Raw genomic sequence first — 56324 nt, 5'->3', positions numbered from 1 at the left:
GCGGGCGGCTCGACCGCCTCGTCGGCGGTGCTCCCGCGACCGTCGCCGGAGGAGTTCGCGCCGTACGAGACGGCCCCGAGGAGGGCCGCCGCCGCGACGACGGCCGCCCCGATCACGAAGGGCTTCCTGGACCTCGGGCGGGAGGAGGACCGGGGCTTGGACTTGGGCTTGGACGCAGGGGTGCCCTGGGGCTGGGACATACGGGTCTCCGTGGACGTACCGCCGCCACGGGAAGGCGGCGGAAAAAGGGAAGGGGAAAGGGACGGCCGGTCGGGGGACCGGCCGTCTAGACCCTCAGTACGGAGAGCTCGACGGGGCTGGGGGCGGTGAGCGTGGGGCCGCGCACCGGCGGGTCGCGGTGCGCCGCGGCCCGCGCGGCGAGGGCCGCCGGGGCGATCCGCTCCCCCAGGACCGGGGCCTGGTCGCCCGCGGTACGGGACCGCACGGGCGCGGCCGGGTCGCCGCCCCGGTCCTGCTTGCCGCCCTGCTCACAGCCGGGCGAACGGTCCAGGGTCACGGAGATCCGGGTGGGCGGCGCCTCGTCCGGGGAGGCCGCCGCCGGGGACGGCCCGCACAGCAGCACCGTCGCCACGCCGAGCACCATCAGCAGCACGGCCGCGAGGCGGCGGTGCGGGGCTGCGGTGCGGGACATGCCCGAAATGGTACGGGCGGGGCGGGCCCCTTCCGAAATGCGTTCGCCACTGCCGCTCGGCGGGTGAGATCCTGAAGCAGGTATGTCTACTTCCTTTGCCGATCTCCAGACCCTGCTGGGCGAGATCTCGCTGCGTGACGCCCATCGGCTCGGCCGCCGTCTGGACGGTGCCCGGCGCATCAAGAAGCCCGAGGCCCGGCAGGCCGTGCTCGACGAGATCGCCGCCGAGGCCGCCAGGTCCGCCGAGCGCGTCGCCCGGCGGGCCTCCCGCGTGCCCGAGGTCACGTACCCCGAACAGCTCCCGGTCAGCCAGAAGAAGGACACGATCCTGGAGGCGATACGGGACCACCAGGTCGTGATCGTCGCGGGTGAGACCGGCTCCGGCAAGACCACCCAGATCCCGAAGATCTGCATGGAGCTGGGCCGGGGCGTGCGCGGCATGATCGGGCACACCCAGCCCCGCCGGATCGCCGCCCGTACGGTCGCGGACCGCATCGCGGACGAGCTGAAGACCCCGCTCGGCGAGGCGGTCGGCTGGAAGGTCCGGTTCACCGACCAGGTCGACCAGGACGCGACCTTCGTGAAGCTGATGACGGACGGCATCCTGCTCGCCGAGATCCAGACCGACCGCGAGCTGCGTGCCTACGACACGATCATCATCGACGAGGCCCACGAGCGGTCCCTGAACATCGACTTCCTGCTGGGCTATCTGGCCCAGCTGCTGCCCCGGCGCCCCGACCTCAAGGTCGTGATCACCTCGGCGACCATCGACCCCGAGCGCTTCTCGCGCCACTTCGGGGACGCGCCCATCGTCGAGGTCAGCGGGCGTACGTATCCGGTGGAGGTGCGGTACCGCCCCCTGCTGGAAGAGGATTCCGAGGACGCCGACCGGGACCAGATCACCGCGATCTGCGACGCCGTCGACGAGCTCCAGGCGGAGGGCCCCGGCGACATCCTGGTCTTCCTCTCCGGAGAGCGCGAGATCCGCGACACGGCGGACGCCCTCGACAAGAGGAACCTCCGGTCCACCGAGGTGCTGCCGCTGTACGCGCGCCTGAGCCACGCCGAGCAGCACCGCGTCTTCCAGCAGCACACCGGCCGCAGGATCGTGCTCGCCACGAACGTCGCCGAGACGTCGCTGACCGTGCCGGGCATCAAGTACGTCATCGACCCCGGCACCGCCCGTATCTCCCGCTACAGCCACCGCACCAAGGTGCAGCGGCTGCCCATCGAGGCGATCTCGCAGGCCAGCGCCAACCAGCGCAAGGGCCGCTGCGGCCGTACCAGCGACGGCGTCTGCATCCGGCTCTACTCCGAGGACGACTTCCTCTCCCGGCCGGAGTTCACCGACGCGGAGATCCTCCGTACCAACCTGGCGTCCGTCATCCTCCAGATGACCGCGGCCGGGCTCGGCGACATCGAGAAGTTCCCCTTCATCGACCCGCCGGACCACCGCAACATCCGCGACGGCGTCCAGCTCCTCCAGGAGCTGCACGCGCTGGACCCGGCGGAGAAGGACCCCCGCAAGCGGCTCACCCCGATGGGCCGCAAGCTCGCGCAGCTGCCGGTCGACCCGCGGCTCGCCCGGATGGTCCTGGAGGCCGACAAGAACGGCTGTGTCCGCGAGGTCATGGTCATCGCCGCCGCGCTGTCCATCCAGGACCCGCGCGAGCGCCCCTCCGACAAGCAGCAGCAGGCCGACCAGCAGCACGCCCGCTTCAAGGACGAGACGAGCGACTTCCTCGCCTTCCTCAACCTGTGGCGGTACGTGCGCGAACAGCAGAAGGAGCGCGGCTCCTCCAGCTTCCGCCGGATGTGCAAGCAGGAGTACCTGAACTTCCTGCGCATCCGGGAGTGGCAGGACATCTACTCCCAGCTGCGGACGGTCGCCAAGACCATGGGCATTCACCTCAACGAGGAGGACGCCCCGGAGCAGAGCGTCCATGTGTCGCTGCTGGCGGGCCTCCTCTCCCACATCGGGCTGAAGGACACCGACAAGAACGAGTACCTGGGCGCCCGCAGCGCCAAGTTCGCGATCTTCCCGGGCTCCGCCCTCTTCAAGAAGCAGCCCAAGGTCCTGATGTCGGCCGAGCTCGTGGAGACCTCCCGCCTGTGGGCGCGGGTCAACGCGAAGATCGAGCCCGAGTGGATCGAGCCGCTCGCCCAGCACCTGGTCAAGCGCACCTACAGCGAGCCGCACTGGGAGAAGGACCAGGCCGCGGTGATGGCGTACGAGAGGGTCACGCTGTACGGCGTGCCGATCGTCGCCAACCGCAAGGTGAACTACGGCCGCATCGACCCGGAGGCCTCGCGTGAGCTGTTCATCCGCAACGCGCTGGTCGAGGGCGACTGGCGCACCCACCACAAGTTCTTCGCCGACAACCGCAAGCTGCTCACCGAGGTCGAGGAGCTGGAGCACCGGGCGCGGCGCCGCGACATCCTGGTGGACGACGAGACGCTCTTCGACTTCTACGACCAGCGGGTGCCCGAACACGTGGTGTCGGGGGCGCACTTCGACTCCTGGTGGAAGCACAAACGCCATGAGGAGCCGGAGTTCCTGGACTTCGAGCGGGAGATGCTCATCCGGGAGTCGGCGCTCGCCGTCACCAAGGACGACTATCCGGACAACTGGCGCCAGGGCCGGCTCAAGTTCAAGGTCACCTACCAGTTCGAGCCGGGCGCGGACGCGGACGGCGTGACCGTCCACATCCCGCTCCAGGTCCTCAACCAGGTCACCGACGAGGGCTTCGACTGGCAGATCCCGGGCCTGCGCGAGGAGGTGGTGACGGAGCTGATCCGCTCCCTCCCCAAGCCGATCCGCCGCCACTACGTGCCCGCGCCCAACTTCGCGACGAAGTTCCTGGAGCGCGCGGTGCCGTTGCAGGAGCCGCTGCCGGTGACGCTGGCGCGCGAGCTCCAGCGGATGGTGGGGGTGCCGGTCACGGCCGAGGACTTCGACCTGACGCGCGTCCCGGACCACCTGAAGATCACGTTCCGGATCGTCGACGAGCGGCGCCGCAAGCTGGCCGAGGACAAGGACCTCGAAGCGCTCAAGCTCCAGTTGCGCCCCAAGGCCCGCCAGGCGCTCTCCCAGGCCGCCGCTGCGGCCGCCCCCTCGGGCGGCGTCTCCATCGAGCGCACGGGCCTGACCGACTGGACGATCGGCACCCTGACGAAGGTCTTCGAGACCAAACGGGCGGGACAGCCGGTGAAGGCCTACCCGGCCCTCGTCGACTCCGGTGAGACCGTCTCCGTACGGCTCTTCGACACCGAGGCCGAGCAGCAGCAGGCGATGTGGCGCGGCACCCGCAAGCTGATCCTGCTGAACATCCCGGTGAACCCGGCGAAGTTCGCCTCGGACAAGCTGACGAACCAGCAGAAGCTCGCCCTGTCCCGCAATCCGCACGGCTCGGTGCAGGCGCTCTTCGACGACTGCGCCACGGCCGCCGCCGACAAGCTGATCGCGGACCACGGGGGTCCCGCGTGGGACGAGGAGTCCTTCCGCAAGCTCTTCGACAAGGTGCGCGCGGACCTCGTCGACGCGACCGTACGGACGGTCGGGCAGGTCCAGCAGATCCTGGCCGCCTGGCAGGCCTGCGAGCGCCGTCTGAAGGCCACCAACAGCCTGGTCCTGATCAACAACCTCCAGGACGTACGGGAGCAGCTGGCGGCCCTGATGCCGGCGGGTTTCGTGACCCTGACGGGGCTGCGCCGGCTGCCGGACCTGATGCGCTATCTGGTGGCGGTGGACCGGCGGCTCCAGCAGATGCCGACGTCGGTGCAGCGCGACACCACGCGCATGGAGAAGGTCCACGAGATGCAGGACGAGTACGCCTGGCTCCTGGAGCAGATGCCGCAGGGGCGGCCGGTGCCGCGGGAGGTCCTGGACATCCGCTGGATGATCGAGGAGCTGCGGGTCAGCTACTTCGCACACGCGCTGGGCACGGCGTTCCCCGTCTCGGACAAGCGGATCGTGAAGGCGATCGACGCGGCGGCGCCGTGACGACGGCCGTGACGACGGCTGTGGACGGACGCCGTGACGACCCCATCGCCCTGAGTGAGTTCGACCTGACCAGCTGACCTGCTGTAGAGTCTCTCTCGCAGCCAAGGAGCAAGCACAGGCTGCGAAACCTGGTCCTGTGGAGCAGTTTGGAGTGCTCGCCACCCTGTCAAGGTGGAGGCCGCGGGTTCAAATCCCGTCAGGACCGCAGCGAAGTCGAAGCCCGTATCCCTCGTGGATGCGGGCTTCGGTGCTGTCCAGCCCCGCCCCGCCGGAGGCCGCGCCCTGCGGCGGAGCCGCGCAACAGACACAGCAAATCCCGTCAGGACCGCAGTGAAACCGAAGCCCGCGCCCCCGCGGATGCGGGCTTCGGTGCTGTTGCCCGCCCCCTCGTGACAAGTGGGCCCGGATCCCCCTGGATTCGGGCCCACTTGGCGTTTCCGGCCGTCTTGACGCGGTCATCCGGCGCCGGTACCCAAGGAGGAGGTACAGCGGGCCCCACTCCGGAGGTGGCGCATGAAGGCGTCGTCCGCGAGGCACGAGACACGGGCGTTGCTGCGCGCCCATCTGTCGGCCGCGAGCGGCTACCGGCACGTCACCCGCCACTGCCCCGTCTGTTCGCGCCTCCTGCGGCTCGCCATGGAGCCCTCCACCGAGCCCGACCCCCTCCTCGCCCTCCCCGAGACGCCCCAGGAGCCCCGGCCCGGCATCGCGGCCGAGGACGAAAGTCCCGCCGAGCGGTGACCTACGGCGGGTTGGCCGGCCCCCGGACGGTGGCAGGCTGTCCTCAGAAAGCGCTCCGGGCGGTGTGACGCGAGTCACCGAACGAGTTTTGGGAACCGGGGAACTTACACCGCGCCTACAACCCCCCAATTTAATATGTGCAATTGCACCACTCCCCGAAGGGCACCGGGGATGCCCCGCGAACTACCCCCGGACGGCCCGGACAGTCCCGGACCGGGACATAAAAAAGACCGCGCTGGACCCGGCGGAGTCCAGCGCGGCCGATGACGGCGAGCCCGTTGGGGCGGGCAGGGCGTCAGTGGAGCTATGGGGTGGGCGACCGGAGTGGGGGCCCCGGAATGCCCGTTATCGGGGTGTTGTTCAGGCCTCGCTACGCTGCTGCGGAATACCCGCAAGCAGCGCACGGACCTCTGCTTCGCGGTACCGGCGGTGTCCACCCAGCGTGCGGATGGACGTGAGCTTGCCCGCCTTCGCCCAGCGGGTGACCGTCTTCGGGTCCACGCGGAACATCGTGGCAACCTCAGCCGGGGTCAGCAGCGGCTCGGCATCAGGGGTGCGAGCGGTCATGAGCGGCCTCCTCGGGAGAACCGAACCTTCTCGGTTCTTTCCTCTAAATTCTGCACCTTGACCCGCGTTGCCCGAAATGGCGGACGCGAGCCGAGTCGGTTATAGGACGAACGGCTTGTCCTCGGCACTACAACTACACCATCTGTCCAGCCACGTCGGCCAAACCGATGGAATTGCCCTCCCAGGTGTTCATCAGCGACGGAAGCCGATGGACCATGCCATAGCGGACAGTCACGCCACAGTGACGATCAGTCACAGAGCGATCAGGAGTCATCAGACCCCCCATAGCAGGCAATACCAAGCAATCCGCCCTTAGTTGGACGGAAGGAGCCCTCCCCGGACTCCTTGTCCTATTTTGGCACGAGGGTGGGGGATCGACGCAAGGGCCCAGTAAGTGCGGTCCGTCACGCTTGAGGCAAAGGCCCGGATCAGGACCTACGTCCCGAGCACCCGCTCGTCAGGGTCACTCAGGCGTACGAAGACACCCACCCGAACGGGTGAGCGCGCGGCGCGTTCGGACGCCTCTTCAGTCCGACAGGCCGTCAGTTCGCCATCCGGCGCTCCCGTACGGTCCGCCAGCGCTCCGTGAAGCGCTCGTACGCCCTCGCCGCCCCCGCGCCGTCCCCGGCCCGCAGCGCGGCGATCCCCTCGGCCACGTCGGCCGCCGAGCGGTCCTCCTCCAGCCGCGCCCTCGGCAGGGCGTGCACCAGCCCGCCGTAGTCCAGCTCCACCAGCGAGCGGGGGTGGAACTCCTCCAGCCAGCGCCCCACGTCGATCAGCCCCTCCGTCAGGGGCCCCTCGTCGATGTGGTCGCGCAGGGTCCGCAGCGCCCGCGCGAGGCGGCGACGGGCCTGGACCATCGGGGTGCGGTAGCGCAGCACGGGCGCCGCGCCGCTCTCCGCCCGGACATACTCCCTGTCTTCGTCCGAAAAGACTGTGAACCAGCTCACAGGGACGTGCCAGACCGCTGTGAGGATCCACGGCCGGGCGTCCGGGTTCGCCTCCCGCCACCGCTCGTAGTCCGCCGCGGCCTGCCGGCGCACCACCGGCGGCAGCAGCGCGTCGAGCACCGGCGCCGGGAACTGGTCCGCCAGCACCTCCAGGGCCTGCCAGCCGCGCAGCCGGGTCCGCCACGGGCAGACGCACACCACCCCGTCGACCTCGGCCACGAAGGCGTCCGCGCTCTCGTGGACCGGCACGGCCATCGGCGGCGTCGGCACCAGGTCCGCCAGCGCGCGCCGGTGTTCGTCCTGGGCGTCGGGGGTGCGCCCGCGCTCCGCGTACCGCGCCCAGTGGGCGCGCTCCGGTTCGGGGAAGGCGGCCAGCGGCTCGTACACCCGCAGATAGGACGCGTACGGGACGAGCACCGAGGACACCACCGCCATGGGTCGAATCGTCCCACGCGCGCGGGGGACGGGAGGGTGATCCTCGGCACTGCGCCTGATCTACGCACGCGTAGGACTTACTCTGCTCCCAGCGCGGCCCCGGGCGGGCCGCGACGCGGCCCGCCCCACCCACAGGCGGACCGCCAAACGCCGCTTCGTACTTGGGAGTCACCACCGTGACCGATGTGACCGGCGACGCCGTCAGCTCAGCGGATGTTCTGCACACCCTGTTCCGATCGGACCAGGGCGGACACGAACAGGTCGTGCTGTGCCAGGACCGCGCCACGGGCCTCAAGGCCGTCATCGCCATCCACTCCACCGCCCTGGGCCCGGCCCTCGGCGGAACGCGCTTCTACCCCTACGCCAGTGAGGCCGAGGCCGTCGCCGACGCGCTCAACCTCTCGCGCGGCATGTCGTACAAGAACGCCATGGCCGGCCTCGACCACGGCGGCGGCAAGGCCGTGATCATCGGCGACCCGGAGACCGACAAGACCGAGGAACTCCTGCTCGCCTACGGGCGGATGGTGGCCTCGCTCGGCGGCCGTTACGTGACGGCGTGCGACGTCGGCACCTATGTGGCGGACATGGACGTGGTGGCGCGCGAGTGCCGGTGGACGACCGGCCGCTCCCCCGAGAACGGCGGCGCGGGCGACTCCTCCGTGCTCACCGCGTTCGGTGTCTTCCAGGGCATGCGGGCCAGCGCCCAGCACCTGTGGGGCGACCCGACGCTGCGCGGGCGCAAGGTCGGTGTCGCGGGTGTGGGCAAGGTGGGCCACTACCTCGTGGAGCACCTGGTGGCGGACGGCGCCGAGGTCGTGATCACCGATGTGCGCGAGGAGTCGGTGCGCCGCGTCCTCGACAAGCACCCGGGCAGTGTCACCGCGGTCGCCGACACGGCCGCGCTGATCCGGCTGGAGGGGCTGGACATCTACGCCCCGTGCGCCCTGGGCGGCGCGCTCGACGACGAGACCGTGCCGGTCCTCACCGCGAAGATCGTGTGCGGCGCGGCCAACAACCAGCTGGCGCACCCGGGTGTGGAGAAGGACCTCGCGGACCGCGCGATCCTCTACGCGCCCGACTACGTGGTCAACGCCGGTGGCGTGATCCAGGTCGCCGACGAGCTGCACGGCTTCGACTTCGACCGCTGCAAGGCGAAGGCCGCGAAGATCTTCGACACCACGCTGGCCATATTCGCACGTGCGAAGGAAGACGGGATTCCGCCGGCCGCCGCGGCCGACCGGATCGCCGAGCAGCGCATGGCCGAGGCGCGCCGGCGCTGACGCTCGCGGCGTCCGATCCGGCGCCCCATCCGGCGACAGGGGAGACAAGACTCACGCCGGTCGGCGGGTCGGACGCCGAGAAGAGGTTAAAATCGCGGTTGACCAGCGAGGAAAGGGCTCCTTGCGGGTTCTGTGAAGTGGCACGTCATGCGGGCGGCGTACCGTATGGCCGCGGAAGCAGGTACCGTTGAAGCCCTACGGACACGGTCTCTCCACGGAGAGCCCGCTCCGAACCATGAACGCGTGTCAAGACTCTGGGGCCGTCGAGCCCCGTCACCGAGGGGGTCGAGCCATGGGGCGCGGCCGGGCAAAGGCCAAGCAGACGAAGGTCGCCCGCCAGCTGAAGTACAGCAGCGGCGGGACTGACCTGTCGCGTCTGGCCAACGAGCTGGGCGCATCGACTTCGCAGCCGATCTCGAATCAGCCGCCGAATGGCGAGCCGTTCGAGGACGACGACGAGGAAGACGACCCGTACGCCCGCTATGCGGAGCTGTACAACGAGGACGACGACGAGGACGAGGAGTCCGGTCCGTCGTCCCAGCGGCGCGGTGCTTGACGCGCGCTCGTCTTTCAGGGCCTTCGGCTTTTCGCAGCCATCATTTTAGCTGCTCAAGGCAGTACCGACCCGGCCCGGAGCTCACGCTCCGGGCCGGGTTCTGTGCTGTCCGCGGGCCTTACTTGGCGTAGTCGCCGGTGAGCTCGGCGCCGGTCGCGCGGTCACCGCGCTCGGTGATCCGGCCAGCCACCCAGGCGTCCACACCCCGGTCCGCCAGCGCCGTCAGGGCCACGTCCACCGAAGCCTCGGGGACGATCGCGATCATGCCGACGCCCATGTTCAGCGTCTTCTCCAGCTCCAGCCGCTCGACCTTGCCGGCCGTGCCGACCAGGTCGAAGACCGCGCCGGGCGCCCAGGTCGAGCGGTCGACCACGGCATGCAGGTGGTCGGGGATGACCCGGGCCAGGTTGTTGGCGAGTCCGCCGCCGGTGACATGGCTGAAAGCGTGCACCTCGGCGGTACGGGTGAGGGCCAGGCAGTCCAGCGAGTAGATCTTGGTCGGCTCCAGGAGCTCCTCGCCCAGGGTCCGGCCGAACTCCTCCACATGGCTCTCCAGCGACATCTTCGCCCGGTCGAAGAGCACGTGCCGGACGAGTGAGTACCCGTTCGAGTGAAGTCCGGAGGACGCCATGGCGATGACGACGTCACCCGTGCGGATGCGATCCGCGCCGAGCAGCCGGTCGTACTCGACCACACCGGTGCCGGCGCCGGCGACGTCGAAGTCGTCCGGACCCAGCAGGCCCGGGTGCTCCGCGGTCTCGCCGCCGACCAGCGCGCAGCCCGCGAGGACACAGCCCTCGGCGATGCCCTTCACGATGGCGGCGACCCGCTCGGGGTGCACCTTGCCGACGCAGATGTAGTCGGTCATGAACAGCGGCTCGGCGCCGCACACCACGAGGTCGTCCACGACCATGCCGACCAGGTCGTGGCCGATCGTGTCGTACACGCCGAGGCGGCGGGCGAGGTCGACCTTCGTGCCGACGCCGTCGGTGGCCGAGGCGAGCAGCGGACGCTCGTAGCGCTTGAGGGCGGAGGCGTCGAAGAGCCCGGCGAAACCGCCGAGGCCGCCCAGCACCTCGGGGCGCTTGGTCTTCTTCACCCACTCCTTCATCAGCTCGACCGCGCGGTCGCCCGCCTCGATGTCGACGCCCGCGGCTGCGTAGCTGGCACCAGTGGATTCAGCAGATGACATGGCTCTGGAGAACTTTCGTGTCGTACTGCAGGGTTCGTGCGGGCGCCTACGGGCGGCGCAGCGCGTCGGCCGCGGCCGTGGCGGCGGGACCGGCCGCGAGCTCGGTCTCCAGGAGCTGCTTGCCGAGCAGCTCGGGGTCCGGGAGCTCCATCGGGTAGACCCCGTCGAAGCAGGCGCGGCAGAGGTTGTCCTTGGGGATGGTGGTCGCCTCGATCATCGCGTCCGTGGAGATGTACGCGAGCGAGTCGGCGCCGAGCGAGGTGCCGATCTCCTCGATCGTCATCCCGTTGGCGATCAGCTCGGCGCGGGTCGCGAAGTCGATGCCGAAGAAGCACGGCCACTTGACCGGCGGGGACGAGATCCGGATGTGGACCTCGGCGGCCCCGGCCTCGCGGAGCATCTTCACCAGCGCGCGCTGGGTGTTGCCGCGCACGATCGAGTCGTCCACGACCACCAGGCGCTTGCCCCGGATGACTTCCTTCAGCGGGTTCAGCTTCAGCCGGATCCCGAGCTGGCGGATGGTCTGCGAGGGCTGGATGAAGGTGCGTCCGACGTAGGCGTTCTTGACCAGGCCCGAGCCGTACGGAATGCCGCTGGCCTCCGCGTAGCCGATGGCCGCGGGGGTTCCGGACTCGGGAGTCGCTATCACCAGGTCGGCCTCGGCCGGTGCTTCCTTGGCGAGTTTCCGACCCATCTCCACGCGGGAGAGGTAGACGTTCCGCCCGGCGATGTCGGTGTCGGGGCGGGCCAGGTACACGTACTCGAAGACACAGCCCTTGGGCTTCGCTTGCGCAAATCGAGAGGTGCGCAGACCGTTCTCGTCGATGGCGACGAGCTCGCCCGGCTCGATCTCGCGGACGAAGCTGGCGCCGCAGATGTCGAGGGCGGCGGTCTCCGACGCGACCACCCAGCCGCGCTCCAGCCGGCCGATGACCAGCGGGCGGATGCCCTGCGGGTCACGGGCGCAGTAGAGCGTCTGCTCGTCCATGAAGACCAGCGAGAACGCGCCCTGCACCTGGGGGAGGACCTTGGCGGCCGCCTCCTCCACGGTGAGGGGCTTGCCGTCGTCGTCGGTCTGCCCCGCGAGCAGGGCGGTGACGAGGTCGGTGTCGTTGGTGGCGGCGACCTGGGTCGCGCGGCCGTTCTCCTTGGGCAGGTCGGCGACCATCTCCGCCAGCTGGGCGGTGTTCACCAGGTTGCCGTTGTGGCCGAGCGCGATCGAGCCGTGGGCGGTCGCCCGGAACGTCGGCTGCGCGTTCTCCCACACGGAGGCACCGGTGGTCGAGTAGCGGGCGTGACCGACCGCGATATGGCCCTGGAGGGAACCGAGAGAGGTCTCGTCGAAGACCTGGGAGACGAGTCCCATGTCCTTGAAGACGAGGATCTGGGAGCCGTTGCTGACCGCGATTCCCGCGGATTCCTGGCCCCGATGCTGGAGGGCGTAAAGCCCGAAGTAAGTGAGCTTGGCGACCTCTTCACCCGGAGCCCAGACGCCGAAGACGCCGCAAGCGTCCTGGGGGCCTTTCTCGCCGGGGAGCAGATCATGATTGAGTCGACCGTCACCACGTGGCACGCCACCGAGTGTAGGCGAGATCGACCACTGGTCCGAATTGGGGATACGGACGAGACGAGGGCGGTGGGCGGTTTGTGGCATCTGCCGGACGGGGTGGAGCAGGGCTTTTCCCGCCACGGCGGGAAATGCGCGGTGGGTGGACCGGGCGGGGAATGTGACGGAGGTCGCGCGCGGGGGTGCGGGGTGCCGCCCGGGCGTCACCTGCCGTAGCCATATGACCACCCCGGCGGGGGCGGCATTCGGGCGGCCATTTCCGGCCCGGCGCCCGTCGGGGGTCCTTCTTTCAGCGGGAGAGCACCGGCGTCAGCGGGAGAGCACTGGCAGGAGCGCGGAGAGGTCCGCCCGCTCCCCGCTCGCCGCAATGCGCGCCGCGTCCACCTCGTCCGCCCACGCCCGGCGCCCGGTGGCGAGCCGGAGCCAGGTGAGCGGGTCGGTCTCGACGACGTTCGGGGGCGTGCCCCGGGTGTGCCGGGGGCCCTCGACGCACTGCACCACCGCGTATGGCGGGACGCGCACCTCCACCGACCCGCCCGGTGCCTTCGCCGCGAGCGCGTCGGCGAGCAGCCGGGTGCAGGCGGCGAGCGCCTGTCGCTCGTACGGGATGTCGAGGCCGGGCACGGCGTCGTTCAGGTCGTCGGTGTGGACGCAGAGCTCCACCGTGCGGGTGACCAGGTGGTCGGTGAGGGTCATGGTGCCGACGGGGGTCGACACCAGCCGGGTGTCCGGCGCGTCGGGCAGGAGCCGGGCGGTACGGGTGGCGATGTCGTCGTAGAGCGCGCCGAGGCCGGTCGCGGTGTCCACCGGCGGGGCGGGGGGCCGTACGGGCTCGGCGAACGGCCACTCCAGGAGGGTGAGCTCCGGGCGGGCGGGGGGCGCGAGCGGGGGCGGGGGCGGGGGCGGCTCGGCCAGGTTCCGGGCGACCACGTCGACGGCTTCCGCCAGGTGGAGGGCGAGGTCGCGCACGCTCCACCCCGCGAGCCGGGTCGGCCGCCCCAGAACCTCGGTCCCCAGCCCCGCCACGGCCTGGCGCACGTGCGCGAACTGGCCGAGAACGGCGGGGCGGATTTTGGCGGGGTCATAGGTGCGGGGGCGCGGGCGCTTTTTGGCGGGGGGCATGCGGGGAGCCTATTCCGGGGGCGGGGGGGTGTGGGGCCCGGACTTCGGCTGCGGGGCGGTGGTGGGGGCGGTGTGGGGCCCGGACTTCGGCTGCGGGCCGGTGGTGGGCTGGTCGCGCAGTTCCCCGCGCCCCCTATCGGGCCCGGACTTCGACTGCCGGTCGGTGGACGGTTGCTCGCGCCGTTCCCCGCGCCCCCTGTCGGGCGGGACTTCGTCTGCGGACCGTGCTGGGTTGCTCGCGCCGTTCCCCGCGCCCCTTAGGGGGTCGGGCGCAGCCGGAACCGTTGGCTCAGCCACTGGCTTTTAGGGGCGCGGGGAACTGCGCGAGCAACCCTCCACAACCCGCAGACAAAAACGAACCCCTCCAGGGGCGCGGGGAACTGCGCGATCAGCCGGCCAGGGCCCGCCGTCCGTCGGCGACCACCGGCCCCCGGGGGCGCTCGCGGGCCGTCGGCCGGCGAAGGGGGCTGGGGCTAGCTCGTCGGGAAGTCGCGCAAGCCGAACTCCACCAGATCGAACCCCCGCCCAGCCAACCGCACCGCGTCCGGCACGATCCGTTCGGCGGGTTCGCCGAGCAGCAGGCGGCGATGGTTCTCGCTGATCAGCGTCGCGCGCGTCCCCATCAGCTGGGCCGCCGCGACCCGCGCGAGCACCGGATCCCCGGTCTCCTCCTGGAGCGCCTCCGCGACCAGGTCGGAGCTGCGGACGAGCGCCGCGTGGGCCCGGTTCAGCAGCACCGGGGTCTCCATGATGAGCCGCAGCAGCTTGACGACCAGCGGCTGGTCGCAGAGGCCCACGGCGGCGTCGCGGGCCTCCACCGCCGCCAGGTAGTGGCGGCGTACGGCGGTGGTCACCGACTCACCGGGGGCGCGCTCGCGGACGGCGCGGACCACGTCCTCGGTGTGCTCCTCCACCGGCCCGAGCGCCAGGTCCTCCTTGCTGCCGAAGTGGTTGAAGACGGTCATCTTCGACACCTCGGCCGCCTCGGCGATCTCCGCCACCGAGACCTTGTCGAACCCCCGCTCGGTGAAGAGCTCCACGGCCGTGGCCATGAGCCGGCGCCGGGTCTGCCACTTCTTGCGCTCCCGCAGGCCCAGACCGGCCGGGGCGGGTGACTCCTCGTACTCCACCATGAGTATCACTGTACCAGGATGAATATTGGGCCCGGATGAAAGATTGACTCAGTACAGGTACGTCCCTCACAGTGGTGCCGAAGACGACCACGGCGTACGGCCCGTACCGGCGCCCGGAGGGGGAATTCACCATGTCCAGGACACCGGGCACAGCCATGCCCGAAGCAGCGCGGACGCTCCCGCGTACCAGCACACCGGCCCCCGCGGCCGACACCCCGATGTCCCCGGCCCGTACGAAGATCGCGTTCGCCGTCTGCCTGGTGACGATCCTGCTCGCGGTGCTCGACACCAACATCGTCTCGGCCGCGACCGTCCCGATCGTCCACGACCTGGACCCGGTGCACGGGGTGGACAAGATCCCGTGGCTGATCAGCGCGTTCGCGCTCGCCTCGGCGGCGGTGCTGCCGCTGTACGGGAAGCTGTGCGACACCATCGGCGCCAAGAAGGTGTTCGTGGGCGCCATCGCCACCTTCCTGCTCGGGTCCGCGCTGTGCGGGGCCGCCCAGTCCATGGGTCAGCTCATCGCGGCCCGCGCCGTGCAGGGCGTCGGCGGCGGCGGCCTGATGAGCGTGACCATGGTCGTCCTCGCCCAGCTCCAGGCCCCCGGCAACGGCGGCGGCGGGCGCGGCAAGGGCGGGAGCATCGGCGGAGTCGTGGCCGGAGCCGGCATGGCGCTCGGCCCGTGGCTCGGGGGCACGCTCGCGGACCACGCCGACTGGCGCTGGATCTTCTACGTCAACCTGCCGGTCGGCATCGCCGTGCTGGTCGGCGCGGCCGTGGTGCTCCGGCTGCCGGTCACCCCGGTGCGGCACCGGATCGACTTCGCGGGCGCGGTGCTCGCGGCGGCGTTCTCGGTGTCCCTGCTGCTGGTGACGGAGTGGGGCGGCAAGGACTACGCCTGGTCCTCACCGCAGATCCTCGGCCTCGCGACGGCGAGCGCGGCGGCCCTGGCCCTGTTCCTGCGCCGCCAGACCACGGCGGCCGAACCGATCCTGCCGCTGTCGATGTTCACGGTCCCCGCGATGCGGCTCGGCTTCGCCATCCAGGCGCTGGTCGGGGCCGCCATGATGGGCACCCTGGTCTACGTGATGATCTACCTCCAGGTCGTCCGGGGCATCGGGGCCACCTCGGCGGGCCTCTACCTCATCCCGATGGCGATCGGCATGACCGCGGTCGGCATCGCCTCGGAGCGGCTCGCGGCACGCGGCTGGTCCCAGAAGACCTTCGTCCTGGCCGGCTCGACCGCGGCGACGGCGGCCCTGGCCCTGCTGGCGACCACCGGGGTCACCACCAGCCTGTGGCAGATCCGGGCCGAACTGCTGCTGATGGGCGTCGGTTTCGGGCTGCTCGTCGGCCAGCTCGTCCTGATCGTCCAGCAGGCGGCCCCGCCCCGGCAGCTGGGCGTCGCGACGACGGGCACCCGCTTCTTCCAGACCCTCGGCAACGCCCTGGGCGCGGCCCTGTTCGGCACCCTGCTGAGCCGGGTGTACGAGGCGAAGGGCCCGGGCGGCTCCACGAGCGCGCTCGGCGCGCTGCGCGGACCGTCGCACGCGTCGGGGGCGCAGGCCCTCACGACGGGGATGGACGTGGTGTTCGTGGTGGGGGCGGTGCTGATGGCGGCGGCCGCCGTCCTGGCGACGCGCCTGCCCCGCCAGGCCGGTTGAGCCCCGGGGAGGACGGGGGAGGACGGGGGAGGGCCGAAGGAGAGAGGACCGACGGAGGGGCCCCGGGAAACCCCGGGGCCCCTCCCTCCGTACGGGGGACAGATCACCTCACGCCAGCAGCGCCGGAATCGTCGCCTCGTGGACCTCGCGCAGCTCCGCCAGCCCCACGGTGAACTCGCCCTGCACCTCGACGGAATCCCCGTCGACGACACCGATACGGGTCGCCGGCAGCCCGCGCGCCCCGCACATGTCGGTGAAGCGGAGCTCCTCGCTGCGCGGCACCGCGACGACCGCCCGTCCCGCGGACTCGCTGAACAGGAAGGTGAACGCGGACAGGCCCTCCGGGACCACCAGCCGCGCCCCGTTCCCGCCCCGCAGACAGGACTCGACCACGGCCTGGACGAGACCGCCGTCGGACAGGTCGTGCGCCGCGTCGATCATCCCGTCGCGCGAGGCCGAGATCAGGATCTCGCCGAGCAGCTTCTCCCGGTCCAGGTCCACCCGCGGCGGCAGCCCGCCGAGGTGGTCGTGGATCACCTGGGACCAGGCAGAACCGCCGAACTCCTCCCGCGTGTCACCGAGGAGGTACAGCAGCTGGCCCTGCTCCGCGAAGGCGATCGGCGTACGGCGCGTGACGTCGTCGATCACACCGAGGACGGCGACCACCGGCGTCGGGTGGATGGCGGTGTCACCGGTCTGGTTGTAGAGCGAGACGTTGCCGCCGGTCACCGGGGTGCCCAGCTGGAGGCAGCCGTCCGCCAGACCGCGGGTGGCCTCGGCGAACTGCCACATCACGTCCGGGTCCTCGGGCGAACCGAAGTTCAGGCAGTCCGAGATGGCCAGCGGCTTGGCGCCCGAGGCGGCCACGTTGCGGTACGCCTCGGCCAGCGCGAGCTGCGCGCCCGCGTACGGGTCGAGCTTCGCGTACCGGCCGTTGCCGTCCGTCGCCATCGCGACCCCGAGGTTCGACTCCTCGTCGATACGGACCATGCCCGCGTCCTCGGGCTGCGCCAGGACGGTGTTGCCCTGCACGAAGCGGTCGTACTGGTCCGTGATCCAGGCCTTCGACGCCTGGTTGGGGGAGCCGACCAGCCGCAGGACCTGCGCGCGCAGCTCCTCGGACGTCGACGGCCGCGGCAGCCTGCCCGCGTCGTCCGCCTGGAGCGCGTCCTGCCAGGAGGGACGGGCGTAGGGGCGCTCGTACACCGGGCCCTCGTGCGCCACGGTCCGCGGCGGTACGTCCACGATCTGCTCGCCGTGCCAGAAGATCTCCAGGCGCTCGCCGTCCGTCACCTCACCGATGACGGTGGCGATGACGTCCCACTTCTCGCAGATCTCCATGAAGCGGTCCACGTACTGCGGCTCGACCACCGCGCACATGCGCTCCTGGGACTCGCTCATGAGGATCTCCTCGGGCGAGAGCGTGGCGTCGCGCAGCGGGACCGTCTCCAGGTCCACGCGCATACCGCCGGAGCCGGCGCTCGCCAGCTCCGAGGTCGCGCAGGACAGGCCCGCGCCGCCCAGGTCCTGGATGCCCGCGACCAGCTTCTCCTTGAAGATCTCCAGGGTGCACTCGATGAGGAGCTTCTCCTGGAAGGGGTCGCCGACCTGGACCGCGGGCCTCTTCGCGGGACCCGTCGACTCGAAGGTCTCCGAGGCCAGGACCGACACACCGCCGATGCCGTCGCCGCCGGTACGGGCGCCGTAGAGGATCACCTTGTTGCCGGGGCCGGACGCCTTCGCGAGGTGGATGTCCTCGTGCTTCATCACGCCGATGCAGCCGGCGTTGACCAGCGGGTTGCCCTGGTAGCACTCGTCGAAGACGACCTCGCCGCCGATGTTCGGCAGGCCCAGGCAGTTGCCGTAGCCGCCGATGCCCGCGACCACGCCCGGCAGGACGCGCTTGGTGTCGGGGTGCTCGGCCGCGCCGAAGCGCAGCGGGTCGACGACGGCGACCGGGCGGGCGCCCATCGCCAGGATGTCGCGGACGATGCCGCCGACACCGGTGGCCGCGCCCTGGTACGGCTCGATGTAGCTGGGGTGGTTGTGGGACTCCACCTTGAAGGTGACCGCGTAGCCCTGGCCGACGTCCACGACGCCCGCGTTCTCGCCGATGCCCACGAGCATCGCGTCGTTCTCGGGGACCTTCTCGCCGAACTGGCGCAGGTGGACCTTGCTGCTCTTGTACGAGCAGTGCTCCGACCACATCACGGAGTACATGGCGAGCTCGGCGCCGGTGGGGCGGCGGCCCAGGATCTGGCGGATCCGGGCGTACTCGTCCTCCTTGAGGCCGAGCTCCTTCCACGGCTGCTCGACGTCGGGCGTCCCGGTGGCGTGCTTGACGGTGTCGAGGCTCATCAGGCGTTGACCAGCTTCTTGAGGATCGAGGTGAAGAAACCGAGGCCGTCGGTGCGGCCGGTGCCGACCAGCGGCTCCACGGCGTGCTCGGGGTGCGGCATCAGACCGACGACGTTGCCTGCGGCGTTGGTGATGCCGGCGATGTCGCGGAGCGAGCCGTTGGGGTTCATGTCCAGGTAGCGGAAGGCGACGCGGCCCTCGGCCTCCAGCTCGTCGAGCGTGCGCTCGTCGGCGACGTACCGGCCGTCCATGTTCTTCAGCGGGACCTGGATCTCCTGGCCCGCCTCGTAGTCGGCGGTCCACGCGGTCCGGTCGTTCTCCACCCGCAGCTTCTGCTCGCGGCAGATGAAGTGCAGGTGGTTGTTGCGGAGCATCGCGCCCGGCAGCAGGTGGGACTCGGTGAGGACCTGGAAGCCGTTGCAGATGCCGAGCACCGGCATGCCGGCCTTCGCCTGGTCGATGACCGTCTCCATCACCGGCGAGAAGCGGGAGATGGCTCCGGCCCGCAGGTAGTCGCCGTAGGAGAAGCCGCCGGCCAGGACGACCGCGTCGACCTGCTTGAGGTCCTTGTCGCGGTGCCACAGCGACACCGGCTCGGCACCCGCGATCCGCACGGCCCGCAGGCTGTCGCGGTCGTCGAGCGTCCCGGGGAAGGTGACGACACCGATGCGAGCGGTCACTTGGACTCCTCGACCTTCACGGTGAAGTCCTCGATGACGGTGTTGGCGAGGAACGTTTCGGCCATCTTGTGGATGCGGGCGAGGGCGGCCTCGTCGAGGGGCCCTTCCACATCCAGCTCGAAACGCTTTCCTTGGCGGACGTCCGCGATCCCCTCGAAGCCGAGACGGGGCAGTGCGCGCTGCACCGCCTGTCCCTGCGGGTCGAGGATCTCCGGCTTGAGCATGACGTCGACTACGACGCGTGCCACTGGCACTCCCGTGGTGGTGTGGTGCGAAGGCGGTTCCCTCAGAGTACCCGGCCCGAAAATCTACGCGAGTAGATATCGAAGAGGTCCGATCACGTTCCGGTTTCGGCCCCGACCGCGCGTGGGAAAAATTCCGGGAAAAACCGTCCCCGTGGATTGCGATCGGACACGCGGATGCAATTGTCTGGGCTTCACAATGCAATGCTGACGGCTGTACAAAGGCTTCTCGGGGGGAACCCGAGAGAAACGCCATTGCTCCAAAACAGCCGGTAGGCCGGGATCGCCGCACGTCAGACACGTGAGAACGGCGGACCACAGGAAGGAACCGATATCCGTGGCTCAGCGCGTAGTAGTCACGCTCTCCGACGACCTGGACGGCGGAGAAGCGGCGGAAACGGTCACGTTCGGCCTGGACGGGAAGGCCTACGAGATCGATCTCAATCTCGTCAATGCGAAGAAACTGCGGAAGGCTCTGGCACCGTATGTGAAGGCCGGGCGCAAGCAGTCGCGGTCCGGGAAGGTCTTCCGGCACACCGACGTCGCCCCCGACCCGGCGGCGGTCCGCGCCTGGGCCCGCTCGCACCACATGGAGGTGCCGACCCGGGGACGCATCCCCAAGAAGGTCTACGAGGCGTTCAGCGCGGCGAGCTGAGCCCCGGGACGGCGAGCGGTTGCCGGGGCCCTCGGACTGCGGGCCCCGGCAACCGAGTTGCACGGCACCCGGGGTGATCGGCTAGAGTCTGGAGCACGCCGAGGGGCAAGGCCGAAAGGCCCGGGTCCACCGGAGCGTGCGGGTGTAGTTCAGTAGTAGAACACCCCCCTTCCAGGGGGGAGGCGCAGTGTGCAATTCCTGTCACCCGCTCTGCATCGCTTACCGATCACGGTTGTGGATCAGGTAGAGTGGTGTTCGCACCGCCCGGTGAGAGTTGAGCGGCAGCATGCGGACGTGGCTCAGTTGGTAGAGCATCACCTTGCCAAGGTGAGGGTCGCGAGTTCGAATCTCGTCGTCCGCTCAGAAGGCGAAGGCCCCGGTCATTAGACCGGGGCCTTCGTCGTGTCGGCGTCCCTCCGGGCGCCCTGACATTTGTCATGGGCGGCGGTGACACCGCGCACTGCCCCCGACCCCGCTCCGGCGCGACGCTGGACGCATGCCAGATGTGATCGAGGTCGAGGAGCTGCGGCGCACCTACGCCGGAGGCTTCGAGGCCGTTCGTGGAATCTCCTTCTCCGTGGCGCGCGGTGAACTCTTCGCGCTGCTCGGCACCAACGGCGCCGGCAAGACGTCCACCGTCGAACTGCTCGAAGGGCTCGCCCCGCCGAGCGCCGGAACGGTCCGGGTGCTCGGCCACGACCCGTACACCGAACGGGCCGCCGTGCGCCCCCGTACCGGGGTGATGCTCCAGGAGGGCGGCTTCCCGTCCGAGCTGACCGTCGCGGAGACCGTACGGATGTGGGCGGGCTGCACCAGCGGCGCCCGGCCCGTGGGCGAGGCCCTGGAGCTGGTCGGGCTCGCCCGGCGCGCGGACGTCCGCGTCAAGCAGCTCTCCGGCGGCGAGAAGCGCCGGCTCGACCTCGCGCTCGCCCTGCTGGCCCGGCCCGAGGTGCTCTTCCTCGACGAGCCGACCACCGGCCTGGACGCCGAGGGCCGCCACACCACCTGGGAGCTGGTCCGCGAACTGCGGGACGCGGGCACCACCGTGCTGCTGACCACGCACTACCTGGAGGAGGCCGAGGCGCTCGCCGAGCGGCTCGCCATCCTGCACGAGGGGCGCGTCGCGGCCACCGGGCGGGTGGCCGACGTGGTCGCCGCCCAGCCCGCGCGCCTCTGCTTCGACCTGCCCGACGGCTACCACCTGGGCGACCTCCCCCCGCTGGCCCGGCTCGGCGTCGGCGCCCACGAGAGCGAGGGCCGGACCGTACGGCTGCGCACCACCGCCCTCCAGCACACCGCCACCGAACTGCTGCTGTGGGCCCGGGAGAACCGCGTCGAGCTGGGCGGCCTCGACATCCGCTCGGCCACCCTCGAAGAGGCCTTCCTGCACATCGCCCGGGAACAGGAGCCGACCCGATGAGCACCGCCGACCTGGCCCGCCCCCGTGTCCGCACGGCCCCGGCGAGCACCCCCGCCTCCCGGATGAAGGCGCTCGCCCGCGCCGAACTCACCCTGCTCGGCCGCAACAAGGCGGCGATGTTCACCGCCCTGGTGCTGCCCGCGACGCTCACCTTCTCCATGAGCTCGGCGGTCGACGGCATGGACCTGGAGGACAGCGGGCTGACCGTCGGCACGGTCCTGCTGCCCGGCTCGCTCGGCTACGTCCTGCTCTTCGCCGTCTACTCGGCCCTGACCGGCGTCTTCGTCGTACGCCGTGAGGAGCTCGTCCTCAAGCGGCTGCGCACCGGCGAACCGCGCGACCTGGAGATCCTGGCCGGTGCCTCGCTCCCGGCGGTGACGCTGGCACTCGTCCAGTGCGTGCTGCTGGCGGCCGGCTGCACCGTGGTCCTGGACGTCGCCGCACCCCGGGCGGTGTGGCTCGCGGTGGCCGGACTGCTGCTCGGCGCGCTGCTGATGTGTGTCCTCGCGGCGGCGACCGCCGCCTTCACCCGCTCCGCGGAGGGCGCGCAGATCTCCGTGATGCCGATGCTGCTCCTGTCGATGGTGGGCTCCGGCATGGTCGTACCGGTGGACCTCATGCCCGACGCGATGGCCTCGGTCTGCGAACTGCTGCCGCTCTCCCCGGCGATCGACCTGATCAGAGGCGGCTGGACGGGCGCGCTCGACGGCGCCGACGTCCTCGGCCGGCTCGCCACGGCGGTGGCCTGGACGCTGCTCGGCGTGTTTGCTGTACGCAAGCGGTTCCGCTGGGAACCGCGGCGCTGACACGGGGGGACGGACGGGGTGCTCGGTCGGATACGCCGGATGGGCGACTGGCGACGGCGCTGGCAGGAGCGCAGCAGGATCCAGAAGATGGACCTGTACACGCGCAACACCATGAAGGCCATGCTCTGGTTCTTCCTGCTGACCTGGGGCGCCCTGCCCCTGCTCGCGGCGGGGCCGCGCGGCGCGCTGAACACGGCGCTCGGCGCGGCGCTGCTCGTCGTCAACGTCACGCAGTGCGTGGTGGGCACCCGCCGGATCGGCCCGGCCTACGACGACTACCTGGGCCACCGCGCCTTCCCCCGCCGGCTGCTGACCGCCCCGGCCATCCTGCTCGGCGTCGGCACCGCGCTGCTCACGGCGGTCGCCGCCACGGACGCGCACAGCGTGTTCCCGCTGCTCCTGGCCGACCTGCCGATAGCGCTGATGATCCCGTACGCCCTGCTCGTGCCGGTCCGCGCCTTCCTGCTGCACTGCCTGGGCTACGCGGTCCTGGTCGCCGCCTCCTTCGCGGCCGCCGGGGCGCGGGGCGTGGACCTGCTCGCGCCGCTGCCGACGGTGGTGATCGCGGGCGCCCTGATGCTGGTCACGGTCCGGCCCGGCGCCTGGGGGCTGCGCAACATGTGGCAGGCCGAGGAGGCCAGGGACGTCCAGGCGCGTCTCGCCGTCGCCGAGGAACGGCTGCGCTTCGGGCGGGACATGCACGACGTGCTCGGCCGCAACCTCGCGGTGATCGCCCTCAAGAGCGAGCTGGCCGTGCAGTTGGCCGAGCGCGGCCGGCCGGAGGCGGTGGCCCAGATGATCGAGGTCCAGCGCATCGCGCGCGAGTCGCAGCGAGAGGTACGGGAAGTGGTGCGCGGATACCGCGAGGCGGACCTGGGCGTCGAACTCGACGGCGCCCGGGGCGTGCTGGAGGCGGCCGGGATCGACTGCACGGTCACCGGCACGGCCGCCGGGCTGCCTCCCGGGGTGCAGTCGGCGCTCGGCTGGGTGGTGCGCGAGGCCACCACCAACGTGCTGCGGCACGGCAACGCGCGCGGCTGCGCCATCCGCCTCGCGGCCGACGGCCCCGCCGTCACCCTGGTCGTCGAGAACGACGGCGTGTCCGGGCTCGCCCCCACCGCCCCCGGGTCGGGCCTGGCGGGGCTGCGCGAACGGCTCGCCCCGATGGGCGGCACGCTGGAGGCGGCCCGCTCGGGGACCCGCTTCCTGCTGACCGCGACCGTGCCGCTGTGCGGCGCGGCGGAACCGGCCGAGGAGCTGACCGTATGACGACGGCCGAGGGGCGGCCGGTCGTGAGGACCGGGGAGCCCGACCGTATGGCGACGACCGAGGGGGCTGACCGTATGACGACGGCCGAGGGGGCTGACCGTATGACGACGGCCGAGGGGCGGGCGGCGGAGCCTGTCCGGATCCTGCTCGCCGACGACGAGCATCTGATCCGGGGCGCGCTCGCCGCGCTGCTCGGTCTGGAGGACGACCTCACCGTGGTCGCCGAGGCCGCCTCCGGGCCGGAGGCGCTGGCGATGGCCCGCGCCCACCGGCCCGACGTGGCCGTCCTCGACCTCCAGATGCCGGGGGCGGACGGTGTGAGTGTCGCCACATCCCTGCGGGCCGAACTGCCCGGGTGCCGCACCATGATCGTGACGAGCCACGGGCGGCCCGGCCACCTCAAGCGGGCGCTCGCGGCCGGGGTGCGCGGTTTCGTACCGAAGACGGTGAGCGCCCGCGGGCTGGCGGAGATCATCAGGTCGGTGCACGCCGGAAACCGCTATGTGGACCCGGAGTTGGCGGCCGACGCGATCTCCGCCGGGGACTCCCCGCTCACCGCCCGCGAGGCCGAGGTCCTGGAACTGGCGGCCGACGGGGCGCCCGTCGCGGAGATCGCGGAGCGGGCCGGGCTCTCCCAGGGAACCGTCCGGAACTACCTCTCCTCCGCCGCCTCGAAGCTCGGTGCGGAGAACCGTCATACGGCGGTGCGTCTCGCGCGCCGCCGCGGTTGGGTATAGTTAGCTGCGCGCTACGGCGCATGCGGACGTGGCTCAGTTGGTAGAGCATCACCTTGCCAAGGTGAGGGTCGCGAGTTCGAATCTCGTCGTCCGCTCAGTGAGGAGAAGCCCCCGGTCTGGTGACCGGGGGCTTCTTCGTGCGCGCGCTCAGCTCCAGCTGGTGCCGGTCAGCTGCTCGTACGCCTCCAGGTACTTGGCCCGGGTGGCGTCCACGACCTCCTGCGGCAGCGGGGGCGGCGGCTGCTCGCCGTGGCGGTCCCAGCCGGAGGCGGCGGAGGTCAGCCAGTCGCGCACGAACTGCTTGTCGTACGAGGGCTGCGCGCGGCCCGGCTCCCAGGTCTCGGCCGGCCAGAACCGCGAGGAGTCGGGCGTGAGGACCTCGTCGGCCAGGACGAGCCGGTCCTCGCCGTCGACGGTCTCGAAGCCGAACTCGAACTTGGTGTCGGCCAGCACGATCCCGCGCTCCCGGGCGATGTCACGGGCCCGGCCGTAGACGGCGAGCGTCGTCTGGCGCAGCAGCGCGGCGGTCTCCGCGCCGACCTGGCGGGCGACCTCCTCGTAGCTGACGTTCTCGTCGTGGTCGCCGACGGCCGCCTTGGTGGCCGGCGTGAAGATCGGCGCGGGCAGCTCCGAGCCGTTGCTGAGCCCCTCGGGCAGGGCGAGCCCGCAGACGGTACGGGACTCGTCGTACTCCACGAGGCCGGAGCCGGTGAGGTAGCCGCGCGCCACGCACTCCACCGGGACCATCCGCAGCGACTTGCAGATCAGGGTGCGCCCGGCCCAGTCGGCGGGGGCGCCCTCGGGGAGGTCGGTGGAGAGCACGTGGTGCGGGACGAGGTCGGCCAGCCGGTCGAACCACCACAGGGAGAGCCGGGTGAGCACCCGGCCCTTGTCGGGGATCTCGGTCGGCAGCACCCAGTCGTACGCGGACATCCGGTCGCTGGCGACCATCACCAGGTCGCCGGCTTCGTTCCGGTAGAGGTCGCGGACCTTGCCCGTGTGGAGGTGGGTGAGGCCCGGGACCTGACTCGGCTCGGGCTTTTCTACAAATCCGGACACGGTTCCTCCGCGTAGATTGATCCAGGAGCGCTTCCGATTCTCTCGCACGCGACGAGTACCCGGCGACGGGGGTTCTTCCCGTCGCCGGTGCGGCCAGTCCCGCTGGGCCCGCTAGTCCCGCTTGCAGATCCGGTCGAGGAGATTGGCGGTGGCGCGCTGGATGCGGGGGTCGGTGTGGCCGGGCCGGTCGAGCGCCGGGGACCAGGCGAAGGTGCCGGAGGCGAAGACCAGCGCGCCGGAGGGGGCCCGGTAGAGCGAGGTCTCCTGGTGCCGGACGGCGCCCTCGCTGTCGCGGTACGGCGAGTGGGCGAGCAGGATGCGGTCCTGGTGCTCGGGGAGCGCGGTGCGCGGGTAGTAGCGGTCGGCCTCGCCCGCCACGAGCCCGTCGATCTCGTCGCCCTCGCCCGCGCCGGTGGCCTCCCAGAGCCAGTGCTTGGCGTTCCGCACGATCAGGGGGGACGGCTCGGGCACCCGCCCCGCGTACTGGATCCCGAGCAACTGCTGCTCGGCCCGCGCCACTTCGCGCCACAGCGCCGGCTTGCCGGGCCCGCGCCGCTTGCGGCAGGTCAGCAGCCGGTCGGGGACCCCGGAGGGCGAGGGGGCGAGGTCGACCTGCCAGTAGAGCGTGTTGGCGGAGAGGAACACCAGCGAGGTGCCGTGCTCACGGGCGAGCTCGACCGTGCGGCGCATGGGGGCCGACCAGTACTCGTCGTGGCCGGGGAAGACCAGGCCCCGGTACCGGGTGGGGTCGACGCGTCCGGCGTGCAGATCGCGGGTGTCGGCGTAGGCGAGGTCGTATCCGTACCGCTCGGCCCAGCGGATGAAGTCGTACGCGTGCCCCACGTGCAGCGGCAGGCCCGCGCCCGCGTAGGGCCGGTCGAAGGAGACGGTGACGGCGGCGTCCTCCTCCCCGAGGAGGCGCCCCTCGCCGTCCCACGCGTGGTAGAGCGAGGCGCCGGTGCGGCCGTCCTCGGGGAAGAGGTTGTAGGCCTGCCAGGTGATGTCGGGGAGCAGGAGCAGCAGATCGGCCGGGTGGTTGTCGCGCACGGTGAACGGGATGTGCGACCGGTACCCGTCGAGCGTGGTGAGCACGGCCACGTACGCGCCGATCGCGGCGGACGAGGGGACCTGGTAGCGCCAGGAGAGCCACCAGTGGTGGCAGGAGACGGTCCGGTTCGCGGTGAGCGGCGCGGGCTGCACGATCCCGGCGAGCCGGGGGCTGGTGGCGACGTGGGCGGCCCCGTCACCCCCGTAGTGCCCGATGCGGTAGATGTCGACCGAGAACTGCTGCGGCGGGTCGACGGTGATGTGGAAGTCGATCGCCTCGCCGGGCGCGACGGCCCCCGTGGAGGCGAACCCCTTGATCTGCTTGCGTACGTCGTCGGCGGTACGGGGCCCGGACGCCCGCCCCAGACCGAGCCGGGCGGGCTCGACGTACCAGGGCACGACGTGCCCGGTGTCGTCGAAGTAGTGCTCCCCACCGCGCAGCCAGGGCAACGGCCCCTGTCCGAAGGGATCGGAGACCGCGTGCGCGAGCGCCCCCGACTCCCACCGCCGGATCTGCTCCGCCCCCATACCCCTTCCCTCCTTCTCTCCCCCGCCTCCCCCGACTCCACCGGTCAGCGGCCGGTCTCCAGCACATCACATAACGCACGCACTCCGTCACTGTTCGTCGCGAATTGACGGGATGTGGAGGTCGGGGTTCCGGATATGGGGGGGTCCTGGCGGGTCGCCGGGCCCCCGGGGGGGCGGGGCGGGGCGGGGCCGTTGAGGGGACCGCGGCCCGCAGACCCCGGCCGGGGCCGGGGCGGAGCCCCGGGGCGGGGTGCAGGGGGCGCAGCCCCCGCGACGGGGGTTGGGGCAGAGCCCGATGCAGCGTGCAGGGGGCGGCCAGCCCGGTGCACGGGGGTTGCGGCGAAGTCCCGTAAGGGGACTCGGGCCCGCAGCCCCCGGCCGGGGCCGGGGGCGCAGCCCCGAGGCGGGGTGCAGGGGGCGCAGCCCCCGCGTAGGGGTCCGGGGCGGAGCCTCGTAAGCGAGCCCGGGCCCGGAGCCCCCAGCCAGGGCCGGAGCAGGGGTGCAGGGGGCGCAGCCCCCGCGAGGGGTGCGGGGCGGGGCCCCGGAGCAGGGGTGCAGGGGGCGCAGCCCCCGCGAGGGGTGGGGGGCGGAGCCCCGAAGCAGGGGTGCAGGGGGCGCAGCCCCCGCTTGGGGGGCCGGGGGCGTAGTCCCCGGGGATCGACCTTGCCCCCCGGAGGGTTTGGGGAAGGGGAGGGGAGGGGCCAAACCCCCGTCACACCAGCCGCACCGGCTTCTCCGCCCGAACCCCCACCCCCACCAACCATCGCCGCAACGGCTCCACATCCCCCTCCTCCAGCAGCGCCAGCACCCGCGCCCCCAGATCCCCCTTCCGCTCCCCGTCGACCAGCAGCGCCGGCCCGTCCAGCCAGTCCAGCCCGGGCGCCGCCCCGGCCGTGTCGACCGCCGCGCAGCACACCATCGCGGTGACGTGGTCGGCCAGCAGATCCCGTCCCGTACGCGGCGGCTGGAGCGGGAAGAGCGGGACACAGTCGCCCCACAGATCGGCCGACGGCACCGACGGGCCGGCCGCCGCCGCCTCCACGGCGACCTCGGCCTCGATCCCGGCCGCCAGCGCCGCCCCGTCCTGCCCGGCGCCGGTCAGATGCTCCAGCACCCGCGCCAGCGTCGGCGCGGCGGGCGCGGCGGGCTCCGCGCCCGGTGCCGTACCCATCCCGTCCAGCACCCGGTGCAGGCGCGCCGCCTCCGCGCGCCACTTCCGGTCGACGACTTCCTCGGGGTAGTGCTGCCACTCCACCGGCGACCAGTCGGGCCCGGGCTCGGCCGGACCGCCGTGGAAGAGCCGGGCCGCCAGCAGCGAGGCCGCCTCGTCGGCCACCCCCGGCTCCTCCAGGAGATCGCACGCGGGCCGCTCCCCGAGCCGGGACGCGAACCCCTCCGCCAGCCGGTCCCGCCGCGACAGCTCGGTCAGCGCCGAGACCACCCCGGCGTCCAGCCGGGACGGCCACCGCCCCATCCGCCAGGCCGGAACGGCCACCCGGGTGAGCAGCCGGTCCCAGCCCGCGTAGGCGAGCCCGACCTGCTCCTGGGCGACGATCCGCAGTCCGTAGTCCACGTCCTGGGCCCGCTCGGAGGCCGCCGCGGCGACCCCCCGCTCCATCTCTGCGGCGTGCGTCCGGCAGCCGCGCAGCAGCAGCCGGGCGACGGGCCCGACGAAGCCGAGCACCAGCCGCGCCCCCCGCCGCGCGCCGGGCCCGCTGGTCACGGCGACCGCCGCGTCCAGGCCTCGGACGAAACGGCGGGCGGAGGCTATGTCGGGCTGCGCGGACGGTCCGGTGCCGGCCACCACGGGCGCCAGGATGGCCCGCAGCTCCCCGACCCGCATCCACCACAGGAACGGCGACCCGATGACGAGGACGGGCGCGGCGTCGGTACGGCGCCGCATCCCGGGTATGCCCCGCAGGGCACCCCGGATCCCGCGGGCGCCCGGCCCGCGCGCACCGGCACCGCCGCGCCCGCCCCGTACGGAATGGGCCGGATGTGTGCGGTCCTCCAGCCAGCTGTCGCAGTCCGGGGTCAGCGCTATGGCCGAGGGCGCGGGCACGTCGAGCCGGTCGGCCAGGTCCCGCACCAACCGGTACAGATCCGGCGCCGAGGACTCGGCCAGCTCGACCGTCGGGGAGAGGGCGGGCCTCGCCCGGACGATCACGGCCGTGACCACGGCGGCGGCCAGCAGCACCACGGCCGCCGCGCCCGTCACCGCCCAGCGGGCCGTGTCCCAGCCGCGCCCGTCGATCCGGCCCTGCACGTCCGCGACGAGCAGGACCACGGCGACGGCGGCCGGCAGCAGAGCCAGGGCCAGCGCCCGGCTGCGTACCCGCAGCACGGCCAGCGCCCGCGAGCGCGCGGACCGCGCGCCCGCCTCATCACCCATCCCGGAACCGGACACGGCCGGACGTCACCCCCTCTGCCCTGCGTCGGCGTTGCTCACTCCCCCACTGTGGCACCCCCCACCGACATCGCAATGCCGGTGACCCAAGTGCCGGACCGCTCCCGCCGCACCCTAGTTGCGCCCCCGCCACCCGTCATCCGGATGGCCCACCCGTCACTCGATGGAATGGCTTTGGGGTGGGGTTGGGGTCGGGAACGAGCCTCCGGAAGGGGGCCGGCAAGGTCGGCCATCGGGACGGGCCGGGGTTCGGCGGGCGGCGGGCCGCCGGTGCCGTCCATCGACGAAAAGGCCCGGGGCGCGGCCCCGGCGGGGAGCCGCGCCCCGGGCCGGGGCCGGGGTGGCGGGCGCGTCACGCCTGCGCGTCGGCCGCCTTCCGGGCGATGTCCGTACGGTGCTGTGAGCCGTCCAGCCGGATGCGTCCGAGTGCCGCGTACGCCCGCTCCCGGGCCTGCGTCAGGTCCGCTCCGGTCGCGGTGACCGAGAGGACCCGTCCGCCCGCGCTCACCACCGCGCCGCCCTCGCGCCGCGTCCCCGCGTGCAGGACGTACGCGTGCGGCGCGTCCGCCTCCGCGACCTCGTCCAGGCCCTCGATCGGGTCGCCGGTCCGGGGCGTACCGGGGTAGTTGTGCGAGGCCACGACGACCGTGACGGCGGCGTCGTCGCGCCAGGCGAGCGGGGGCTGCGCGTCCAGCGTCCCGTTGGCGGAGTGCAGCAGGACGCCCGCGAGCGGCGTCTTCAGCCGGGCGAGGACGACCTGGGTCTCGGGGTCGCCGAAGCGGGCGTTGAACTCGATCACGCGCACCCCGCGCGAGGTCATCGCGAGACCCGCGTACAGCAGGCCGGAGAACGGCGTGCCGCGGCGGCGCAGTTCGTCGACGGTCGGCTGGAGCACGCTCGCCATGACCTCGTCGACGAGCTTGGGGTCGGCCCAGGGCAGCGGCGAGTACGCGCCCATGCCGCCGGTGTTGGGGCCCTCGTCGCCGTCGAGCGCGCGCTTGAAGTCCTGCGCGGGCTGGAGCGGCAGCACGGTGACGCCGTCCGTGATGGCGAAGAGCGAGACCTCGGGGCCGTCGAGGAACTCCTCGATGACGACCCGGTCGCAGACCAGCGCGTGCGCCCGCGCGACCTCGACGTCCTCGGTGACGACGACGCCCTTGCCGGCCGCGAGACCGTCGTCCTTGACGACGTACGGGGCGCCGAACGCGTCCAGCGCCTCGTCGATCTCGGCCGGGGTGGTGCACACATAGCTGCGGGCGGTCGGCACACCGGCGGCGGCCATGACGTCCTTGGCGAACGCCTTGGAGCCCTCCAGCAGCGCCGCCTCGCGGGACGGGCCGAAGCAGGGGACGCCCACCGCCCGTACGGCATCGGCGACGCCGGCGACCAGGGGCGCCTCCGGGCCGACGACGACCAGGTCGGCGTGGAGCGAGGCCGCGAGGCGGGCGACCGCCTCGCCGTCCAGCTGGTCCACGGGGTGGAGCTCGGCGACCTCCGCGATCCCGGCGTTGCCGGGGGCGCAGTGCAGCGCCGTCACGTCGGGGTCGAGGGACAGGGAACGGCACAGGGCGTGCTCGCGGGCGCCGCCGCCGATGACAAGGACCTTCACGGCAGCCAGCCTAGCCGCCGTGGGGGATCCTCCCTCGTACGGGTCGCCGAACCCCGGGCCGCTACTCGTTCGTATATTCCTCCACCACCGTCGCGCCGAGCTCGCGGACGATGAGGTCGTGGCCGGAGAGCGCGTTGTCCACCAGGTCCGGGTCGTCGTCCTCCGGGACGTCGTCCTCCGGGCGCACCGGCGGGGGCTCCTGGGCCAGGGGCGCGGAGTGGGAGTCGTGCGGGGCCCGGGACCCCTGCGGTCTCGGGGGCGGGGAGCCCTGCGGCGACTGCTGTACGGGAGCGGGGGCGGCCGGGGCGGGGGCCGTGGGCTGCGGGCGGGAGGGGGCGGGGGCCGCGAAGCCGCCGCCCTGCGTCCCGTATCCACCGGGGTTGCCGCCGCCGCCCGAGCCGCCGAAGTTGCCCGCCGCGGCCGGGGGCTGGGAGCCGCCGGACGGGTCGATGATCGCCTCGACCTTCCACTGCACCCCGAAGCGCTCGCCGAGCACTCCGCGCAGGACTTCCTCGCTGCCGCTGCTGGCGAAGTTGTCCCGGGCCCCGGCGTTGATGAACCCGAGCTGGAGGGTGGTGCCGTCGAATCCGGCCACCTGCGCGTTCTGGCTCAGCAGGATCCAGGTGAAGCGGCGCTTGTTCTTCACGGCCTCCAGGATGTCCGGCCACATGTTGCGTACGTGGACGGCGCTGCCGGGGTTGGCGGCGGGGGTGGGCGCGGGGGCCGGGGCCGATGCCGGGGGCTGCGCGGAGGTGGCGGGGGCGGCGGGGCCCGCGCCGCCGGCACCGGAACCTCCGGCGCCGGGCCAGCCACCGGGACGCTGGGCCCCTCCACCCTGGCCGGTGCTGCCCTGTCCGGTACTGCTCTGGCCACCGAGGGCGGCGGCACCGGGCCAGGCGCCCGGGGCGGGGGCCTGGGGGGCGGGCGCGGCAGCGGGCACGGGCGCGGCCTGGGGCTTGACCGGGGGGACGGCGGGGGCGGGGGGCTGGTCCTGGACGGGCGGGGCCTGCACCGGCGGGGCGGCCGGAGCGGGCGCCTGCGGGGCGCGCGCGGCGGCCCGGGCGGCTTCGGCGCCGCCACTGCCGGCCCCGGGGCCGGCCTGGACCGTGGGCGGCATCGGCGGATGGGCCCCGGCCCCCGGGACGTACCCCATCGCGGGGCCCGATCCCGCCTGGAAGTGGGCGCCGCGCTCCAGCCGGTCGAGCCGGGCCTGGAGCGAGCGCTCGTCGTCGTACGCGGCGGGCAGCAGCACGCGCGCGCAGATCAGCTCCAGCTGGAGCCGGGGCGAGGTGGCGCCGCGCATCTCCGTCAGCCCCGTGTTGACGAGGTCGGCGGCGCGGCTGAGCTCGGCGGCGCCGAAGACGGAGGCCTGGGCCTGCATGCGCTCGACGACGTCGGCGGGCGCGTCGATGAGCCCCTTCTCCCCGGCGTCCGGCACGGCGGCGAGGATGACGAGGTCCCGCAGCCGCTCCAGCAGGTCGGCGACGAACCGGCGGGGGTCGTTGCCGCCCTCGATGACCCGGTCCACGACCTCGAAGGCGGCGGCGCCGTCCCCGGAGGCGAACGCGTCCACCACGGAGTCGAGCAGGGAGCCGTCCGTGTAGCCGAGGAGGGCGGTGGCCATGGCGTACGTCACACCGTCCTCGGCGGCGCCCGCGAGGAGCTGGTCCATGACGGACATCGAGTCACGCACGGAGCCGGCCCCGGCGCGCACGACGAGCGGCAGCACGCCGTCCTCGACGGGGATGCCCTCCTGCCCGCAGACCTCGCCCAGGTACTCGCGCAGCGTCCCGGGCGGGACGAGCCGGAAGGGGTAGTGGTGGGTCCGCGACCGGATCGTCCCGATGACCTTCTCGGGCTCGGTGGTGGCGAAGATGAACTTCAGGTGCTCCGGCGGCTCCTCGACGACCTTCAGCAGGGCGTTGAACCCCGCCGAGGTGACCATGTGGGCCTCGTCGATGATGTAGATCTTGTACCGGCTGCTGGCGGGCCCGAAGAAGGCCTTCTCGCGCAGCTCACGGGCGTCGTCCACGCCACCGTGGGAGGCGGCGTCGATCTCGATGACGTCGATGGAGCCGGGGCCGTTGCGCGCGAGGTCCCGGCAGGACTGGCACTCGCCGCACGGAGTGGGCGTGGGCCCCTGCTCACAGTTCAGACAGCGGGCCAGGATCCGGGCGCTGGTCGTCTTTCCACAGCCGCGCGGCCCGCTGAACAGGTACGCGTGATTGACCCGGTTGTTCCGCAGCGCCTGCTGCAGCGGGTCGGTGACATGCTCCTGCCCGATGACCTCGGCGAAGGACTCCGGGCGGTAGCGGCGGTACAGCGCAAGGGACGACACACCTACGAGGTTATCGGGGCGGACTGACAACCGGCCCCGCGAAGCCGCCCTCACCGGTCCCGGGAGCCACCTTGGCCGGCCCGGGAGCCACCCGGCAGCCACCTGGCCGGTCCGGGAGCCGCCTCGGCCAGTCCCGCGAAGCCGCCCTCGCCGGTCACCCCGTGACAGCCCCAGCCCCGAGGCCCGCTCTCCCGGGGGCCGCCCTCCCGGGGCCCATCCGCTGGATCCCGTCCCTGCCCCGCAAACGCAAGCGCCCCTCACGCACCCGCCAGAGCCGACCTACCCTTGCTGCCTTCCGGCCCTGGGGGAGTTCAGTCAGATAGCGCCACGTGAGGGGCTCCGCACAGGGTACCCGATCCCTGACCGGGGGACGAGTTCGCGAGCACCCCTCAGCGTCTTGTATTGTTTGCGGCGGAGGATTCGCCTAGTGGCCTAGGGCGCACGCTTGGAAAGCGTGTTGGGGGCAACCCCTCACGAGTTCGAATCTCGTATCCTCCGCCAGTGCCTCACCGGGCACGATGTCGAAGGGCCCCACCGTTCGCGGTGGGGCCCTTCTTCGTACGTAGTCTCATCTCCAGTCTCAACGGAGCCCGACGGCGCCCTTCGGGCCGCCCTCGTCGGCCGTCTTGGCCACTTGGGGGAGTGATCCCCCGGAGGCCACTGGCCTGAGCGCTGTCACCGCCGCACTGCGTTCGTGCCCCGGCCGAGGGGGTGCTGTTCTGCCGATCGGGCACCTGTCGTCGTGGCACACAGTAGTTTTCGGGTGACACGGAACGGCCGCCCTCGGGCGCCCCCCCCCGCTGGTGACCGGCAGCCCCCAAGGAGCCACTGTGGCCGATGAAGCGTTCAGCATCGACAAGCGACCGTTACGAGACCTGCTGCACCAGGTCGCGGTCGGGAAGGCCCAACTCCCCGAGTTCCAGCGGGGATGGGTGTGGCCCTACCCGAACATCGCCGGCCTCCTCGCGTCGATCTCGCTGAGCTATCCCGTCGGCACCGTCATGTTGCTCAAGGCGGGCGGCGACGTCCGGTTCAAGTACCGGCCGATCGAGGGGGCCACACCGGTCGGTGAGCCCGAGCCCGATTCGCTGGTGCTCGACGGACAGCAGCGGCTGACGTCGCTGTTCCAGTCCCTGAAGCTGAGGGGTCCGGTGGTGACCCAGGACGTGCGCAGGCAACAGGTCTCGGGCTGGTTCTACGTCGACATGGTCCAGGCCCTCGACGAGAACAGCGATCGCGAGGACGCGATCAGGTTTCTGCCCGAGACGCGCAAGGTCCGCAACTTCCGGGGCCAGGTCGTCGAGGACTACTCGACTCCCGAGCGTGAATACGAGTCGCTCCTCTTCCCGCTGCACGCGGTCTTCGACGGCGGGGACTGGGGTTACGCCTTCATCGCCCACTGGCAGAGCGACCCGGACAAGTTCAAACTGTGGCGCGACTTCAACGACGCGTTCGTCCGCCCCTTCGACCGCTACCACGTACCGGTCATCGAACTCGGGCAGGCGACCCCGCGCCAGGCGGTGTGCCAGGTCTTCGAGAAGGTCAACACCGGCGGTGTCACCCTGACCGTCTTCGAGCTGCTGACCGCCACCTACGCGGCGGACGAGTTCGATCTGCGCAACCACTGGGAGCGGGAGTGCCGTCCCGCCTGGAAGGCACCGAAGTACCGCATCCTGCGCGAGGTCTCCAACACCGACTTCCTCCAGGCGGTCACCTTGCTGGCCACCGCCGAGCGCCGCCGGCACGAAGCCGAACGCGGGACCGAGGAGGAGCGGCTGCCGCGCATCGGCTGCAAGCGCAGGGACATGCTCGCCCTCTCTCTCGAAGACTACGTACGGTTCGCGCCCTCCGTCATCGCCGGATTCAAGGCCGCGGCGAAGTTCCTGCACCGGCAGTTCCTCTTCGACACGAAGTTCCTGCCCTACGGGACCCAGTTGATCCCGCTCGCCGCGATCTTCGCCCTGGCCGGGGACGCCGCGCAGAGCGCCGGGGCACAGGACAAGCTGGCCCGCTGGTACTGGTGCGGTGTGTTCGGGGAGCTGTACGGCGGCTCGACCGAAACCCGCTTCAGCCAGGATCTGCCGGACGTCGTCGACTGGATCCGCAAGGACGCGGCGGAGCCCCGGACCGTCACCACGGCGCAGTTCGCCCCCGGGCGCCTCCTGACGCTCCGCACCCGCAACAGCGCGGCCTACAAGGGCATCTACGCCCTTCTGCTCAAGGCGGGCGCCATGGACTGGCGCACCGGGGAGAAGGCGGAGGTCGACGGCTACTTCGACGAGTCCATCGACATCCACCACATCTTCCCCAAGGCGTGGTGCGAAAAGGCCGGGCACTCCCCGGCCGTCTACAACTCGATCATCAACAAGACCCCGTTGACCGCCCGTACCAACAGGATCCTCGGTGGCGTGGCCCCCTCCGAGTACCTGACCCGGTTGGTGAAAGCCGCACAGACCCCTCACGAGGGCGTCGCGGAACGTGTCCGTTCCCATCTGACGGAACCGGAACTCCTGGTCACGGACGACTTCGACGGATTCTTCGATGCCCGGAGAGCGGCGCTGCTCCGCAGCATCTCGAACGCCATGGGCAAGCCGATCCCGATCGACGCGGGGAGCGCGGAGAAGCCGGACGACAGCGACGATCCGGCGGACGACACCGACGACCTGTGAGCCCGGAGAGCCGCCCCGAGGAGCGTGGCCGCGCCCTCGGAGCGGCTCGGGTGAGGCGGCCCACCGGTCGGCGTGGCACAGGGCCTCCCCGGCGGGTCCGAGAGGTCACGCCTCCGGTACGTGCAGCAGCTTGTCCGGGTTGCGGATCGCGTCCACGGACGTGATCCGGCCGCCGTCCACCGTGATCGCCACGATCGTGCGGGCCCCGTCCCAGTGGTGGAGGGCGAGGCCGGGAGCGCCGTTGACGTGGGCGAGGCGGAGGCCGTCCGGGGGTACGTGCGCCCGGGTGAGGGCGACGATGCCGCGCGCCACGCTGTCCGCGCCGCGCACGATCCCGTGCAGCGCCGTCACCTTGCCGCCGCCGTCGCCGCGCCAGACCACCTCGGGGTCGAGCAGCGAGACCAGCCGCTCCAGATCCCCCTCCTGGCAGGCCTTGCCGAAGGCGCTGACCAGCTCGCGCTGGCGGGCGTATCCGGCCGGGTGGTGCGGGCGGCTGGCGTCGACGTGGCGCCGGGCCCGGGAGGCCAGCTGGCGTACGGCCGCCGGGGTGCGGCCCACCACGCCCGCGACCTCCTCGAAGGGCAGCCCGAACACGTCGTGCAGCAGGAACGCGGTGCGCTGGGCGGGCGACAGCTCGTCCAGGACGATCATCAGGGCCATCGACACCGACTCGTCGAGCGTCACCCGGTCGGCCGGGTCCTGCTCGGCCGGGGCGTGCTCCACCAGCGGCTCGGGCAGCCAGGTGCCGACGTACCGCTCGCGCCGCACACGGGCGCTGCCCAGCGCGTCCAGGGCGAGCCGGCCCACGGTCGTGGTCAGCCAGGCGCGCAGATCGCGGACGGCGCCCGGGTCCTCCAGGCCCCGCAGCCGCAGCCACGCCTCCTGGACGCAGTCCTCGGCCTCGGCCAGGCACCCCGTCGTCGTGTAGGCGACCCGCAGCAGCCGGGGCCGCTCCCGCTCGAAGGCGCGGGCCAGTCCGTCCTCGCCGGACAGCGGTCCGCGCCCTGCCCCCGCGCTCACCGCGTCCCCGCGACGCTCGCCCAGACCTGCTCGGTCCGCAGCCACTCCCCGAACGACATGGTGCCGCGCACGTCCGGCCGCTCGATGGTGAGCGCGCCCGCCCGCAGCGCCTGCCCCGTACGGCCGGGCAGCGGCACCGGCATCAGGACGGCCTTGCGGCCGGTGACCGCCCGCCACACCCGGGCCATCTCGCGCACATCGGTGTCCTCCGGCCCGCAGATCTCGATCCGCCCCCGGTGCGGCACCCCCTCGGCCACGTCCGCGACCACCCACGCGGCCTCCATGCAGGCGACCGTGCGCAGCCGTGCCCGGGGCACCGGCACCACGCCCCACTTGGCGGCCGACGCCAGCGCCGAGGCGAGCAGCTCGTGGAACTGGGTGGCCCGGACGATCGTCCAGGGCACCCTGCCCTCCCGGACGACCCACTCCTGTTCGGCCTTGACCTGCAAATATCCCATCGGCACCATGTCGCAGCCCACGATCGAGACGCATACGTGGTGCTGTACGCCCACCGCCCGCGCGGCGGCGAGCAGCCGCCGCGTCCCGTCCACCAGCGTGCGGGACGCCCCCTTGGACGACCCGTGCGCGTTGGAGGCGTCCACCACGACGTCGCACCCCGCAAGGGCGTCGATCAGCCCCTCCCCGGTGGTCAGGTCGACCGGGTACTCCCGGGACCTGCGGCTCAGCACCCGTACGCGGTGCCCCCGCGTACGCAGCTCCTCGGCGACGCGGCTTCCCAGCGTCCCCGTCCCTCCCGCAATGGCGATGTCCATGTCCCTAGGACGACGCGCCGGGCCCGGATGTGACAAGGGCGTACCGCTCCCCCGGTCCGATGGCAAGCGTTCCACTAGCTGTGCAGTGCACCGGGCGTCTCGGAGTGCCCCTCGGGCTCCAGCTGGAGGGTCGAATGGGCCACGTCGAAGTGGCCGCCGACGCAGGCCTGGAGGCGGCCGAGCAGGGCGCCGTACCCGTTCGCCAGCGCCTCGTCGGTCACCACGACATGGGCGGTGAGGACCGGCATCCCCGAGGTGACGGTCCAGCCGTGCAGATCGTGGACCGCCAGCACCCCGGGCTCCTCCAGCAGGTGCCGGCGCACCTCGGCGAGGTCCACGTCCCCCGGGGCCGCCTCCATCAGGACGTGCAGGGCGTCGCGGAGCAGTCCGTACGCCCTCGGCACGATCAGTACGCCGATCACCAGCGAGGCGACCGGGTCGGCGGCCTGCCACCCCGTCAGCAGGATGACCAGACCGCCGATGATCACCGCGACCGAGCCCAGCGCGTCGCCGAGGACCTCCAGATAGGCGCCGCGCAGGTTCAGGCTCCGGTCCTTGGCGTCCCGCAGCAGCCACAGCCCCACCAGGTTCGCCGCGAGCCCGCCCACCGCGACCGCGAACATCAGCCCGCCCTCGACCTCGACGGGCTCACTGAACCGTCCGGCCGCCGACCACACCACCCAGCCGAAGACCGCCACGAGCAGCAGGGCGTTCAGGACGGCCGAGAAGATCTCGACCCGGACGAAGCCGAAGGTGCGCCGGGGCGTGGGCGCCCGCTGGGCCAGGGTGACCGCGCCGAGCGCCAGCGCGACCCCGACCGCGTCGGTGAGGCTGTGCGCGGCGTCCGCGAGCAGGGCGAGCGAGCCGGAGAGCAGCGCGCCGGCCACCTGGATGAGGGTGATCGACGCGCTGATGCCGATGGTCCACAGCAGCCGGCTGCGGAACGTGCCGCTCAGGGTGCCCGCGGCCGGGGGCACCGGTCCGTGGTCCTGGCCCATACGGCAGAGTCGATCACGCCCCTGACGGCCCCGCCACCGGTGCCGCCGGGTGCCCCGCCACGAGCTGGGCGAACCGCAGCGCGGCCGTGCCGAGGCCGCCGGCGCCGAGCACCGAGGGGACCACGTTCGGCAGCGACCCGCCCCGCAGCGCCTCCTCGCCGTAGCGGCGCGCGCCCCGGTGCCAGTGGAGGATCCCGGCGATCCAGTCCTCCCACTCCCGGATGTAGGCGTCCAGCGCCGCCCGCCCGTCGGCGTCGAGCGCGAACTCCTCGTACAGCAGCGGGACCGCGTGCTCCTTGAGGTGCTGGAACTGGCGCAGCCGGGAGCGCACGAGGTCGTCGACGACGCGCACGGCCGCCGGGTAGTCGCAGGCGAAGAAGCGCTGCACGACCAGGAGCAGGTTGTGCAGCTCCCCCTCGTACTCGATCTCCTTCTGGTACGAGAAGAAGTCGTTGATCAGCATCCCGTAGTCCATGACGGCGTTCTCCAGGGCCGTCATCGTGCTCGACCGGAACAGGGCCTTGGGCAGCGCGTCGGTGTGCCGCATCCTGCCCAGGGCGGCGGTGAGGTGGGAGCCGAAGGTGAACCGGCGCATCTCCAGGTAGTCGACCGGGTCGGGGATCCGGTGCTGGTGCTGGTTCAGCAGCTCCCACAGCCAGCTCTCCAGCATCGCCTCCACCGCGTCGCGGAACTCCTGCCGTCCCCGCGGTGACATCGGGCACGCCGTGCGCTGCCAGAGATCGGCGAGCGACCGTTCCATCGGGGTCACCGCGAGCGCCGCCCCGGCGGCCGGGTCCACGGGGTCCATCACCCGCAGCAGGCGCTCGTGCGCCAGGCGCGCTCCGGCTAGGTCGCCCGAACGCCCGTACCGCAGCGGGTAGTAGTCGTCCCCATACGTTCCCCAGGTCAGCCACTCGGCGTGCAGTTCCAGCTCCTCGGGGGTGGCGTCGGGGTCGAGGCCGGCCGAGCAGAGCGCGAAGTCGTAGCCGAGGAGCTTCTGTTCGTCCCAGATGTCGTCGAGCAGTCCGTGCCGCCCGGCCCAGGCGACGGACCGCTCTCGCGCGTCCTTCCAGTGCGGGCTGAGGGTGAGGGGGAAGGGAACGTCGAAGTCGGGGAGCACGGACGGGCCGACGCGCTGGAACGGCACATGGGTGTGGCTGCGCAGCCGGGCCGCCGCGGGGCGCCCGAAGAGGTTCCGCACGTCCAGCGCGGAGGTGCCGAGGACCCCGGCGACCGCCGGTTCGCGCCCGCGCGCCTCCTCGTTCATGTACCGGCTGGAGCGCATGTGCCACTCGTGGCCGCCGGACTGCCAGTCCTGGAGGCCTTTCACGTACGCGGCGATCCGCGCGCACTCCTCGGGGTCGAGGCCCTTGTCCAGGCAGAGCGCCGGGACCTCGGTGAGCGCGGTGTTCTCGAACTGCTGGAGGCGGGAGGTCAGCAGGTCGTTGACGGTCTCGGCGGCCTCCTGGGTGGTGCACCCCAGGAACGTCTCCAGGACGAGGACCCCGTTGCTCAGCTCCCCCTCGTCCTCCACCTCCCGCTGGTAGGAGAAGAGGTCGTTGCGCAGGTGGACGCCGTCGGCGAAGGCGTCGGTGAGCACGCGCAGGGGCCGGGAGCCGGCCACGGCAGACGGGATCTCGGCGTTGGCCGCGTACTCGACGATCCCCGCCGACCAGGGGGCGCCGCCGACCTTCCGCCGCATCTCGATGTACTCGACCGGGTTGGCGATCCGCCCCTCGTCGATGTTGACGAGCTCCCACATCGACTCGTCGAGGAGGTTGCGGGTGGACTCGGCGAACCGTTCCCGCCAGCCGTGCGACATGCTCGGCACGGTCCGCGCCCACAGGTCGGCGAGCCCCGCCTCCACCGGGTTGGCGGGCTCCGGGAAGCCGTCCGCGAGATCCATCGGCATGAACGCCGGCAGCCGGTCCAGATACGCCCGCGCCCCCGCGAGGTCCTGGGTCCGTTTGAACTCCTCCAGGAAGTGGTCGTCGAAGAAGAACACCCACACGTACCAGTCGGTGACGAGGGAGAGGGCTTCGGCGTCGCAGTCGGGGTGGGTGTACGAGCAGAGCAGCGCGTAGTCGTGGGCGTCGAGGTCGCGCTGCTCCCAGACGCCGGACCCCTCCAGCATGCCCCTCTCGCGGGCCCACGCGCGGGAGTGGACCCGGGCGGCCTCCAGATGGGGATTGAGCCGGGCCGGATACGGCATGTAGAAGTCCGGCAGAACGAACGGCTGCGTCACGGGTTCCCCTCCTGATACGACCAGTTGGCCGACTCCAGCAGTACCCGGGGTGGCGGGGGGAAGTCCGGTGGGGCGGGGCGGCGTCATACGAACGTGTGAGTCCCCGCCGAAACCCGAACGGGGGTGCCGATTCGGCGCGGGGGGCTGCTCGCGCAGGGCCCGGACTTCGACTGCGGGCCGGTGGGCGGTTGCTCGCGCAGTTCCCCGCGCCCCTGATCGGCCGGGGGATCGACTGCGGGCCGGTGGGTGGTTGCTCGCGCAGTTCCCCGCGCCCCTTTTCGGCCGGGGGTTCGTCTGCGGGCCGGTGGACGGTTGCTCGCGCAGTTCCCCGCGCCCCTTTTCGGCCGGGGGTTCGTCTGCGGGCCGGTGGACGGTTGCTCGCGCAGTTCCCCGCGCCCCTCAAGGGGTCGGCGGTTGTCTGCGGACCGGTGGTGGTTGCTCGCGCAGTTCCCCGCGCCCCTTTTCGGCCCGGACTTCGACTGCGGGCCGGTGGACGGCTGGTCGCGCAGTTCCCCGCGCCCCTTAAGGGGTCGGTGGTCGTCTGAAGGTTGTCTGTGGCTGAGCGCGCCGTTCCCCGCGCCCCTGGGTAGTTAGGGGCGCGGGGAACTGCGCGAGCAACCCAGCACGGTCCGCGGGCGAAAGAGGGGGTCGGGGCGCAGGCCCGCAAGGGCCTGGGGGCGCGGGGAACTGCGCGAGTGGCCCGGCAGGGTCCGCAGGGGGACGGCGGGCCCCCGGGGCGGAGCCCCCCTCTCGCCCCCGGAGGGTTTCGGGAAGGGGCGGGGTGGGGGAATCCCGCCCGTGGCTCAGCGGCGCCGTCTCCGCGTCCCGAACAGCGATCGTGTGATCTCCCGCCCCAACTGCGACCCCACAGACCGCGCCAGCGACCGGAACACCCCACTCCCCACCACCTGCTCCGCCAACGACTTCTCCCCCTTCCCCCGAGGCACCTCCACCGCTTCCGGCACCTCCGGCACCCCCGCCGCAGGCGGCACCTCCGCCAACTTCTCGAACGCCGACTCCCGGTCCACCGCCTCCGCGTACCGCCCGTACAGCGGCGAAGCCCGGACCGCCCGGTCGAGTTCCTCCTCCGGCACCGGCCCCATCAGCGACCCCGGCGCCCGCAGCCGCGTCGCCGCCACCGGCGTCGGCGCGCCCTTCTCGCTCAGGACCGTGACCACCGCCTCGCCCGTGCCGAGCCCGGTGAGCACCTCCTCCAAGTCGTACGGTGACTTCGGGAACGTCCGTACCGTCGCCCGCAGCGCCTTCTCATCGTCCGGGGTGAACGCCCGCAGCGCGTGCTGCACGCGGTTGCCGAGCTGGCCCAGCACGTCGGAGGGCACGTCCTTCGGCGTCTGCGTCACGAAGAAGATCCCGACTCCCTTCGAGCGGATCAGCCGCACCGTCTGCGTGATCGACTCCAGGAACGCCTTCGACGCCCCGCCGAACAGCAGATGCGCCTCGTCGAAGAAGAAGACCAGCTTGGGCCGGTCCACGTCCCCCACCTCCGGCAGCCCGTTGAACAGCTCCGCCAGCAGCCACATCAGGAAGGTGGAGAAGAGGTGGGGCTTGTCCTGGACGGCCGGGAGCTCCAGTACGGACACCAGCCCCCGCCCGTCCGGCGCCGGCCGGAGCAACTCGCTCACGTCGAACTCCGGCTCGCCGAAGAACGCGTTCGCGCCCTGCTGCTCGAAGGCGGTGATCGCCCGCAGGATCACCCCGGCGGTCACCGAGGACAGTCCGCCGATCCCCTTCAGCTCCGGCTTGCCCACGTCGGAGACGAGGAAGGCGGTGACCGCCTTGAGGTCCTTCAGGTCGTACAGCTCCAGGCCCTTGGAGTCGGCGTAGTGGAAGATCAGGCCGAGCGACTGCTCCTGGGTCTGGTTGAGCTGGAGCACCTTGGACAGCAGCACCGGTCCGAAGCCGGTGACCGTGGCGCGCACGGGAATGCCGGTGCCGATGCCGCCGAGCGCGTAGAACTCGCAGGGGTAGCCGGCCGCCTCCCACTCCTGGCCGACCTCCGCCGCCCGCTGCCGCACCTTCTCGCCGTCCTGGCCGGGCGCGGAGATCCCGGAGACGTCGCCCTTCACGTCGGCGAGGAAGACCGGCACGCCGTTCGCGGAGAGCTGTTCGGCGATGAGCTGGAGCGTCTTGGTCTTGCCGGTGCCGGTGGCCCCGGCGACCAGGCCGTGCCGGTTGAGCACGGCCAGCGGGATGCGGACCGGCGCCTCCGGGTGGCAGTGCCCCTCCCAGAGCGCGGCGCCGAGCTCCAGGGCGGGGCCGGTGAAGGCGTACCCGGTGGCGATCGCGGCGACGGGAGGCGGAAGGGCGACGGAGGAGGCGTCGCCGGGAGACGCGTCACCGGGGGGTGCGTCGCCGGACGGAGCGGCGGAGGTGGCGGCGTCGTCGCTGTCGGTCATGGCGAGCCCCCAATGTCGGGAATGCGGCACTTGCCCAAGGATCGCACTCACGCACCATGGCTGCGCCCGGAGCCGCTTGCCCGGTAGGCTTTCCGTGTGATCTTCAAGCGCATCGGAAGCGGGCGGCCGTACCCCGACCACGGCCGGGAAAGCACCCGGCAGTGGGCGGACGTCGCGCCGCGCCCGGTCCGGCTCGATCAGCTCGTCACCACGAAGGGTCAGCTCGACCTGGAGACCCTGCTCGCGGAGGACTCCACGTTCTACGGCGACCTCTTCGCGCACGTCGTGAAGTGGCAGGGCGACCTCTACCTGGAGGACGGGCTGCACCGGGCGGTACGGGCGGCGCTCCAGCAGCGCCAGGTGCTGCACGCGCGCGTCCTGGAAATGGACTGACGGGCCCGGTCCGGCCCCCCGCCGAGGGCCCGGGCACCCCGTACGGACCGGTCCGTACTGATCCTTTCGGGCTCTTTACCGCTCATACGGGCGCTATCCATTGATCATTTAGTAGGCATCGTCACCGGGCCGCACTACGCTGCGCACATGAGCATGCTCACTCCCCCCGGCATGGGCGGAAAGTACCGCATCACGGGCGACAAGTACCCGCGGATGCGTCGCCCCCGCCGACGCGGCCGGCTTCTGCTCGCGGCCGTCGCCGCCGTCGTGGTCCTCGGGCTGATCGGCTGGGGGACGGTCCAGCTCATCGACGTCTTCGGTGGGTCGGACGGCGCGAAGAAGAAGACGGCCGGCGCGAAGCACGACTGCACGCCGCGTCCATCGCCCTCGTCCTCGTCCTCCCCCTCCGCCGCCCCGGCCGCGGCCGCCGCGCTGCCCAAGCCCGCCCAGATCACGGTGAACGTCTACAACGCGACACCGCGGGGCGGGCTGGCCAAGGACACCGCGGACGAGCTGAAGAAGCGCGGCTTCGCCATCGGCAAGGTGGGCAACGCCCCGGCCGAGTACGACAAGAAGGTCACCGGGAACGGGATACTGCTGGGCGCTCCCGGGGCGACCCGGGGTGCCTTCTCCGTCCTGGGGACGCAGCTGAAGGGCGCGGCGCAGAAGACGGACGCCCGGACGACGCCGGACGTCGACCTCATCCTGGGCTCCACCTTCCAGGCGCTGGACCCGGCGCAGCAGGCGGCGACGGCCCTGTCCGCCCTCGGCAAGCCCCTCCCGGCCCCCACCACCTGTTAGCCCCGCGCGCGGGCAGCGGAAAGCCCCCCGGACCGGTGAACGGTCCGGGGGGCCTGCCGGGAGCAGCGCCCCCGGGAAGAGCCCGGCCGGCCAGTCGGCCGTCCCGTACGTGGCGGCTAGTCGGCCGTCCCGTACATGCGGTCCCCCGCGTCGCCGAGACCCGGCACGATGTACCCGTGCTCGTTGAGCCGCTCGTCCACCGACGCCGTCACCACGGTCACCGGCGTCCCCGCCAGCTCCCGCTCCATGACCTCGACGCCCTCGGGCGCGGCCAGCAGGACGACCGCCGTCACGTCGTCCGCGCCGCGCCGGATGAGCTCCTTGATCGCGGCGACCAGCGTGCCGCCCGTGGCCAGCATCGGGTCCAGGACGTAGACCTGGCGGCCCGAGAGGTCCTCCGGCATGCGCGTCGCGTACGTGGAGGCCTCCAGGGTCTCCTCGTTGCGGATCATGCCCAGGAAGCCCACCTCGGCGGTCGGCAGCAGCCGGACCATGCCGTCCAGCATGCCCAGGCCCGCCCGCAGGATCGGGACGACCAGCGGGCGCGGGTACGAGAGCTTCACGCCCGTCGTCGGGGTCACCGGGGTCTCGATGTCGACCTGCTCGGTGCGCACGTCGCGCGTGGCCTCGTACGCGAGCAGGGTGACCAGCTCGTCGGCGAGGCGCCGGAAGGTCGGCGAGTCGGTGCGCTTGTCGCGCAGGGTGGTGAGCTTGTGGGCGACCAGGGGGTGGTCGACGACGTGGAGACGCATAACCCCACAGTAACCGGGCCGACGGCCCGCCCGCGCCGTGAGCGCTGGCATCAAACCACCCACCCGGGGGAAGGTGGGAGGGACTGACACACCCGGGGCGGTGCCCACTCATGACGGACAAGCAGCACGACAGGGACGAACAGGGCGACGCGCGGCCCGAGACCGACGCGGAGCGGCGGCGCCGGCGCGCCCAGTTCCTGCGTGAGCTGCACGAGGCCAAGGCCCTGCGCGATCGCGTCCAGCCCCGCCGCGCCCGCGCGGCCCGTATGCGCCAGGCCATGCGCATGCGAACCTTCCGCTGGTGACCCAGAACCGGACCAGCGCGGCGCCGGGAGAAACGCAACCGCGGAAGAACTCTCGCAACGGCGTTGTTTCTGCAACGATTCCAGGGAAGCCACGGCCGGGGGGACCCCCAACCGGCACGCCTATGACCAGTGGGAGAGTCACGGTGTACTTCGCCGCACTGCTCGCGCGCACCGAAGACGGGTGGGAAGCGAGCGACACGGAGCTCGACGATGTGGAGACCCTCGCCGATCTCGCCGACCTGGCCCGGGAGGCCACGGCCGACGGGGCCGACGACACGGTGCTCGTCTTCATCGAGCAGGAGGATGTCTGGTTCGGCGTCGTTCGGGTGGACGGCGAGGAGGATCCGCGCATCTACGTCTCCAACGCCGCAGCCGCCGCCCGTTCCTCGTACGGGGAGATCCTCCTCACCGACGAACTGCTCGGCCGGGATCCGGCCGCCGACGACAGCGTCGCCGATCTGGACGCGCTGGACCTCGACGGCACGGAGGACGGCGACCTCGACGAACAGGAGGAACCGGACGACGAAGCCGTGGAGGCCCTCGACCCGGTGCCCGCAGGCCCGGTCGGGGACACCGCGATCCTCGCCGACCTCGGCGTGAGCGAGGGCCAGCTGCTCACGCTCGACACGGACGCGCTGGTGGAGATCGCCGACGTGCTCGGAGCGGCCGAGGTGCTGGAGGCCGTGCGCTAGTGGCCGAGGCGCACGATCCCGTACGCGACCCCTGGGCGGAGCCGATGCGGACCGCCCTGGGGGAGGCCGGGCGGGCCGCGCTGGCCGGTGACGTGCCGGTCGGCGCCGTCGTGCTGTCCGCGGCCGGCGAGGTGCTCGCCACCGCCCACAACGAGCGGGAGATCACCGGCGACCCCACGGGGCACGCGGAGATCGTCGCGCTGCGGCGGGCGGCCGGGAGGACCGGCGAGTGGCGGCTGACCGGGTGCACGCTCGTGGTGACCCTGGAGCCGTGCGTCATGTGCGCGGGCGCGCTGGTGCAGTCCCGGGTGGAACGGGTCGTGTACGGGGCGCGCGACGAGAAGGCGGGCGCGGCCGGGTCCCTGTGGGACCTGGTGCGCGACCGGCGGCTCAACCACCGCCCCGAGGTGGTCCAGGGCGTCCTGGAAGAGGAGTGCTCCCGTCAGCTGACGGCGTTCTTCCGGGAGCGCTGAGGGGCCGCCGGCCGGGTGCGGACGGGTCGTCGGCGGGGCCGCGGGAGGCCCGTGACCCACGTCTCACCCCGGCCGCCGCCCACGGATTTCGAACCACGGGCCACCTTGGGCTAAGCTCTCTCTCGGTAGCGTGTCCGAGCGGCCGAAGGAGCTCGCCTCGAAAGCGAGTGTGGCGCAAGTCACCGAGGGTTCAAATCCCTCCGCTACCGCTCTTGGAAGGGCCCCGACAGCGTCGGGGCCCTTCGTGCGTCCCCGGGAGCCGTTCCCCCGGGGACGCGTGGTGCTCGTGGGCCGCGCGGGTCCTTGCGAACAAGGTGGGGACGGGGGAACGGGTGTTGGTTAGACTCACGCGAGCGCACAGGGGAGCCGGGGAGGGTGCACGCACGTGGACGTGAAGAAGGTGCTGCTCTACTGCGCGGTCGTCTTCGTGCTGTACACGATCATCACCTCGCCCGTGGAGGCCGCGGGGATGGTCCAGACGGGGTTCGTGGGGATCTCCTCCGCCGCCAAGGGCATCGGCCAGTTCATGACCGAACTGGTCCGCTGAGCCGCACCGCACGGCTCGTACGATCGGCGCGGGCGCTGACACGTACGTACGGCAAGGAGCACACATGATCCGCCATCTGGTCCTCTTCAAGCTCAACGAGGGCGTGGCCCGCGACGAGGCGCGGGTGGCCGCCGGGGTGAAGGCGTTCGAGGAACTGGACGGGCTCGTCCCCGAGCTGAGGTTCTGGGAGTGCGCCTGGAACATCACCGACCGGCCCATCGCGTACGACTTCGCCATCAACTCGGCGGTCGAGGACGCGGACGCGCTGAAGCGCTACATCGAGCACCCGGCCCACCAGGCCGCCGCCGCGCAGTGGCGCGAGTTCGCCACCTGGGTGATCGCCGACTACCCGTTCTGACCGGCCGCGCGACAGGGCCCCGCACCACCGGGTGCGGGGCCCTCCGCATGCCCGGGAACGGGCGCCGGGTGGGGTTTATGCCCAACTTGCCCCCAACACGTGGTTATACGGTGCTTGCACACAGTGGACATGTCTTGTGATGCTATGACCGCTTTTGACGGATGAGTCGACGATGGTTCGACCGAAGTTGACCGCGACCTTGACCACGCAGTGACCTCAAAGGGGTGGCGTTGACCGTGCCGGCCAGTACCGCACCTCAAGTGCCGCCCCAGAACGAGCCCCAGGAGGCCGTCGAGAGCCACCGGGTCCCCGTCCGCACCAGCAGCCGGGGCGCGGACACCCGGGCGCTCACCCAGGTGCTCTTCGGGCAGCTCAAGGGCCTGGAGCCGGGCACGCCGGAGCACCACCGGGTGCGCGGGGCGCTGATCGAGGCGAACCTGCCGCTGGTGCGGTACGCGGCGGCGCGCTTCCGCTCCCGCAACGAGCCGATGGAGGACGTGGTCCAGGTCGGCACGATCGGTCTGATCAACGCCATCGACCGCTTCGACCCCGAGCGCGGGGTGCAGTTCCCGACCTTCGCCATGCCGACGGTGGTCGGCGAGATCAAGCGGTACTTCCGCGACAACGTCCGCACCGTCCACGTCCCGCGCCGCCTCCACGAGCTGTGGGTGCAGGTCAACGGGGCCACCGAGGACCTGACGACGCTGCACGGCCGCTCGCCGACGACCGCCGAGATCGCCGACCGGCTGAAGATCGGCGAGGACGAGGTGCTCGCCTGCATCGAGGCGGGGCGCTCGTACCACGCGACCTCCCTGGAGGCCGCCCAGGAGGGCGACGGACTGCCGGGCCTGCTCGACCGGCTGGGATACGAGGACCCGGCGCTGGCCGGCGTGGAGCACCGGGACCTGGTCCGCCACCTCCTCGTACAGCTGCCCGAACGCGAGCAGCGGATTCTGATGCTGCGCTACTACAGCAATCTGACGCAGTCCCAGATCAGCCAGGAGCTGGGGGTCTCCCAGATGCACGTGTCCAGGCTGCTGGCCAGGAGCTTCGCCCGACTGCGATCCGCAAATCGAATCGAGGCGTAACCGGATCGGGTGATCCACCTTTGGGTGAACAATCCGCGAGTGACATCGGCACACCCCCTGCTAACTGCGCGTATCCGTGCCGGACTTGTCGACATGTCACTACAGCGTGTTGCCGACTTGTGACATTCTGCAGGAACCGCGTTTGCCGCAGCTCCGCCTCCGGTATTCAGGTGGAGGCTGCGTTCCTCCGATGGTCGTGGCCACCGCGACCGTCCGCGACCTCAAGGGGGTGGCATGTCCGCAGAACAGGGCAGCTCAAAGGTGCAGGTACTGACGCTCATGAAGAGCGTGCCCGCACCCGATGTGCCGATGAGCTCGGAAGTCATCGACATCTGCGCCGTGCCCGGCTCCCCCGAGGCGCTCGACTCCGCGGGCCCCACGGCCCCCCTCACCGCCCCCCGGCGGGAGGCAGCGGGCACCACGGGCTCCCACGAACCGCTGGACACCCGCACGCTCTCCCGCTCCCTGTTCCTGCGGCTGGCCGCGCTGGGCGGCGCCGAGAGCCCGGAGCGTACGTACGTACGCGACACCCTGATCGAGCTCAACCTGCCGCTGGTGCGGTACGCGGCGGCGCGCTTCCGCTCCCGCAACGAGCCGATGGAGGACATCGTCCAGGTCGGCACGATCGGCCTGATCAAGGCGATCGACCGCTTCGACTGCGAGCGGGGCGTGGAGTTCCCGACCTTCGCCATGCCGACGGTGGTCGGTGAGATCAAGCGCTTCTTCCGCGACACCTCGTGGTCGGTCCGGGTCCCGCGCCGCCTCCAGGAGCTGCGTCTGGCCCTGACCAAGGCGAGCGACGAGCTGGCCCAGAAGCTCGACCGCTCCCCGACGGTTCCGGAGCTCGCCGCGGTCCTCGGCGTCTCGGAGGAGGACGTGGTGGACGGCCTCGCGGTCGGCAACGCGTACACGGCCTCCTCGCTCGACTCCCCCTCCCCCGAGGACGACGGCGGCGAGGGCTCCCTCGCGGACCGCCTCGGCTACGAGGACGCCGCCCTCGAGGGCGTGGAGTACCGCGAGTCCCTCAAGCCGCTCCTGGCCAAACTCCCGCCGCGCGAACGCCAGATCATCATGCTCCGCTTCTTCGCGAACATGACGCAGTCCCAGATCGGCGAGGAGGTCGGCATCTCCCAGATGCACGTCTCCCGTCTGCTGACCAGGACGCTGGCGCAGCTGCGGGAGGGCCTGATCGCGGACTAGGCACCGGCTGCCCGGCGGCTCCGTTCACGCGGGGCCGCTCCTGCGGGGTGCTCCTGCGGAGCTGCTCCCGCCGGGCGCCCGGTCCCGGTCCCGCTGCCGTGTTCCCATTTGACGGGTCGTCAGCAACACTGGCCCGATGCGACGTGCTGCGTTGATCGGTGTATCGGCGGCGGCCACACTCGCCCTGGGCGGCGCGCTGGCCGCCTGCGGCGGAGAGGGCGGAAAGCCCTATGTGGCCGTGGGAGCGGCCGGTTCCGGACCGGAGGCCACGCCGAGCGGGCCCGTCCCGCCCCACGGCGGGGTGGAGCTCATCCCGCTGGACGGGGCCGGGGGAGCGGGCGCGCCCCGAGGAGACGGGGCCGCACCCGGCCGTTCCGCCCCCGGCGCCCCCTCCGCCCGCGACGGCGGCCGCGCCCCGGCGCCCGGCGGAGGCGCCGGGGACGGAGGCGGCACCACCCCGGACGGGAGTACGACCGGCCCGGCACCCGGCACGGGCGGTACGGGCACCACGGGCGGAGGCGGCAACGACCCGACGCCCGGCGGAGGCGGCACGACCGGAGGCGGAGCCCCGGGAACCACGACAGGCGGAGGCGCCGGCGGCACCACCGGCGGCACAGGCGCCAGCACGGGCGGCGGCACCGGCGGCCCCGCGGACGGCGGCACCGGAAGCACAGGGAGCACAGGGGGCACCGGAAGTACGGGGAGCACCGGAAGCACCTCCCCCGGCCCCTCGGCTCCCGCCCCCGCCGCCCTGACCGTCGGCGTCCCGACCCGGACCCCCGACCCGACCGCCCGCTGGTGCGAATCCGTCACCGTCCCGCTCCGCAACACCGGCGGCACCCCCGTGGCCTCGGGCACGCTCACCTTCGCCACGCACGTCATCGGGCTGCTCGGCGTCGACTGGGCCACCCTCACCTCCACCCGGCCCCTCGCCCCGGTCCCGGCGGGCGCGGCGGCCTCCCGTACGTACCGGGTTTGCGTGGACGCCTGGCGCGTACCGCTGGGCATGCACATCGAGACCCGCTCGGTGACCGCCGACTGGCGGTGACCGAACGGGCCTCGAAGGGGTACCGGAAAGGGCGGACCCGGCCCGGAGCGGGCTCGGCTCCGCAGGGGCTCAGCCCAGCGCGAGCCAGGCGACGCCCGCCAGAACGGCGAGGACGAGGACGACGCCCACGATCAGGCCGACGCGCGGACCGGCCGGCGTCGCGGCGGGGGTGGCCGCCTGGCGGCCCTGCGGGGCGCCCTCGTCGACGAAGGCGCGGAACATCTGCGTGCTGCCCGCGGGGTCGTAGTTGCCCTCGGGGCCCGGGGTGTTGTGTGCCATGCACCGGACCCTAGCGAAGTCCCGGGGCCCGCCCAACCCCCGCCCCCGCGCACGCGGGCACGCACACCCCACGCTCACCGCGCCCGCACACCGGCCGCCCGCCCCCGCCAGGAGGCCCGCACCCGCACCCCGACCCGCCCTGACCTGCGCATTGACTTCCCACATGCGAACCCTTTGCGTTTACTTTGCCCGGCCCCCTACCGATTCACTTGCCTTCAGCAACCAATCACCTCTATGGTTGCCCTAAGCAACAAGATCGGCGGAGCAGTGTCGCCCGGACCGGAGGAGCCCGATGGCCTCGCAGAGCCACTACGAGGAGCTCGCCCGACAGCTCAGCGCCATCGGGGCCGTCAAGCGCGGGCTCGGGCGGATCCTGCCGGCCGAGTGCCCGGCCGGCTCGGCCGCCGTGCTCACCCTCCTCGGCCGCCACGGCGAGATGCGCATCAGCAGGCTCGCCGAACTGCTCGACGTGGACATGTCGGTGACCAGCCGCCATGTCACCCATGTGGCCGCACGCGGCTGGATCGAGCGCGACCCGGACCCGCTGGACAAGCGCTCCCGCATCCTGCGGCTCACCCCCGCCGGCCGGGACATGCTCGACGAGCTCGGGCGGCGCACCGCGGAGATGTTCGCCCGGACCCTGCGGGACTGGTCCGACGACGAGGTCGGACAGCTGACCGTCATGCTCGCGCGGCTCAGAGAGAGCTTCGACTGCCGCGAGGAACGTTTGATCCATCCCGCGCCGCTCACCCGTACACCCGCCGCGCGACAGGCGTAACGGCCCACCAGACGTAGAAGAGAAGGAAGTTCATGGCTACATCCACACCGGCCGGTGTGCGGGACGGCAGCACCGCCCAGGGCGGGCACCCCCACCAGGGGCCCGACGGCGGCGCGCCGATGACCCACCGGCAGATCATGGAGGCGCTGTCCGGGCTGCTGCTCGGCATGTTCGTCGCCATCCTGTCCTCGACGATCGTCTCCAACGCCCTTCCGCAGATCATCGGCGATCTGGGCGGCGGCCAGTCCGCGTACACCTGGGTCGTCACGGCCTCGCTCCTGGCGATGACCGCGACCACCCCGCTGTGGGGCAAGCTCTCCGACCTCTTCAGCAAGAAGTTGCTGGTCCAGATAGCCCTGGTCGTCTACGTCAGCGGTTCGGTGGTCGCCGGGCTCTCCCAGAACGCGGGCATGCTGATCGCCTGCCGCGTCGTCCAGGGCATCGGCGTCGGCGGTCTCTCCGCGCTCGCCCAGATCATCATGGCCGCGATGATCGCCCCGCGTGAGCGCGGCCGGTACAGCGGCTACCTCGGTGCCACGTTCGCGGTCGCGACGGTCGGCGGACCGCTGCTCGGCGGCGTCATCACGGACACCGAGTGGCTCGGCTGGCGCTGGTGCTTCTACGTGGGCGTGCCCTTCGCGGTCATCGCCCTGATCGTGCTCCAGAAGACGCTGAAGCTGCCGGTGGTCCGGCGCGAGGTCAAGGTCGACTGGGCGGGCGCGCTCTTCATCAGCGCGGCGGTCTCGCTGCTCCTCGTGTGGGTGACGTTCGCGGGCGACAAGTACGACTGGATCTCCTGGCAGACGGCGGCGATGGTCGGCGGCTCGGTGCTGCTGGGCGCGCTCTTCGTTTACGTGGAGTCGCGGGCGTCCGAGCCGATCATCCCGCTGCGGCTGTTCCGCAACCGGACGATCACCCTGGCGTCGCTGGCCTCGCTCTTCGTGGGTGTGGCGATGTTCTCCGGCACGGTGTTCTTCAGCCAGTACTTCCAGCTGGCCCGCGGCGAGTCCCCGACCATGTCCGGGGTCCTGACCATCCCGATGATCGCCGGTCTGTTCGTCTCCTCCACGGTCTCCGGCCAGGTCATCACCAAGACCGGGCGCTGGAAGGCGTGGCTGGTCAGCGGTGGTGTGCTGGTGACGGCCGGGCTCGCACTGCTCGGCACGATGCGGTACGACACCGCGTACTGGCAGCTGGCGATCTACATGGCGCTGATGGGCCTCGGCATCGGCATGATGATGCAGAACCTGGTGCTGTGCACGCAGAACCAGGTCTCCGCGGCCGACCTCGGCTCGGCCTCGTCCGTGGTGACGTTCTTCCGCTCGCTCGGCGGTGCGGTCGGCGTCTCCGCCCTGGGCGCCGTGATGGCGAACCGGGTCACCCACTACGTCAAGGACGGCCTGGCCGACCTCGGCCCCAAGGGCGCGGCTCTCGCCCAGGGCGGCGGTGGCGGCGGCATCCCGGACCTCGACAAGATGCCCGCGCCGCTGCGGACGGTGGTGGAGAGCGCGTACGGCCACGGTGTGGCGGACGTCTTCCTCTACGCGGCGCCGTGCGCCCTGCTCGCCTTCTTCGTGACGCTGTTCATCAAGGAGGTCGCGCTGAAGTCCCGCGCGACGGCCCCGGCGGCGCCCGCGGAGCAGGAGAAGGCCCCGGCCTCCTAGAAGCTCGGGTGTCCCGAGCGGAGGCACCCGATACCGGGGCGGCGGGCAGGGGACGGCCCGTCGCCCCACTCCCCCGCGAAGGGGCCCACGCGCGCCGCGCGTGGGCCCCTTCGTGCTACCCCTCCCGCTTCGCCTCGATCCCCGCGATCAGCAGGTCCAGCGCGAAGACGAAGTCCCGCTCGCGCATCTCCGCCACCGTGTCCCCGCCCCGGGCCTCCATGAGCTCCTCCGCCATGGCGAACTGCTCGTGCAGCTCGGGACGTTCGCGTACGGTGCCCATCGCCTGCGCGAAGTACTCGTCCTCGGTGACCCCGGCCTCCGCGCACCGCGCGACGAACTGGCCCTCGATGGTGCCGAATCCGTACACGAACTGGAACACCGCCGACAGGCCGCCGGTCACCCCGTGCTGCGGCAGTCCGCTGCGGGCCATGACCGTCTGGGCGGCGACGGAGAAGGCCAGGAAGTTCGGGCCGATGTTCAGATAGCGGCCCATCAGCGGGGACACCCAGGGGTGGCGGACGAGCATCGCCCGGTAGCCGACCGCCAGGGCGCGGATCTGGTCGCGCCAGTCGGCGTCCTCCTCATCGACGTCCGGGACCGGCACCTCGGCGGCGACCGCGTCCATGGCGAGCTCGAGCAGGTCGTCCTTGGTGTCCACGTACCAGTACAGGGACATCGCGGTGACCCCGAGCTCGGCCGCGAGGCGCCGCATGGAGAACTTCGCCGCGCCCTCGCTGTCGAGGAGCCGGACCGACTCCGTGACGATCCGGTCCCGGTCGAGCGCGGCGGCCGGCTGCCCGGCCCGCCGGGTCCGGCCCGCGGACCTGCCGGCCGTCAGCCACACGCTGGTCCGCATCGGGTTCTTCGCGCGCTCGGCTGCCGACACCATGGCGTGCCCTCCTCGTCGGGTCGTCGGACTGTACGTACACATGTCGTACGCCGTTCGTGCCGCATCGGCCACAGCGGCCGGCGGAATGTCATCCTCCGCCGGCCACCGCTCCGATGCTATGCCGCGGGCGCGGCCTGCGGCGCGGGCGCCGGGGCCCCGTCGCCGCCACCGCGTTCCGCCCGGGCCAGCAGGGCCGCGGCGAGCAGGCCGCCCGCGAGGACCGCCACCGCGCCGACCAGCTGACTGGTCTGCAGGCCCGACGCGAACGCGTCCGAGATCCGGGCGCGCTCGGCGTCACCGTCCGCCGCCGCCAGCGCCGCCGGGAGCGAGGCCGCGCCCACCACGGACGGGACCAGCGCGGCGAAGCGGGAGTTGAGGACCGCGCCGAGCACGGCCACGCCGAGCCCGTTGCCGAACTCCGCCAGCGTGCCGTTGACGCCCGCGCCCACGCCCGCCTTCTCCGGCGGGATCGCGCCCATCAGCGTGTTGGCCATGGCGGGCATCGACACGGCGATGCCCGCGCCCATCACCACCAGGCCCAGCAGCATCCCGCTGTAGTGCTCACGGCCGAGCAGCGCTATCGCCGCGAGGCCCGCCGCGTTCGCCGCCATGCCCACCGCGATCGTGCGGGGCGTGCCCAGCTTGGGCAGCAGCCGCGCGCCGACGCCCGCCACGTTCAGCACGATCACGCTCAGCGCCAGCGGCGCCGTGCGCAGGCCCGCCTCCAACGGCCCGTAGCCGAGCACGAACTGGAGGTGCTGGGTGAGCAGGAAGAGCGAGCCGCCCATACCGAAGGCGACCAGGATCGAGCCCGCGACCGCCCCGGTGAACCGCTGGTTGCGGAAGAAGTGCATGTCCAGCATCGGGTACGGGACCGACAGCTCCCAGCGGGCGAACGCGGCCAGGAAGACCAGGCCCACCGCGGCCGGGACCAGCACGTGCGCCGAGGTCCAGCCGTGGCCGGGGCCGGAGATGATCGCGTACACCACGCCGGTCATGCCGACCGTGGAGAGCAGCGCGCCGAGCAGGTCGGGCCGGTCGCCCAGCGGGTTCTTGGACTCCGGGACCAGGGCGAGCACGGCCACCAGGCCGATCGCCGCGACCGGGATGTTGACCAGGAAGATGGCGCCCCACCAGAAGTGGTCGAGCATGACGCCGCCGATCAGCGGCCCGGCGGCGAAGCCGAGCGAGTTGACCGTGGCCCACAGTCCGATGGCCTTGACCCGCTCCTCGTCGTCGAAGATCTGCACGACGACGGCGAGGGTGGTGGTCATCAGGAGCGCGCCGCCGACGCCCATGCCGGCGCGGGCGGCGATCAACTGCCCGGCGCTCTGGGAGAGTCCGGCCGCCAGCGAGCCGAGGCCGAAGAGGGTGAGCCCGGCCGCCAGCATCTTCTTGCGGCCGTACCGGTCGGAGGCGCTGCCCGCGGTGAGCAGCAGCCCGGACTGGACGAGCGAGTACGCGTTGATCATCCACTGGATGTCGGCGGTGGAGGCGCCGACCGAGGTGGTCAGGGAGGGGATCGCGACGTTCAGGACGGTGTTGTCGAGCAGCACGGTGAGCTGCGCCAGACAGATGACACCCAGGATCAGCCAGCGCTGCGGGTGCCTGGTGGGGGCGGCAGATGGGTCGGCGACCGGGGCCGTCATGCGGGGCTCCTAGGTGAGTTGTACAGCGTATGGGGACGTTGTCGTACACCGTAAGGGAGCTTCTTGTACGGCGTAAAGGGCTTTTCCGGGCCGGGGTGCCCACGGGCGCCCGGGCCCGGTCGCGCCCGTACGCCGGAAGGCCGGTGGGGGGGGGGGGGGGGCCCCGGACAACGCCGCCACCCACCCCCCCTGCCGGCTCGAAGCCCAAGGCACAACGGAGGACGGCGCCGAGGGCAAGGCCGTGTTGACCACCCTCGCCCTCCTGTCGC

General features: G+C 72.1%; 48 protein-coding genes, 6 tRNA genes and 1 other RNA gene (1 of these 55 running past the window's edge). 29 read left to right on the top strand and 26 right to left on the bottom strand.

Annotated features, from left to right (window positions below; genetic code table 11):
* Together AC069K_RS33260 and AC069K_RS33255 are read right to left on the bottom strand one after the other, a co-directional pair.
* Positions 1 to 200, bottom strand: partial view of a DsbA family protein gene (locus tag AC069K_RS33260; RefSeq protein WP_478622323.1) — the beginning only. The gene continues 601 nt to the left of window position 1, outside the view; only the first 200 of its 801 coding nucleotides appear in the window; its start codon is at positions 198 to 200; the stop codon falls past the left edge of the window.
* An 86-nt stretch (positions 201 to 286) separates the two neighbouring features.
* Positions 287 to 652 (bottom strand): hypothetical protein, encoded by a 366-nt coding sequence (locus tag AC069K_RS33255; protein ID WP_365104255.1) that lies wholly within the window; start codon positions 650 to 652, stop codon positions 287 to 289.
* Between the two features lie 82 nt (positions 653 to 734).
* Here AC069K_RS33255 and hrpA point away from each other — a divergent pair, with 82 nt between their 5' ends.
* From hrpA to AC069K_RS33240, 3 genes are all read left to right on the top strand, one after another.
* Entirely contained in the window at positions 735 to 4655 is a 3921-nt protein-coding gene (gene hrpA / locus AC069K_RS33250) for an ATP-dependent RNA helicase HrpA (protein WP_478622321.1), read from the top strand.
* 130 nt (positions 4656 to 4785) lie between these two features.
* Positions 4786 to 4860, top strand: a tRNA-Asp gene (locus AC069K_RS33245).
* A 308-nt stretch (positions 4861 to 5168) separates the two neighbouring features.
* On the top strand, positions 5169 to 5396 hold the full coding sequence (locus tag AC069K_RS33240) for a DUF6274 family protein (protein ID WP_478622319.1): 228 nt from the start codon (positions 5169 to 5171) through the stop codon (positions 5394 to 5396).
* A 360-nt stretch (positions 5397 to 5756) separates the two neighbouring features.
* Here AC069K_RS33240 and bldC read toward each other — a convergent pair whose 3' ends face one another.
* Positions 5757 to 5963 (bottom strand): developmental transcriptional regulator BldC, encoded by a 207-nt coding sequence (gene bldC, locus AC069K_RS33235; protein WP_003949541.1) that lies wholly within the window; start codon positions 5961 to 5963, stop codon positions 5757 to 5759.
* Between the two features lie 542 nt (positions 5964 to 6505).
* Complete coding sequence (locus tag AC069K_RS33230) at positions 6506 to 7348, bottom strand: DUF8083 family protein (protein WP_478622316.1); 843 nt, start codon at positions 7346 to 7348, stop codon at positions 6506 to 6508.
* A 176-nt stretch (positions 7349 to 7524) separates the two neighbouring features.
* On the opposite strand from AC069K_RS33230, the gene AC069K_RS33225 reads away from it, so the two are divergent.
* Both AC069K_RS33225 and AC069K_RS33220 read left to right on the top strand, forming a co-directional pair.
* Positions 7525 to 8628, top strand: a complete 1104-nt coding sequence (locus AC069K_RS33225; RefSeq protein ID WP_478622314.1) for a Leu/Phe/Val dehydrogenase — start codon at positions 7525 to 7527, stop codon at positions 8626 to 8628.
* A gap of 292 nt (positions 8629 to 8920) precedes the next feature.
* Entirely contained in the window at positions 8921 to 9184 is a 264-nt protein-coding gene (locus AC069K_RS33220; RefSeq protein WP_358836007.1) for a DUF3073 domain-containing protein, read from the top strand.
* A 118-nt stretch (positions 9185 to 9302) separates the two neighbouring features.
* Here the strand turns inward: AC069K_RS33220 and purM are convergent, their stop codons facing one another.
* The 4 genes from purM to AC069K_RS33200 form a co-directional block, all read right to left on the bottom strand.
* Positions 9303 to 10376 (bottom strand): phosphoribosylformylglycinamidine cyclo-ligase, encoded by a 1074-nt coding sequence (gene purM / locus AC069K_RS33215; RefSeq protein ID WP_365104268.1) that lies wholly within the window; start codon positions 10374 to 10376, stop codon positions 9303 to 9305.
* 46 nt (positions 10377 to 10422) lie between these two features.
* Complete coding sequence (gene purF / locus AC069K_RS33210; protein WP_365104271.1) at positions 10423 to 11949, bottom strand: amidophosphoribosyltransferase; 1527 nt, start codon at positions 11947 to 11949, stop codon at positions 10423 to 10425.
* Between the two features lie 303 nt (positions 11950 to 12252).
* Positions 12253 to 13065 carry a sterol carrier family protein gene (locus AC069K_RS33205; RefSeq protein WP_478622311.1) on the bottom strand — a complete coding sequence of 271 codons (813 nt, stop codon included), beginning with the start codon at positions 13063 to 13065 and terminating at the stop codon, positions 12253 to 12255.
* A 473-nt stretch (positions 13066 to 13538) separates the two neighbouring features.
* Positions 13539 to 14198: a TetR/AcrR family transcriptional regulator gene (locus tag AC069K_RS33200; RefSeq protein WP_365104277.1), complete on the bottom strand. Its 660-nt coding sequence runs from the start codon at positions 14196 to 14198 to the stop codon at positions 13539 to 13541.
* Positions 14199 to 14416: 218 nt separating this feature from the next.
* On the opposite strand from AC069K_RS33200, the gene AC069K_RS33195 reads away from it, so the two are divergent.
* The gene (locus tag AC069K_RS33195; protein WP_478622364.1) at positions 14417 to 15862 is read left to right on the top strand and encodes an MFS transporter; all 1446 of its coding nucleotides are present in this window, start codon (positions 14417 to 14419) and stop codon (positions 15860 to 15862) included.
* A 108-nt stretch (positions 15863 to 15970) separates the two neighbouring features.
* Here AC069K_RS33195 and purL read toward each other — a convergent pair whose 3' ends face one another.
* The 3 genes from purL to purS are packed head-to-tail and all read right to left on the bottom strand — an operon-like array spanning position 15971 to position 19154.
* Entirely contained in the window at positions 15971 to 18220 is a 2250-nt protein-coding gene (purL, locus tag AC069K_RS33190) for a phosphoribosylformylglycinamidine synthase subunit PurL (protein WP_365104281.1), read from the bottom strand.
* Positions 18220 to 18900 carry a phosphoribosylformylglycinamidine synthase subunit PurQ gene (gene purQ / locus AC069K_RS33185; protein ID WP_365104284.1) on the bottom strand — a complete coding sequence of 227 codons (681 nt, stop codon included), beginning with the start codon at positions 18898 to 18900 and terminating at the stop codon, positions 18220 to 18222. The genes purL and purQ overlap by 1 nt, the downstream gene beginning before the upstream one ends.
* Positions 18897 to 19154 (bottom strand): phosphoribosylformylglycinamidine synthase subunit PurS, encoded by a 258-nt coding sequence (gene purS / locus AC069K_RS33180; protein ID WP_358835783.1) that lies wholly within the window; start codon positions 19152 to 19154, stop codon positions 18897 to 18899. Before purS ends, purQ begins: the two co-directional genes overlap by 4 nt.
* Before the next feature lie 325 nt (positions 19155 to 19479).
* Here purS and AC069K_RS33175 point away from each other — a divergent pair, with 325 nt between their 5' ends.
* The 8 genes from AC069K_RS33175 to AC069K_RS33140 all read left to right on the top strand — a co-directional run bounded on the left by AC069K_RS33175 (position 19480) and on the right by AC069K_RS33140 (position 24124).
* The gene (locus tag AC069K_RS33175) at positions 19480 to 19797 is read left to right on the top strand and encodes a histone-like nucleoid-structuring protein Lsr2 (protein ID WP_358835782.1); all 318 of its coding nucleotides are present in this window, start codon (positions 19480 to 19482) and stop codon (positions 19795 to 19797) included.
* Between the two features lie 138 nt (positions 19798 to 19935).
* Positions 19936 to 20007 (top strand) — tRNA-Gly (locus AC069K_RS33170).
* Between the two features lie 78 nt (positions 20008 to 20085).
* A tRNA-Gly gene (locus AC069K_RS33165) sits at positions 20086 to 20158 on the top strand.
* Positions 20159 to 20293: 135 nt separating this feature from the next.
* A complete protein-coding gene (locus tag AC069K_RS33160) occupies positions 20294 to 21217 on the top strand; it encodes an ABC transporter ATP-binding protein (protein ID WP_478622307.1) in 924 nt (307 codons plus the stop codon).
* Positions 21214 to 22023: an ABC transporter permease gene (locus AC069K_RS33155; RefSeq protein ID WP_478622305.1), complete on the top strand. Its 810-nt coding sequence runs from the start codon at positions 21214 to 21216 to the stop codon at positions 22021 to 22023. The genes AC069K_RS33160 and AC069K_RS33155 overlap by 4 nt, the downstream gene beginning before the upstream one ends.
* A 39-nt stretch (positions 22024 to 22062) precedes the next feature.
* The gene (locus tag AC069K_RS33150; RefSeq protein WP_478622303.1) at positions 22063 to 23292 is read left to right on the top strand and encodes a sensor histidine kinase; all 1230 of its coding nucleotides are present in this window, start codon (positions 22063 to 22065) and stop codon (positions 23290 to 23292) included.
* Positions 23293 to 23393: 101 nt separating this feature from the next.
* Entirely contained in the window at positions 23394 to 24029 is a 636-nt protein-coding gene (locus AC069K_RS33145) for a response regulator (RefSeq protein WP_478622362.1), read from the top strand.
* Between the two features lie 22 nt (positions 24030 to 24051).
* Positions 24052 to 24124, top strand: a tRNA-Gly gene (locus tag AC069K_RS33140).
* A 52-nt stretch (positions 24125 to 24176) separates the two neighbouring features.
* Here the strand turns inward: AC069K_RS33140 and AC069K_RS33135 are convergent.
* From AC069K_RS33135 to ffs, 6 genes are all read right to left on the bottom strand, one after another.
* The gene (locus AC069K_RS33135; RefSeq protein WP_478622301.1) at positions 24177 to 25088 is read right to left on the bottom strand and encodes a phosphoribosylaminoimidazolesuccinocarboxamide synthase; all 912 of its coding nucleotides are present in this window, start codon (positions 25086 to 25088) and stop codon (positions 24177 to 24179) included.
* Positions 25089 to 25199: 111 nt separating this feature from the next.
* The gene (locus AC069K_RS33130) at positions 25200 to 26663 is read right to left on the bottom strand and encodes a N,N-dimethylformamidase beta subunit family domain-containing protein (protein WP_478622299.1); all 1464 of its coding nucleotides are present in this window, start codon (positions 26661 to 26663) and stop codon (positions 25200 to 25202) included.
* A gap of 712 nt (positions 26664 to 27375) precedes the next feature.
* Positions 27376 to 29070 (bottom strand): hypothetical protein, encoded by a 1695-nt coding sequence (locus tag AC069K_RS33125; protein WP_478622297.1) that lies wholly within the window; start codon positions 29068 to 29070, stop codon positions 27376 to 27378.
* A 352-nt stretch (positions 29071 to 29422) separates the two neighbouring features.
* Positions 29423 to 30679 (bottom strand): phosphoribosylamine--glycine ligase, encoded by a 1257-nt coding sequence (gene purD / locus AC069K_RS33120; protein WP_478622295.1) that lies wholly within the window; start codon positions 30677 to 30679, stop codon positions 29423 to 29425.
* A gap of 61 nt (positions 30680 to 30740) precedes the next feature.
* Positions 30741 to 33017 (bottom strand): DNA polymerase III subunit gamma and tau, encoded by a 2277-nt coding sequence (locus AC069K_RS33115; protein ID WP_478622293.1) that lies wholly within the window; start codon positions 33015 to 33017, stop codon positions 30741 to 30743.
* Between the two features lie 243 nt (positions 33018 to 33260).
* Positions 33261 to 33359, bottom strand: an RNA gene (gene ffs / locus AC069K_RS33110) — signal recognition particle sRNA small type.
* Between the two features lie 71 nt (positions 33360 to 33430).
* Between ffs and AC069K_RS33105 the strand changes: the two genes are divergently transcribed.
* Together AC069K_RS33105 and AC069K_RS33100 are read left to right on the top strand one after the other, a co-directional pair.
* Positions 33431 to 33518, top strand: a tRNA-Ser gene (locus AC069K_RS33105).
* 329 nt (positions 33519 to 33847) lie between these two features.
* Complete coding sequence (locus tag AC069K_RS33100; protein WP_478622292.1) at positions 33848 to 35686, top strand: GmrSD restriction endonuclease domain-containing protein; 1839 nt, start codon at positions 33848 to 33850, stop codon at positions 35684 to 35686.
* Positions 35687 to 35791: 105 nt separating this feature from the next.
* On the opposite strand, the gene sigJ is transcribed toward AC069K_RS33100, so the two are convergent.
* The 5 genes from sigJ to AC069K_RS33075 all read right to left on the bottom strand — a co-directional run bounded on the left by sigJ (position 35792) and on the right by AC069K_RS33075 (position 43139).
* On the bottom strand, positions 35792 to 36706 hold the full coding sequence (gene sigJ, locus AC069K_RS33095) for an RNA polymerase sigma factor SigJ (RefSeq protein ID WP_478622290.1): 915 nt from the start codon (positions 36704 to 36706) through the stop codon (positions 35792 to 35794).
* Positions 36703 to 37479: an SDR family oxidoreductase gene (locus AC069K_RS33090; protein WP_358836146.1), complete on the bottom strand. Its 777-nt coding sequence runs from the start codon at positions 37477 to 37479 to the stop codon at positions 36703 to 36705. Before AC069K_RS33090 ends, sigJ begins: the two co-directional genes overlap by 4 nt.
* Before the next feature lie 74 nt (positions 37480 to 37553).
* Complete coding sequence (locus AC069K_RS33085) at positions 37554 to 38477, bottom strand: cation diffusion facilitator family transporter (protein WP_365104382.1); 924 nt, start codon at positions 38475 to 38477, stop codon at positions 37554 to 37556.
* Between the two features lie 13 nt (positions 38478 to 38490).
* Positions 38491 to 40722, bottom strand: coding sequence for a terpene synthase family protein (locus AC069K_RS33080; protein ID WP_478622287.1), 2232 nt, complete (start codon positions 40720 to 40722; stop codon positions 38491 to 38493).
* 803 nt (positions 40723 to 41525) lie between these two features.
* Positions 41526 to 43139, bottom strand: coding sequence for a helicase HerA-like domain-containing protein (locus AC069K_RS33075; RefSeq protein ID WP_478622285.1), 1614 nt, complete (start codon positions 43137 to 43139; stop codon positions 41526 to 41528).
* Between the two features lie 96 nt (positions 43140 to 43235).
* Here AC069K_RS33075 and AC069K_RS33070 point away from each other — a divergent pair, with 96 nt between their 5' ends.
* Entirely contained in the window at positions 43236 to 43532 is a 297-nt protein-coding gene (locus AC069K_RS33070) for a type II toxin-antitoxin system VapB family antitoxin (protein WP_053725882.1), read from the top strand.
* A 147-nt stretch (positions 43533 to 43679) separates the two neighbouring features.
* Positions 43680 to 44333 (top strand): LytR C-terminal domain-containing protein, encoded by a 654-nt coding sequence (locus AC069K_RS33065; RefSeq protein ID WP_365104390.1) that lies wholly within the window; start codon positions 43680 to 43682, stop codon positions 44331 to 44333.
* 116 nt (positions 44334 to 44449) lie between these two features.
* On the opposite strand, the gene upp is transcribed toward AC069K_RS33065, so the two are convergent.
* Positions 44450 to 45085: a uracil phosphoribosyltransferase gene (gene upp, locus AC069K_RS33060; protein ID WP_358836658.1), complete on the bottom strand. Its 636-nt coding sequence runs from the start codon at positions 45083 to 45085 to the stop codon at positions 44450 to 44452.
* Between the two features lie 110 nt (positions 45086 to 45195).
* Between upp and AC069K_RS33055 the strand changes: the two genes are divergently transcribed.
* The 9 genes from AC069K_RS33055 to AC069K_RS33015 all read left to right on the top strand — a co-directional run bounded on the left by AC069K_RS33055 (position 45196) and on the right by AC069K_RS33015 (position 50796).
* Complete coding sequence (locus AC069K_RS33055) at positions 45196 to 45390, top strand: hypothetical protein (RefSeq protein ID WP_478622284.1); 195 nt, start codon at positions 45196 to 45198, stop codon at positions 45388 to 45390.
* A gap of 122 nt (positions 45391 to 45512) precedes the next feature.
* Complete coding sequence (locus AC069K_RS33050) at positions 45513 to 46082, top strand: tRNA adenosine deaminase-associated protein (RefSeq protein WP_365104397.1); 570 nt, start codon at positions 45513 to 45515, stop codon at positions 46080 to 46082.
* A gap of 44 nt (positions 46083 to 46126) precedes the next feature.
* A complete protein-coding gene (gene tadA, locus AC069K_RS33045; RefSeq protein WP_478622360.1) occupies positions 46127 to 46555 on the top strand; it encodes a tRNA adenosine(34) deaminase TadA in 429 nt (142 codons plus the stop codon).
* Between the two features lie 124 nt (positions 46556 to 46679).
* Positions 46680 to 46764: transfer RNA gene (locus AC069K_RS33040), tRNA-Ser, on the top strand.
* 176 nt (positions 46765 to 46940) lie between these two features.
* Positions 46941 to 47102: a hypothetical protein gene (locus AC069K_RS33035; RefSeq protein ID WP_358836655.1), complete on the top strand. Its 162-nt coding sequence runs from the start codon at positions 46941 to 46943 to the stop codon at positions 47100 to 47102.
* Between the two features lie 64 nt (positions 47103 to 47166).
* Entirely contained in the window at positions 47167 to 47460 is a 294-nt protein-coding gene (locus AC069K_RS33030; protein ID WP_365104400.1) for a Dabb family protein, read from the top strand.
* 236 nt (positions 47461 to 47696) lie between these two features.
* A complete protein-coding gene (locus tag AC069K_RS33025; protein ID WP_358836653.1) occupies positions 47697 to 48548 on the top strand; it encodes an RNA polymerase sigma factor SigF in 852 nt (283 codons plus the stop codon).
* A gap of 234 nt (positions 48549 to 48782) precedes the next feature.
* Positions 48783 to 49748: an RNA polymerase sigma factor SigF gene (locus tag AC069K_RS33020; protein WP_365104403.1), complete on the top strand. Its 966-nt coding sequence runs from the start codon at positions 48783 to 48785 to the stop codon at positions 49746 to 49748.
* Positions 49749 to 49884: 136 nt separating this feature from the next.
* On the top strand, positions 49885 to 50796 hold the full coding sequence (locus tag AC069K_RS33015; protein ID WP_478622282.1) for a hypothetical protein: 912 nt from the start codon (positions 49885 to 49887) through the stop codon (positions 50794 to 50796).
* A 69-nt stretch (positions 50797 to 50865) separates the two neighbouring features.
* Here the strand turns inward: AC069K_RS33015 and AC069K_RS33010 are convergent, their stop codons facing one another.
* Positions 50866 to 51075 carry a hypothetical protein gene (locus tag AC069K_RS33010; protein WP_358834851.1) on the bottom strand — a complete coding sequence of 70 codons (210 nt, stop codon included), beginning with the start codon at positions 51073 to 51075 and terminating at the stop codon, positions 50866 to 50868.
* A gap of 292 nt (positions 51076 to 51367) precedes the next feature.
* Here AC069K_RS33010 and AC069K_RS33005 point away from each other — a divergent pair, with 292 nt between their 5' ends.
* Together AC069K_RS33005 and AC069K_RS33000 are read left to right on the top strand one after the other, a co-directional pair.
* A complete protein-coding gene (locus AC069K_RS33005) occupies positions 51368 to 51853 on the top strand; it encodes a MarR family winged helix-turn-helix transcriptional regulator (protein WP_365104409.1) in 486 nt (161 codons plus the stop codon).
* Positions 51854 to 51972: 119 nt separating this feature from the next.
* Positions 51973 to 53517 (top strand): MDR family MFS transporter, encoded by a 1545-nt coding sequence (locus AC069K_RS33000; RefSeq protein ID WP_478622358.1) that lies wholly within the window; start codon positions 51973 to 51975, stop codon positions 53515 to 53517.
* Positions 53518 to 53632: 115 nt separating this feature from the next.
* On the opposite strand, the gene AC069K_RS32995 is transcribed toward AC069K_RS33000, so the two are convergent.
* Complete coding sequence (locus AC069K_RS32995) at positions 53633 to 54406, bottom strand: TetR/AcrR family transcriptional regulator (RefSeq protein WP_365104412.1); 774 nt, start codon at positions 54404 to 54406, stop codon at positions 53633 to 53635.
* A 116-nt stretch (positions 54407 to 54522) separates the two neighbouring features.
* Positions 54523 to 56055: an MFS transporter gene (locus tag AC069K_RS32990; protein WP_478622280.1), complete on the bottom strand. Its 1533-nt coding sequence runs from the start codon at positions 56053 to 56055 to the stop codon at positions 54523 to 54525.
* Positions 56056 to 56324: the final 269 nt, after the last annotated feature.

The sequence above is a fragment of the Streptomyces sp. NPDC043908 genome, from assembly GCF_056435525.1.
This window is presented reverse-complemented; position numbering and strand designations above follow the sequence as displayed.

What these genes read in the sequence shown, in the direction of transcription:
- AC069K_RS33150 (WP_478622303.1), top strand. Translation starts at nt 22,063, where the DNA reads ATGGGCGACTGGCGACGGCGCTGGCAGGAGCGCAGCAGGATCCAGAAG.
- AC069K_RS33205 (WP_478622311.1), bottom strand. Translation starts at nt 13,065, where the DNA reads ATGCCCCCCGCCAAAAAGCGCCCGCGCCCCCGCACCTATGACCCCGCC.
- AC069K_RS33230 (WP_478622316.1), bottom strand. Translation starts at nt 7,348, where the DNA reads ATGGCGGTGGTGTCCTCGGTGCTCGTCCCGTACGCGTCCTATCTGCGG.
- purL (WP_365104281.1), bottom strand. Translation starts at nt 18,220, where the DNA reads ATGAGCCTCGACACCGTCAAGCACGCCACCGGGACGCCCGACGTCGAG.
- AC069K_RS33000 (WP_478622358.1), top strand. Translation starts at nt 51,973, where the DNA reads ATGACCCACCGGCAGATCATGGAGGCGCTGTCCGGGCTGCTGCTCGGC.
- AC069K_RS32995 (WP_365104412.1), bottom strand. Translation starts at nt 54,406, where the DNA reads ATGGTGTCGGCAGCCGAGCGCGCGAAGAACCCGATGCGGACCAGCGTG.
- AC069K_RS33020 (WP_365104403.1), top strand. Translation starts at nt 48,783, where the DNA reads ATGTCCGCAGAACAGGGCAGCTCAAAGGTGCAGGTACTGACGCTCATG.
- AC069K_RS33200 (WP_365104277.1), bottom strand. Translation starts at nt 14,198, where the DNA reads ATGGTGGAGTACGAGGAGTCACCCGCCCCGGCCGGTCTGGGCCTGCGG.
- AC069K_RS33155 (WP_478622305.1), top strand. Translation starts at nt 21,214, where the DNA reads ATGAGCACCGCCGACCTGGCCCGCCCCCGTGTCCGCACGGCCCCGGCG.
- purM (WP_365104268.1), bottom strand. Translation starts at nt 10,376, where the DNA reads ATGTCATCTGCTGAATCCACTGGTGCCAGCTACGCAGCCGCGGGCGTC.
- AC069K_RS33085 (WP_365104382.1), bottom strand. Translation starts at nt 38,477, where the DNA reads ATGGGCCAGGACCACGGACCGGTGCCCCCGGCCGCGGGCACCCTGAGC.
- AC069K_RS33015 (WP_478622282.1), top strand. Translation starts at nt 49,885, where the DNA reads ATGCGACGTGCTGCGTTGATCGGTGTATCGGCGGCGGCCACACTCGCC.
- AC069K_RS33005 (WP_365104409.1), top strand. Translation starts at nt 51,368, where the DNA reads ATGGCCTCGCAGAGCCACTACGAGGAGCTCGCCCGACAGCTCAGCGCC.
- AC069K_RS33160 (WP_478622307.1), top strand. Translation starts at nt 20,294, where the DNA reads ATGCCAGATGTGATCGAGGTCGAGGAGCTGCGGCGCACCTACGCCGGA.
- AC069K_RS33255 (WP_365104255.1), bottom strand. Translation starts at nt 652, where the DNA reads ATGTCCCGCACCGCAGCCCCGCACCGCCGCCTCGCGGCCGTGCTGCTG.
- AC069K_RS33065 (WP_365104390.1), top strand. Translation starts at nt 43,680, where the DNA reads ATGAGCATGCTCACTCCCCCCGGCATGGGCGGAAAGTACCGCATCACG.
- AC069K_RS33090 (WP_358836146.1), bottom strand. Translation starts at nt 37,479, where the DNA reads ATGGACATCGCCATTGCGGGAGGGACGGGGACGCTGGGAAGCCGCGTC.
- AC069K_RS33195 (WP_478622364.1), top strand. Translation starts at nt 14,417, where the DNA reads ATGTCCCCGGCCCGTACGAAGATCGCGTTCGCCGTCTGCCTGGTGACG.
- hrpA (WP_478622321.1), top strand. Translation starts at nt 735, where the DNA reads ATGTCTACTTCCTTTGCCGATCTCCAGACCCTGCTGGGCGAGATCTCG.
- AC069K_RS33055 (WP_478622284.1), top strand. Translation starts at nt 45,196, where the DNA reads ATGACGGACAAGCAGCACGACAGGGACGAACAGGGCGACGCGCGGCCC.
- AC069K_RS33075 (WP_478622285.1), bottom strand. Translation starts at nt 43,139, where the DNA reads ATGACCGACAGCGACGACGCCGCCACCTCCGCCGCTCCGTCCGGCGAC.
- bldC (WP_003949541.1), bottom strand. Translation starts at nt 5,963, where the DNA reads ATGACCGCTCGCACCCCTGATGCCGAGCCGCTGCTGACCCCGGCTGAG.
- tadA (WP_478622360.1), top strand. Translation starts at nt 46,127, where the DNA reads ATGCGGACCGCCCTGGGGGAGGCCGGGCGGGCCGCGCTGGCCGGTGAC.
- AC069K_RS32990 (WP_478622280.1), bottom strand. Translation starts at nt 56,055, where the DNA reads ATGACGGCCCCGGTCGCCGACCCATCTGCCGCCCCCACCAGGCACCCG.
- AC069K_RS33050 (WP_365104397.1), top strand. Translation starts at nt 45,513, where the DNA reads ATGACCAGTGGGAGAGTCACGGTGTACTTCGCCGCACTGCTCGCGCGC.
- AC069K_RS33030 (WP_365104400.1), top strand. Translation starts at nt 47,167, where the DNA reads ATGATCCGCCATCTGGTCCTCTTCAAGCTCAACGAGGGCGTGGCCCGC.
- AC069K_RS33240 (WP_478622319.1), top strand. Translation starts at nt 5,169, where the DNA reads ATGAAGGCGTCGTCCGCGAGGCACGAGACACGGGCGTTGCTGCGCGCC.
- AC069K_RS33145 (WP_478622362.1), top strand. Translation starts at nt 23,394, where the DNA reads ATGACGACGGCCGAGGGGCGGGCGGCGGAGCCTGTCCGGATCCTGCTC.
- AC069K_RS33130 (WP_478622299.1), bottom strand. Translation starts at nt 26,663, where the DNA reads ATGGGGGCGGAGCAGATCCGGCGGTGGGAGTCGGGGGCGCTCGCGCAC.
- upp (WP_358836658.1), bottom strand. Translation starts at nt 45,085, where the DNA reads ATGCGTCTCCACGTCGTCGACCACCCCCTGGTCGCCCACAAGCTCACC.
- AC069K_RS33220 (WP_358836007.1), top strand. Translation starts at nt 8,921, where the DNA reads ATGGGGCGCGGCCGGGCAAAGGCCAAGCAGACGAAGGTCGCCCGCCAG.
- AC069K_RS33010 (WP_358834851.1), bottom strand. Translation starts at nt 51,075, where the DNA reads ATGGCACACAACACCCCGGGCCCCGAGGGCAACTACGACCCCGCGGGC.